This window comes from Streptomyces sp. NPDC004647 (genome assembly GCF_040609575.1).
Taxonomy (GTDB): Bacteria; Actinomycetota; Actinomycetes; order Streptomycetales; family Streptomycetaceae; genus Streptomyces.
In genome coordinates, this window is record NZ_JBEXKU010000023.1 from 1 (window position 1) to 54,522 (window position 54,522).

Below are 54,522 nucleotides of genomic sequence, written 5' to 3' on the forward strand. Positions count from 1 at the left end.
GGTTGATAGGCCAGGTGTGGAAGGCAGGTAACTGCTGGAGCTGACTGGTACTAATAGGCCGAGGGCTTGTCCTCAGTTGCTCGCGTCCACTGTGTAGGTTCTGAAGTAACGACCCGTGAAAACGCCGGGCGGTTCAACTTCACAGAGTTTCGGTGGTCATTGCGTCAGGGAAACGCCCGGTTACATTCCGAACCCGGAAGCTAAGCCTTTCAGCGCCGATGGTACTGCAGGGGGGACCCTGTGGGAGAGTAGGACGCCGCCGAACAATCATTAGCCTCAACCCCCAAGCCATGCTTGGGGGTTGAGGCATTTCTGCGTTCACCACCAAAAACCAGGGCTCTCCAGGTGTTCACCGTTGCCCGGAGCGGTTCTGCGGCTCGGTAGCAGCGTGCCGCGGCTCGGCAGCCGGCGCACGCCAGGCGAGATCCACATGCGCTTGTGCGATGCCCGGGAGCGGATGCGAGCATCGAGACATGGGCTATGAGATCCGGACCGTCCGCATAGAGGACTGGGCCGAGCTGAAGGAACTGCGGCTGGTCGCGCTGAACGACCCCGTCGCTCGGGTCGCCTTCGTGGACACGTACGAGAACGGCGCCGCGCAGGCCGACGACTTCTGGCGGGGCCGGGCCACACCCGTCTCCGACGGCGGGGCCGCCACGAATGTGATCGCGACGGATGACGACGGTGTCTGGGTCGCCATGCTCGCTCTGCTCGACGAGACACATGTGGGTGAGCACGCCGGCCTCCCGACCGGCGTGCCCGACATGGCCGAGGGTTCCGTCCCGCCCCAGATGCACATCGTCAGCGTGTACGTACGCCCCGAGCACCGAGGCACCGGCGTCGCTGAGCAGCTCTTCCGCACGGCCATCGACTGGGCCTGGGAGCAGACCAAGGCCGAGCGCATCCGGCTCTGGGTGCACGGCGACAACCCCCGCGCCCAGGCCTTCTACCGCCGGCTCGGCTTCACCCCGACCGGCGAGACGATGGCCTTCCCGCCGAACCCGGAGGAGCTGGAGTACGAGATGGGGTTGCCGCGGCCGTAGCGGGAGAAGACGCTCGCCGTCGCACGGGGCTGAGGGACCGGGCGTGGCCCCTTGCTCAGAGTCCTAGTACCCCTTGGCGCCGTCGATTCGTTCGCGGAGCAGGTCGGCGTGGCCGTTGTGCCGGGCGTACTCGGCGATCATATGGAGCAGGATCCGGCGAAGTGAGATCGGCTCTCCGCTCGACTTCTGAATGCCGGTCAGGTCGAGAGAGGGTGCCTCGGCGACGATGCGACGGGCAGCCTCGCACTCCGCCCGCCAAACCGCGAAGGCTTCCCCTACATCGCCGTCCAGGCCGTCGAAATCCTGGTTGGGGTCCTCGTTCGAGTAGTACAGATGCGGCACATCCTCGCCGACGAACTGCTGGCGGAACCACCACCGTTCCGTCCCGGCGAGGTGCCGGAGCAGGCCGTGAAGGCTCAGTCCGGACGGCGGGATCGCCTTCTCGGACAGCCGCTCCTGTGGAATGCCGGAGCACTTGAGCTCGAAGGTCTCGCGGTGCCAGTCGAGGAAAGCCGTCAGGATCTCGCGCTCGTCGCCGACGAGGGGCAGGGCGGTTCGGGCGTCGGAGGCCCAGGCCTGTGCGTAGTTCTCCGCCGGGATTTCGTTCATGGCGTGAGTGTGGCAGGGGGCTCGGACAGTCGGGCATGGAAGCCCGCGGCCTCGAGGAACACCCGTTTCGGACGGGCCACATGGCGGCCGAGGCAGCTGTCAGACCAGCAGGCTGCGGTTCGGCCAGCGGGCGCGCGCCTGCTCCTCGGAGCGGAGGAGAGCCAGTGCCGGGAGGCCCTGCGCGATGCCTGCGGCGACCAGCTCGGGCAGTTGGGGGAGGGGCGCCACGGCGGCAACGTCGTCGAGGACCAGGGTGAGTGGTGGGTCGAGCCGACCGGCAGATGACCGTTCGGCCATGCGGCGGCCGTGCTCGACCACGCTCGAGACGAGTGCTGTCAGCAACGGCATCGCACCCGGGTGGGTCCGCGGATCCTCGATCGCTTCACCCACCACGTACAGCGTTCCCCCTTCGGCCACGAAAGATTCCAGGGCGAGGGAGTCGGCGCGGGTGGGATTGCAGGCGTCCCTGATGTGGATCGAGGAGAGCGCGGACAGCGTCCGCGCGGTCAACTCCTGGGCGGTCTCACGGCGTTCGGGGTAGCCGGTGAGGGTGCCCTCCAGCTCGCCCGCCGAGCCGGAGGCGGCCTTGGGGTTCGTACGGAGGATACGTACGGGCTCGTGCGCCGAGCTCCCGGACGCCCAGCGGTGCACCTGCCGGAACGGCCGGCCGTCGACTGCCGCGGCGTGCAGCCAGCAGCGAAGCAGTGTTTCCGCAGCCTCGGCCATGGCGGAGTCGAGGGCGTGTACCGGCCGTACGGGCGCGAGCAGAGCGGCCGCGCGGGCGGCGGCGACCTCGCGGGACTCGCAGCCCGCGGAGGGGGACCAGCGCAGGCGGGCGGGAGTGTCGAGGAGATGGCTGGGGTCGTAGAGGTGGGTCGGGCCGAGCTTGGCCCGGGCGCTCTTTGTCTCGGTCCAGAGGGTGGGGTTCGAGGTGGCGACGAGGACGGGGCCTGCGGCTTCCAGAATCGTTCGCACCGCGAGCGGTTGGTGACTGTCGCCGCGGGGGCCGGTGAAGTACACGCCCGTCCCGCCCTGTTGTCGGGGTCCGGCGGGATCCAGGCTTCCGGCGTGGCTCTCTTCCCGACCGCCTGCTCCTACCGCTGACGGCGAGCCGTGAGAGGCCGCGGCCACGCCCGCGTGAAGCCCGGTCGTCGTCGGAGCGGCACCTGCCGCTGTGCTGCCCGGAGCGCCGGCGGCAGCCGTCCCGCCGCCCCCGGGGGCCCTGACTCCCGGGACACTTGCTCCGAAGCTCCCTGCGGTCGTTCCGGGGCCGGGGGTGCCGGGCTCTGGTGTGCCCGGCGCTGGGACGCCGGGTACGGGTGTGCCGGTGCTGTTCGCGCCGGGGGCGCCGGCGGTCGTTTCCGCGCCGGGGGTGCCAGGGTCCGGAAGAGGTGTGCCATCCGTACTCACCCGGAGGCCACTGAAGTTGTTGCCCGGGGGAGGTCCGGCTGCCGGCAGGATGCCTCCGGCGGCTCCGGCGGCTCCGGCGGCTCCGGCGGCTCCGGCGGCTCCGGCGGCTCCGGCGGCTCCGGCGCCCGCGGGCACACTGCCCTTGTTGTGGGGCGGAGCACCGGGCCCGCCATTGACCCCAGCACCCGCAGCAGCCGCGATGCCCGCAACACCCGCGGGGCCGCCGGCCCCGGGCCCCGCTGTGCCCCCGGCGACCGCGCCGTCCACCTGCGCGGCAGCCGCCCCGCTCCGAGCGGACCGGCGCACGGCTCTCCAGCGCGTCACCACGCCGATCACGAACACCGCCAGTACGAACAGCACCATCAGCTCGCTGATGAAGATGCCCCAGAACAGTCCGTACCCCGACAGCTGATCCGCCGCTGCCTCCGGCCACGCCGAGGCCACGTCGTGCGGGTCCGACACCAGATGCCGTATGGCAACCGGGGTGTGCGTGAACCGTACGCCCGTGGGCCACGCCCCCCGCGCGAACAGTCCGGCCAGCCCCGTCGCCATCCACACCAGCAGCGTCAGCCCGAGCAGAAAGCCGAGCAGCCCGACCAGAAGGCCGTCCGGGATGCCCCGCTCCTGTCCGCGAGCCGCTCTCGCCCCAGGGCCCTGTCCGTCCTGTCCTGACGCCATGTCAGGCCACCGTCGACTCGTCCGCGAGCTGTTGCTCCATCGCCTTCGCCGCGCGCTCCTCCGCTTCCGCCTCGGCCGCTCGCTCCAGCGCCAGGGCTTCGTCGCTCATCGACGACTCCGTCATGGCGCGGTCGGTGTAGACGAGGGGCCGTTCGGCCTCCGTCACCAGGTGCTTCACGACTTGGACGTTTCCGTTGACATCCCAGACGGCGATGCCCGGCGTGAGCGTCGGGATGATCTCCACTGCCCAGCGTGGCAGCCCCAGCACCCGGCCCGTCGCCCGCGCCTCGTCCGCCTTCTGCGCGTAGATCGTCCGCGTCGACGCCATCTTCAGGATCGCCGCCGCCTCGCGGGCGGCCGCGCCGTCGACCACGTCCGACAGGTGGTGGACGACGGCGACGAACGACAGGCCCAGCCGTCGCCCGAACTTCAGCAGCCGCTGGAACAGCTGTGCCACGAAGGGCGAGTTGATAATGTGCCAGGCCTCTTCCACCAGAAAGATCCGCTTCTTCCGGTCGGGCCGGATCCAGGTGTGCTCCAGCCACACACCCACGATCGCCATCAGAATCGGCATCGCGATCGAGTTGCGGTCGATATGGGACAGGTCGAAGACGATCAGCGGCGCGTCGAGATCGATGCCCGCAGTCGTCGGGCCGTCGAACATGCCCCGCAGGTCACCGTCGACCAGCCGGTCCAGCACCAGCGCGACGTCCAGGCCCCAGGCCCGTACGTCGTCGGTGCCGACGTTCATCGCCTGAGCCGACTCCGGTTCCGGGTGCCGCAGTTGCTCGACTATGTCGGTGAGGACCGGCTGCCGGTCCGTGATGGTCTCGTTGACGTACGCGTGCGCGACCTTCAGCGCGAAGCCCGAGCGCTCGTCGAGCCCGTGCCCCAGCGCGACCTCGATGATCGTACGGAGCAGAGCCAGCTGTCCCGTGGTGGTGATCGACGGGTCGAGGGGGTTGAGCCTGATCCCGCCGTCCAGCGCGGCCACCGGATCGAGCCGGATGGGAGTGATTCCCAGCTCCTCGGCGATGAGGTTCCACTCGCCGACCCCGTCCTCGCCCTGCGCGTCGAGCACCACCACCTGACGGTCCCGGAAGCGCAGCTGCCGCAGCACATACGTCTTCTCCAGCGCCGACTTGCCGTTGCCGGACTCACCGAGCACCAGCCAGTGCGGGGCGGGCAGTTGCTGCCCGTACAGCTGGAACGGGTCGTAGATGTAGCCCTTCCCGGAGTACACCTCACGCCCGATGATCACGCCGGAGTCCCCCAGGCCGGGAGCGGCCGTGGGCAGATAGACGGCCTGGGCCTGGCCCGTGGACGTACGGACCGGCAGCCGGGTCGTCTCCACCTTCCCGAAGAGGAAGCTGGTGAACGCCTCGGTGACAGCGGTCAGCGGATCGAGCACGGCGAGGCCCCTATCGTCGGATGCCGGTGGCGAAGGGCAGGGTGTTCACAAAGGCCCGGTGGTGTTCCCGGTCGCACCACTCCAGCTTGAGGTAGGACTTGCCCGCCGAGGCGCGGATCGTCCGCTTGTCCCGTGCCAGGGCCTCCGGGTTGCGCGAGGAGACGGTGAGGTACCCGACCAGGTTGACTCCGGCCGCGCCGCTCGCCAGGTCCTCGCCGCGCTGGTCCATCCGCCCGTGCGCGGCGATGTCCCGGGGGTCCACGGTCCGGTTCATCTTCGCCGCCCGCGATGCCTCCGCCTCGTCGTTCGTCTTTTCCGTCAGCATCCGCTCGATGGCGATCTCGGTCGGCTCCAGATCCATGCAGACCGCGACCGTACGGATCACATCCGGGGTGTGGACCAGCAGCGGCGCCAGGAAGTTCACCCCGACCGGGGTCATCGGCCACTCCTTCACCCACGCCGTCGCGTGGCACCAGGGGGCGCGGGTGGTCGACTCCCGGGTCTTCGCCTGGAGGTACGTCGGCTCCATCGCGTCCAGCTCGGCCGGCCAGGCGTTCCGCTGCGTCATCGCCTGGATGTGGTCGATCGGGTGGTCCGGGTCGTACATCGAGTGCACGAGCGAGGCCAGCCGGCCCTGGCCCAGCGGCTGGCGCACCCGGATGTCCGCCTCGGTGAGCCGCGCGCAGATGTCGGTCAGCTCGCGCGCCATGACCACCGCCAGGCCCGCGTCCTTGTCCAGCCTGCCGCGCCCCTGCCGGGTGGCCCGCGCCATCGTGTGCGCCTCCGCCGCCAGTTCGCGGGTGAAATGCATACAGGCGACGAGATACGCGCGGTGCTGCTCGGACGACGTGGACACCATCGACTGGAGCTGGTCGTAGGAGTTGCGGAGCCAGCCCGGGGCTCTCGAGTCGCCGCGCCGCTCCACATCCTTGGCGTGCGCGTCCGGGTCGGCGGGCAGCGTACGGGCGAGCATCTGCAGCCGCGTCACGAAGCCGTCCCCGTTGGCCACGTGCTTGAGCAGTGTCCCGAACCGGTCGACCAGGGCCTCCTGGTCCTCGCTGTCCCGCAGTCCGACGCCCGGGCCCTCGATCTCGATCGCGGCGGTGACGGTACGGCGGTCGGCGTGCAGCAGTACGGCGATCTCGTCCGGCCCGAACGGCGCCGCGAGCCAGTTGATCCGCCCGATCCCGGGCGGCGGCCCGACCTCGACCTCCCGGCCGTCCAGCCGGATGCCCGCCTCGGCGACGGTGGAGCGGTAGGTCGTGCCCCGGCGCAGGGTCCGCTTGAACGAGCGGTTGATCTCGAACCACTTGTAGAACGTGCGGTGTTTGTACGGCACGTAGACAGCGGCCAGCGCCAGCATCGGGAAACCCGTGAGTGAGGCGATCCGCAGCGGCAGGACGGGGACGAGCAGTCCGCACATCATGCCGAGGAACGCCCCCGCGATGATCAGCGCGATCTCACCGGTCTCCCGGTTCTTGCCGATGATCGCATTCGGCCGGGCGCGGCCGATGAGGTACGTACGGCGTGGCGCGATCGGGTGGGACTGGGTCGTCAACGCCGCTCACCTCCAGAGGAATTGCCGGGGTTGGCGGAGTTGCCCGCGCTGCCGCGGTCAGGCGTACGGGGTGCGGGTGCGGCGCCTCTGCCGCCGGACGAACTGCCGCGGGTACTGTGCGCCGCCACACCGCCGGCGACGCCGCTCTGGGGCCTGGACACGGACCGGGACGAGCCGTCGTCCCCGCCCCCTCCACCGCCGGAGCCGCGGCTGCTGTGGGTCTTGATGCCCTGCTTGACGAGCGCGGCGGGGGTGGAGATGACGGCGGCCGCCTGGCTGCCGTCGGTGGCGGCCTTGCGGTTGCTGCGGGCGCTGGCGATCTCGTCGCCGAAGCCGGGGACGAAGCGGTAGATCATGGCGCTGGCGAAGATGGCGAGCAGAATGATCGCGAGGCCGGAGACCACGGCGGAGAAGGCGTCCGGGCCGTCGTCGGAGGCGGAGAGGGCCCCCGCGAGACCGAGCACGATGATGATCACCGGCTTGACCAGGATCACCGCGATCATGATCCCGGCCCAGCGGCGTACGTGGCCCCACATGTTCTTGTCGACCAGCCCGGCGTACACGGCGGTGCCCAGCAGCGCGCCGGCGTAGAGCAGGGCGGCCCGGATGACCAGTTCCAGCCAGAGGACACCGGCGGCCAGGACGGACACGAGGCTGACGACGATCAGCATGATCGGTCCGCCGCCGATGTCGTTGCCCTTCTTGAGGGCCTCGGAGAACGAGCCGAAGAAGGTGTCGGTCTCCGAGGACGTACCCGAGGCGATGACCTCGGTGACGCTGTCCGTCGCGGAGACGAGCGTGTAGAGGATCAACGGGGTGAAGGCGGAGGCGAGAACGGTGAGCCAGAGGAAGCCGATCGCCTCGGTGATCGCCTCGGTGAGCGGTACGCCGCGAATGGCGCGCTTGGCGACGGCGAGCAGCCAGAGGAGGAGGGTGAGGATGGTCGAGGCGGCGAAGACGACGGCGTACTGACGGAGGAAGGCGGTGTTGGTGAAGTCGACGTCGGTCGTCTCGTTGACCGCCTTGGACAGCTTCCCGACGATCCACGCGGCGGCGTCGGCGCAGCCGCGGGCGAGTGAGGCCAGGGGGTCGAGGGGGCTGTCCTCGAGGGGGCTGCGGGGGGCGCCGCCGCCGCTGGGTGCGTTGTCGCCGCGCTCGCAGAGGTCCTTGGAAGGACCGACGAGCAGATCGCAGTTCTCCTTGGCGGACGGACTCGGTGTCGGCGTCGGTGCCGCCGAGGCCCGGGCGGCCAGCAGCACGACAGCCGTCTGAACCGCCGCGAAGGCGGCGGTGAGCGTGAGCGTGCGGCGGCGTGGACTACCGGGCATAGGTGAAGCCTCCGTACTCCTCAACGGCCTTCGCGATCTCGTCGGCGTCGGAGGCCTGGCGGTCGTTGTTCACGGGTGCCGGGCCCTCCTTCTGCGAGAAGCTCTCGACTTTCCAGTCCCCGCCGCTCCACCGGAGCTTCAGCGTCATGGTGAACCAGTCGTTGGCCACCGGGTTGGTGGAGCTCACCCCGGCGGTGCCGAACGCGCCGGTGCACCAGACCTCGACGGTCGTCGTGGTGTCCGTGGATTCGGTGGTTCTGGTGCCCACGGGTGCTGTGCGTGAGACGTACGTCATGCCCTTCGCGGCGTTGCCGTCGGGGTCCAGGCCGAGACCGTCCAGGAACTCCTCGGAGTAGGCCCGGTCGAGCTTGGCTTCGAGCTCCCCCACCCTCTCGTCGACGAACAGCTGACGGACGATCTCCTGGCGCCGGTCGGGCTTCAGGATGTCGGCCGACACCAGCGCCACGGCGTAGTTCGCCGCCGCGCTCTGCGCCCCCTGCCCCGTCTTCGGGAAGCCCTTCGCGATGCCGCCGTCCGACCCCGGCACCGGCTTCTCGCCCGTGGGAGCGGTCGGTCGGGCCGCACCGTCGCGGCCGGAGTCCGTTCCGGAGGAGTCACCGCCGCCGCGGTTCGCGAACGCGATAGCCGCGACCAGCAGCACGACCACGCCCATGACCGTGACCATGCTCTTGGACGGACGCGCGGTCCGCCGCCCCCCGCCGTACGGGTCGCCGCCCGTCCGCTCCGGCAGCCGTGTCCGCGTCTGGCGGCCGACGCTCCGGCCGTCGTCGGTGGAGTCGGGACGGTACTCGTCGTCGCCGAGACTCATGGTGCGTACGCCCCCTCGGGCTCGGCCCGTGTCGATGGCTTGCCGTATGCATAGTCGCAGCGGTAGCGGGAGGACGGTAGACGCGCTGTTCTGCACGCGGGCGCAGAGTGGTGACTCGACATCAAGGGGAACGCAACCTCAGCCGGTGGGCACGACGGACGGGTGTACGGGGGCCGGGCGCGCTCCGTCCCTGTCGAGGGGCCGGAGGGGCGGGCGCGCGCCGCGGCCGGACGGCGGACGCGTCGCTATACGGCCATGCCGTACACGATGGTGAACACCGTGCCGAGCGAGCCGATGATGAAGACGCCGGTCAGGCCCGCGACGATGAGGCCCTTCCCCTGTTCCGCACTGAAGGTGTCGCGCAGCGCCGTGGCGCCGATGCGCTGCTTGGCCGCGCCCCAGATCGCGATGCCGAGGCAGAGCAGGATCGCGACCGCCATCACGACTTCGATCATGATGCGCGCCTCGTTGCCCAGGCTCCCGAACGGCCCCCAGTCCGGAGCGATGCCGCCGATGATGGTGGTGATGTCGCCCTTTTCGGCTGCCAGGAACATTTTGAAACTCACCGCCCCTGTTGGGTAGTTGTATGCCCTCTGCCGCACGGCATGGGTCAGCTTCCATCTTCGCTGACGATGCCGCCCTCGCACGGCGACTTGGCGCCCAATTTTGACGGATGCCGTGCGTGTCTCCGGTCACGTCCGTGGATGTGGCCGGTCCGACGGTGGCAGGGGAAACGTATTGTCGCTCTATGTATCACGAGCCGTGACCCTGAGCAATATTGGGTGGCGGCGTCGCAACCGCGCCGACTGGTCGGTCCGTTGTCGCCGCGTACGGTCAATGCCGTCCGCCGCCAACGGAGTCCCGGTGTGTCGCGTCCATGCCTCCGTGCGCCGTCGCCACCGACCCGATGGCCATGTACCGTCCAAAACGCCGCTGAGCCAACGGGGATGGGGAGGGTAAGGGGAATGCGCAGAGTCTGGCCGGCCGTCGGCGTCGGCATCGGGCTGGCGATGTGCTTACTCGCGCTGCTCGTCGTCGGTACGTACACCGCTGCCGCCGGTCTGCTCGGCGGTGGCGGAAAGGCGCTCGGCCTGGCGAAGGGCGCCGTGCCCGCGGTGTACAAGCCGCTGGTGCAGAAGTGGGGCAACCTCTGTCCCGCGATCAGCCCGTCGCTGCTGGCCGCGCAGCTGTACCAGGAGAGCGGCTGGAACCCCAAGGCGCAGAGCGGGGCGGCCGCGCAGGGAATCGCGCAGTTCATCCCCGGCACCTGGGCCACGCATGGCGTCGACGGGGACGGGGACGGCGACCGCGACGTGTGGGACCCCAAGGACGCGATCCCATCGGCCGCTTCGTACGACTGCAAACTGGCCAAGTATGTGAAGAGCGCCCCCGGTGACCCGACGAAGAACATGCTGGCCGCCTACAACGCGGGCGCGTACGCGGTCATCAAGTACGCCGGGGTGCCCCCGTACCGCGAGACACAGAACTATGTGAAGGTCATCACCACCCTCGCCAAGAGCTTCGAGGCACCGGCCGGCAAGGTCCCGGCGTCGCGGCAGGCGGCCGGGGCGATCTACTACGCGCAGAAGAAACTGGGCACGCCCTATCTGTGGGGCGGCAACGGAACGGCGGACCAAGGCGGGCGGTTCGACTGCTCGGGGCTGACGAAGGCGGCGTACGAGACGGTCGGGATTGAACTGCCGCGCGTGGCGAACGACCAGTACAACGCCGGGTCCCACCCGGACCGGAACGAGCTGCTGCCGGGCGATCTGGTCTTCTTCTCGGACGACCTCACCGACTCGCGGGCGATCCGGCACGTGGGCATCTACGTGGGCGGCGGCTACATGATCAATGCGCCGTACACGGGTGCGGTGATCCGGTTCGACAAGATCGATACGCCGGACTACTTCGGCGCGACCCGGGTCACCGAGGATGGCGCAAAGGCGCTCCCCACGGCGGGCGCTGCGTGAAGCTTTACCCAAGGCCGGGTGGGGGTCGGCGGAGTGGAGTTCGGCGGAGTGGCCGCGGAATCCGAGCCCTGGCTTGAACTCTGCGTAAGGCCATGCCCCTGAGCTGCGGCGATGTATCACCCTTCGATAACGTCCTGGTGATCATTCGGTAGAGAGCGGAACGTCCGCAGGAGGATCGGCCGTTCTCTTGACCGAGGACACAGCCTCTTGACCGCGGTCACAGCTCCTCACGACCACAGATTCCGGCAGATTCGTACCGAGCACCACGAGCACCACGAGCACAGAGACACACTGAGACAAGGGGCCGCGCCATATGGCTGGAGTCGAATCGACCGGGTCAAACCCCGATGTCTCGCTGCTCTACGACATCAACGGGCTGGCGGAGGACGCGCCCCACTGGTTCGACCGGGCCATGGAGTGGATCGGCGAGTACGGGATCATGGCGGCGATGGCGCTGCTGATGGTCTGGTGCTGGTGGTCCGTCAGAAAGCGGGAGGACGCGCCGAGCGCCGTCGCCGGGCTGGTCTGGGCGCCGCTCGCCGCCGGTATCGCGCTGCTCGTCAATATCCCGATACGCGGGTTCGTCGAGCGCCCCCGCCCCTTCGTCGACCACAAGGGGCTCGAGGTCCTGGTCGCCGGGAAGGCCGACTTCTCCTTCGTGAGCGACCACTCGACGCTGGCCATGGCCATCGGCGTCGGCATGTTCGTCGCCAACCGGAAGTTCGGTCTCGCGGGCATCGGCCTCGCGCTCCTCGAAGGCTTCTGCCGCGTGTACATGGGAGTGCACTACCCGACGGACGTCGTCGGTGGCTTCGCGCTCGGCACCGCGGTGGCTCTGCTGCTGGCGCCGGCGGCGATGGCGCTGCTCACACCGTTGGCGCGGGCCGTGGCGGACTCCCGGCGCGCGGGCCGGTTCGTCCAGGCACCGGAGGCTCTGCGGTCCGCGAAGGCGCGGGAGTCCGGCCCGGAAGCCGAGGCCGGGACGGGCATCGGGGCCGAGGCCGGGACCCGAACCGAGACCGCGCCGGCGCCCGGACAGCCGGGCAGCGACAAGGACCTCGCCGCCTGAGCCCCGCCTGAGCCCCGCCTGAGCCCCGCCTGAGCCCCGGCTCGGCGATCCGGGCGGAATCGGTCCCGCCGCCTCCGTACGGGGAGGCAGTGGGACCTTCTCACGTCACCGGTTCCACGGAGCGGTCACAGCGCCTGGGGGAAGTCGAAGACCCGGTCCGGGTCGTAACGCCTCTTCAGCTTCGCCAGCCGGTCCGCGGCCGGACCGTAGTACGCCCCGCGCCAGTCCCTGAGCTTCGCGTCGGCGTAGTTCTGGTAGGCCGCTCCCGATGCATGACGGCGCATCGACTGATGCAGCTCGTCCAGCCAGGCGGACTGAGCCGATCCGCTGCGGCCCGAGGGGTACGAGGTCAGGTACTGCGCGAGGACGCGCGACCGGCGGTGCACAAAGGCCGTGGCCCCGGGGGAGACCCGGTTGACCGCCCCGCCCAGCGCGGTGAGCGTCACACTGCCGGAGCCGCTGCCGCCCGCCCGGCTGAATCGCTCCGTCGCCGCGACCAGGGTCCCTATCCCCTGGGCGCTCAGCGAGCGAACGAAGAAGTCCGAGCGTGCGGCGTACGTCTCACGCTTGAGCGCCCCGGCCCGGCGGCGGCCCGGGGTGGAGCCGGGCAGATGGCACTGCTCGGTGGTGTACGACGCGCAGCCCGCGTAGCCCGTCATCGCCTCCTGGTAGCTGCGGCGGCGCAGCGACACGGAGGAGGCCGGAGCGCCGACCCGGTCGGCGAGCCGGTCCACCGCGTTCTGGAGGTCGCCGTAGGTGCCCAGGGAGAAGACGGAGACCGAGACCTGGGGCGTACCGCCCGCACCGGCGGACAGGTGCGCGGACGACCAGATCTCGTCGGGTGCGCCCGGGCCCCACTCCTGCCAGGCGCGGATCACGGCGGCGGCCTTCGTCCAGGGCCAGCGGAGGTGGGCGCTCACGGCCCGCGGCGCCTTGTGCGTACGGAAGCGGAGCTCGGTGACGACGCCGAAGTTCCCGTTGCCCGCGCCGCGCAGTGCCCAGAAGAGGTCGCGGTTGCGGTCCTTGTCGCAGGTGAGCGTGCGGCCGTCGGCCGTGACGAGAGTGGCGGAGAGCAGGCTGTCGCAGGTGAGGCCGTACGCCCGGGAGACGACGCCGTGGCCGCCGCCCAGGGTGAGGCCGGAGATACCGACGGTGGGACAGGAGCCGGCGGGGACGGTCACGCCGTGGGCGCCGAGGCGGCTGTAGACGTCGATGAGTTTGGCGCCGGCACCGACGGTGGCCTCGGTCCGGCTCGAGGCGATCCGGTCCAGTTCGGACACATCAATGATGAGTCGTCCGTTTCCGCTGGACCAACCGGCGTAGGAGTGGCCGCCGTTGCGTATCGAGACGGGGACGGAGTGGCGGCGGGCGAAGGCCAGGCACTCGGTGATGTCGGCCTTGTTCGCTATGTACGCGATGCCGGCGGGGCGCAGCGCGTCGAAGCGGGTGTTGTAGAGCAGCCGGGCGGTGGAGTACGCGGCGTCGCCGGGCCGTATGAGGCCGCCGCCGAGACCGCGGTCCAGCGCGGTCCAGTCGGCCGGGCGGGGCGCCGCCCCGCGGGCGGTGCGGGAGGTGGTGCTCGCGCCGGACAGGGGTGACCGGGGGCGGGGCGGTGCCGCGGCGCGTCCCGGGGCGCCGCCGTACGCGGTGAGCCAGCCGGCGGTGGCCGCCATTCCGGTTCCTGCTCGCAGAAGCGTGCGCCTGTCCATATATGTGTGGCCCTCCGCGGGTTCGCCTGCCGTTTCGGCTTACGAGACGGTCAGCGGTCCGCGGGGGTTCCGGATCGGCGTGCTGTGGTGCGTACGGGCTTTCGGGGGATGGGCTGTTGCCCGGGTGACGAGGCTCCTCGCTCACCTTGTCCGGGGCCGGGGCCGGGGCCGGGGCAGGGGTAGGGGCCGGGGCAGGGGACGCCGGATATCGGGCCTTCCGATGGCGCCGGTGATCAGCGCAGCAGGTCCGTGAGGTGCGTGTCGGCGTCCTCGCGGGCGCGCCCGCGGGCGCGCCTCGCCGGGCCCGCCCAGCCGCAGGAGCAGCGGGCGAGCGAGAAGGAGCCCCGGTCGTCGGTACGAGTGTGGTGGTTCTCGCGACGTCCGGAGGGGGCGTCGGATCCTTGCGAGCGCACCCGCCCACCGTACCGGCCGTGACGGGGGCCCCGGGACCGTCGTTAAGCGAATTGAGCTTCGGGCCGACTCATTGTTCCGGCTGGATCTTTCTGGGGGTACGCAGGCCATGGTGGTGCAGCGGCACGGACGGAAGGGCGGCGCCGTCGCCGTCGCGGTAGGCAGCCTGGTGGTGGGCCTGCTGGCGACGGGCTGTTCCGGCATCGGCGCGGTCGCCGACGACCGCCGAGCGGCGGATGGCGCGGTCGACGACGCTGCCGCGGCCGCCGCCGTGCACCGCGCCGCCGACGTCCTCGCCCGGTCGGGCAGCTCCCGGGCCCGTACGTCCATGGAGACGGCCACCGGCGGGACCAGGGTCACGATCCGCGGGAAGGGCGCGTTCGACTACCGCGAGCGGCTCGGCCGGCTGCGGGTCGTCCTGCCCAAGGACGCGGCAGGGGCCGAGGAGCATCAGCCGGTCACCGAACTCCTCGGCCCCGGTGCCCTCTATATGAAGGACCGCGGCGCGGGGGTGCCTGCCGACAAGTGGGTGCGGGTGGACACGACCGGGCTCGCCGACGGAAACCTGGTGACGGGTGGGGCGACCGACCCGCTGTCCGCGGCCGAACTGTTGCGCGGGGCACGCCGGGTGACGTACGTCGGGGAGGAGCGGGCTCATGGGGACGGGGCGACCGTACGGCACTACCGCGGTACGACGGACATCGCCCGCGCCGCGCGGTCCGCGTCACCGCATGCGCGCGGGGCGCTGGCGGCCGCGGCCAGGGGCTTCTCCGAGACTGCGGTGCCCTTCGACGCCTACCTCGACGAGCAGGGCCGGCTGCGGAAGGTCCGCCATCGGTTCAACTTCTCCAACGGCAGCGGCAGTGGGACCGGCACGGAGGTCGTGTCGACCACCGTGCTGTACGCGTTCGGGGCCGTTGTGGATGTGGAACTGCCGGAGGAGCGGGATATCTACGCGGGCAAGATTGCCGTCCCGCAGGCGTAGGGAGAGGGGCATTGGGCAGGGGGCCCGGGGGCCGATCGGGCCCGTGGAAATGGTCCGACTGTGCCATGCGCGCATTGTGCCCGGGTACCTACGCTGGGCAGTGCACGCTCAGAGAAACGTCCGGCAGGCGGCGACGCTCGCGAGGAGGAGGTGACGCACGTGGCCGCGTCCCGCGGTTCCACGGTCCAGGACCACGTGGCCCTCGCCGAGATCGAGCTGTGCGGTGAGTTGATGATCGCGGCATCGGCCGCGGGCGAGGACCGGCTCAGCTCGGACCGGATCGACGAGGTGCTCCGGGTGGCGGCGGTGGACTGTCACGACGAGACGGCACCACCCCACGGCAGAAGACGACCGGGAGCCGCCTGACCGACCCGGGGCTTGGCTGGATCCCGCCCCTCCCGCACCCGGCTGTTTCCGCCCGGCTGCGTCTCGGTCTCCCGGTCGCCGCACTACTTCTCACGTGCGCTTCGTCACGTGCGTTATGTCCTCAGAAGGCGGGCGATCGCCGATGTGGCCTCCGCAACCTTGGCGTCGATCTCCTCCTGACCCTCCCCCTGAGCCGAGCTCTCGATGGCCGCCGCGGCCACGCAGTGCCGCAGATGCTCCTCCAGCAGTTGGAGGGCGAAGGACTGCAGCGCCTTCGTGGAGGCGGAGACCTGGGTGAGGACGTCGATGCAGTACACGTCCTCGTCGACCATCCGCTGGAGACCGCGGATCTGGCCCTCGATCCGGCGCAGGCGCTTGAGGTGCTGCTCCTTCTGCCCGGTGTAGCCGTGCGGGCCCGTGCCGGAGGCGGCGCCGGTGGCGGAATCGGACTCGGGGGTGTGGCGGGCGGCGGCCCCGGCCGAGGCGGCCTCGGTGGTCGTCATGAAGTCCTCCCGTTGTCCACAAGGTGAATATGGTCCGGTACATATACCCCTAGCAGGTATATGTTACCGAATTTTGACGCGGGAGCCGGGGGCCCCTGCTGGGCAGACTGCACCATGGGCGACACTGAGGAACGCCGGTTAGCCGTGGCCGGATGATGCGCCTAGCATCACCCTGACCGAATCCGATGCACCCCCGAGGATCCCTTGTGCGCTTTCGTCTGACCCCCAGGGAGACGAGCTTCTACGACATGTTCGCCGCTTCCGCGGACAACATCGTCACGGGCTCGAAGCTCCTGATGGAACTGCTCGGGGCTGACCCCTCCGCCCGGGCCGAGATCTCCGACCGGATGCGGGCGGCGGAGCACGCTGGGGACGACGCCACTCACGCGATCTTTCACCAGCTGAACTCCTCCTTCATCACGCCGTTCGACCGCGAGGACATCTACAAGCTCGCCTCGTCGCTCGACGACATCATGGACTTCATGGAGGAGGCCGTCGACCTGGTCGTTCTGTACCAGGTCGAGGAGCTGCCGAAGGGTGTCGAGCAGCAGATCGAGGTGCTGGCGCGGGCGGCGGAACTGACCGCCGAGGCCATGCCGAACCTGCGGACGATGGACAACCTCACCGAGTACTGGATCGAGGTGAACCGCCTTGAGAACCAGGCGGACCAGATCCACCGCAAGCTCCTCGCTCAGCTCTTCAACGGCAAGTACGAGGCCATCGAGGTGCTCAAGCTCAAGGAGATCGTGGACGTTCTGGAGGAGGCGGCGGACGCCTTCGAGCACGTCGCCAACACCGTCGAGACCATCGCGGTCAAGGAGTCCTGACCCGAGGTGGACACCTTCGCTCTTGTCGTGACCATCGGGGTCGCGCTCTTCTTCACGTACACCAATGGCTTCCATGACTCCGCGAACGCCATCGCCACCTCGGTCTCCACCCGGGCACTGACCCCCCGCGCCGCGCTGGCCATGGCCGCGGTGATGAACCTCGCGGGTGCGTTCCTCGGCAGCGGGGTCGCCAAGACGGTCAGTGAGGGACTGATCGAGACCCCGACCGGCCGGTCGGGCATGGGCATCCTGTTTGCCGCGCTCGTCGGCGCGATCGTCTGGAACCTGGTCACCTGGTACTACGGTCTGCCCTCGTCCTCCAGCCACGCGTTGTTCGGCGGCATGGTGGGCGCGGCGCTCGCGGGCGGTACCGAGGTCATCTGGACCGGAGTGCTCGAAAAGATCGTCATTCCGATGTTCCTGTCCCCGATCGTGGGGCTGGTGCTCGGCTATCTGGTGATGCTCGCCATCCTCTGGATGTTCCGCAAATCCAACCCGCACAAGGCCAAGAGGGGCTTCCGCATAGCCCAGACCGTCTCCGCGGCCGGTATGGCCCTCGGCCACGGTCTGCAGGACGCCCAGAAGACGATGGGCATCGTCGTCATGGCGCTGACCATCGCGGATGTCCAGCAGTCGGGCGACGCGATCCCGGTCTGGGTCAAGATCGCCTGTGCGGCGATGCTGTCGGTCGGTACGTACGCGGGTGGCTGGCGCATCATGCGGACCCTCGGCCGCCGGATCATCGAGCTGGACCCGCCGCAGGGCTTCGCGGCCGAGACGACCGCGGCCTCGGTCATGTACACCGCGTCCTTCATGTTCCACGCGCCGATCTCGACCACGCATGTCATCACCTCCGCGATCATGGGTGTGGGTGCCACGAAGCGGGTGAACGCGGTGCGCTGGGGCGTCGCCAAGAACATCGTCGCCGGCTGGTTCATCACGATGCCCGCCGCCGCGCTGGTCGCGGCGCTGAGCTACTGGATCGTGGATCTGGCGTTCGGCTAGCAGCGCCGGCTGCGGGCCGTACGCGCAAAAGGCCTGCGAGGTCCGGGAAACGTACGAGCCCCGGAGCGGTTCCGGCCGCGGGGTCGTACGAGGGCAGAAGGCCTACGAGGTCCGGCCCCCGTACGAGCCGGGAAGTCCGGACGGGGCCGGTAGCCGTACGGAGAAGCCCGTACCGGCCCGGTCCGCACCAGTCGGCTCGCACCAGCCGGCCCGCACCGCGATAACCTGCACAGACATGGATGGGCCCGCCCCCGGGAGCCAGGGGCGGGCCCTTCGTCTTGCGGTGGCACCGCCATGCAGCACCGCAGGACGCTCGGTCTCCAGGGACCGTCAGCCGAAGCGGCCGGAGATGTAGTCCTCCGTCGCCTGCACGGACGGGTTGGAGAAGATCCGCTCGGTCTCGTCGATCTCGACGAGCTTGCCGGGCTCACCGACGGCGGCCAGGTTGAAGAAGGCCGTGCGGTCGGAGACACGCGCCGCCTGCTGCATGTTGTGCGTCACTATGACGATCGTGAAGCGCTCCTTCAGCTCCCCGATCAGGTCCTCGATGGCGAGGGTCGAGATCGGGTCCAGGGCGGAGCAGGGCTCGTCCATCAGCAGCACCTGCGGCTCGACCGCTATGGCGCGGGCGATGCACAGCCGCTGCTGCTGCCCGCCGGAGAGGCCGGAGCCGGGCTTGTTCAGCCGGTCCTTGACCTCGTTCCAGAGGTTCGCGCCCCGGAGGGACTTCTCGACGATGGCGTCGAGCTCGCGCTTCTTGTACGAGCCGTTGAGCCGCAGGCCCGCCGCGACGTTGTCGTAGATCGACATCGTCGGGAACGGGTTCGGCCGCTGGAAGACCATGCCGACCGTACGGCGCACGGCGACCGGGTCGACGCCGGAGGCGTACAGGTTCTCGTCGTCCAGCATCACCTTGCCCTCGACACGGCCGCCGGGGGTGACCTCGTGCATCCGGTTCAGGGTGCGGAGGAAGGTGGACTTGCCGCAGCCGGAGGGGCCGATGAAGGCGGTCACGGAGCGGGGCTCGACGGTCATCGAGATGTCCTCGATGGCCTTGTGGCTGCTGTAGTACGCGGTCAGGCCGCTGACGTCGATGCGCTTGGCCATGTGAATCACTCTCTTCGGGGGTCCGGGGGGCGGCCCCCGGGATTGCTGTCTGTGGCCTCAGCGGCCGGTCTTCGGGGCCTTCCAGCGGGCGATGCCACGGGCCACCAGGTTGAGGATCATGACGAACGCGATCAGGACGAGGGCTGCGGCCCATGCGCGGTCGAAGGAGGCGTCGGTACCGATCCGGTACTGCTCGAAGACGTACAGCGGGAGCGACGACTGAGCACCATTGAACGGGTCGTTGTTGATGAACGCATTGCCGAACACCAGCAGCAGGACCGGGGCGGTCTCACCGGCGATACGGGCCACGGCCAGCATCACACCGGTGGTGATCCCGCCGACCGCCGTCGGCAGGACCACCTTGAGGATGGTCCGCCACTTCGGCACGCCCAGGGCGAGGGACGCCTCCCGCAGCTCGTTCGGGACGAGCTTGAGCATCTCCTCGGTGGAGCGCACGACGACCGGCATCATCAGGATCGACAGGGCCAGAGCGCCGGCGAAGCCGGAGAAGCCCATGTCGAAGGTGAGGACCCAGGTGGAGAGGATGAAGAGGCCCGCGACGATCGACGGGATGCCCGTCATGACGTCCACGAAGAACGTCACGGCCTTCGCCAGCTTCCCGCGGCCGTACTCGACCAGGTAGATCGCCGTGAGAAGGCCGATCGGGGCCGAGATCAGGGTCGCGATGCCCACCTGCTCGAGGGTGCCGATGATGGCGTGGTAGACGCCGCCGCCCTCGTCGGTGTTGGCCAGCCCTGCCATGGAGTGGCCGAGGAAGGCCCCGTCCAGCGTCTTCGCGCCCCGGACGACGGTGGTCCAGGCCAGCGAGACCAGCGGGATGATCGCGAGGATGAAGCACACCCAGACGAGGCTGGTGGCCACCCGGTCCCTGGCCTGTCGGCGGCCCTCGACGCGCGCGGTGATCGCGTACGTGGCGAGGACGAAGAGGATCGCCGAGATCAGGCCCCACTGGACCTTGCTGTGCCAGCCGGCGGCGAGGCCGGCGCCACAGCCGAGGGCCACCGAGCCGACGGCTATGCCGGCCGGGGCCCAGCGGGGGAGGCGCGCGTGGGCGAGGGTGGAATGCTGCGGGGCGTCCGTGACCGGGCGCTTGTCCATGACGGAGTTGCTCATGCGTTGGCCCCCGAGTACTCCTTGCGGCGGGCGATGATCAGCCGGGCCGCGCCGTTGACCAGCAGCGTGATGAGGAAGAGCACGAGACCGGAGGCGATCAGCGCGTCACGGCCGAAGTCGTCCGCCTCGTTGAACTTCGCGGCGATGTTCTGGGCGAAGGTGCCGCCTCCCGGGTCCAGCAGATGACCCGAGAAGAGGAAGGTCGGCGACAGCACGGTGGCGACGGCCATCGTCTCGCCGAGCGCACGGCCGAGGCCGAGCATGGAGGCGCTGATGATGCCGGAGCGTCCGAAGGGCAGCACCGACATCCGGATGACCTCCCAGCGGGTGGCGCCCAGGGCCAGCGCCGCCTCCTCGTGGATCTTCGGCACCTGGAGGAAGACCTCACGGGTGACGTTGGTGATGACCGGGAGGATCATGACGGCCAGCAGGATGCCGACGGTGAAGAGCGAGCGGGCCGGGCCCGACCCCTCCTTCTGGAAGATGTACGTCCAGCCCAGGTACTCGCTGAGCCAGGAGTTCATGCCGCCGAGGTACGGCACCAGGACGAGCGCGCCCCAGAGGCCGTAGATGATGCTCGGGACGGCGGCGAGCAGGTCGATGACGTACCCCAGCGGGGCAGCCAGCTTGCGCGGCGCGTAGTGCGAGACGAACAGCGCGATGCCGACCGCGACGGGGACGGCGATGACCATGGCGATGATCGAGCTGACGACCGTGCCGTAGGCCAGGATCGCGATGCCGAACTCCGGCGGGCTCCCCGCCGGGTTCCATTCGAAGGCGGTGAGGAAGTTGGCCTTGTCCTTCGAGACGGCGAGGTAGGCGCGGTAGGTGAGGAAGACCGCGATGGCCGCCATGATGACCAGCAGCAGGATGCCGGAACCGCGGGAGAGACCGAGGAAGATCCGGTCTCCGGGGCGGGTGGCCTTGCCCTTGGAGACGGGGGCCGGCTGTGGTGGTGGGGCGGTCGCGGTAGAAGTCATATCCATGATTGCTCCGGTCTGGTTGGGGCCTGTCCCGAAATGACGGGCCCCTGGCGGCGGTGCACCGGATGGCGGTGACCTCGGCCGACCGGCCCCGCCCGGTGTTGCTGGGCGGGGCCGGTCGCTCGGGTCAGGACAGGGTCGGCACGGTCTCGCGGACCTTGGTCGCGATCTCGGCCGGGAGCGGGGCGTAGCCCTTTTCGGTGAGGATCTTCTGGCCGTCCTCGCTCGCGGTGTAGGTGAGGAAGGACTTCACGGCGTCGAGCGTCTCGGGCTTGTTGCCCTTGTCGCAGGCGACCTCGTAGGTGACCAGGATGATCGGGTACGCGCCGTCGGCCTTGGTCGAGTAGTCGAGGTCCATCGCCAGGTCCTTGCCCTTGCCGACGACCTTGGCGGCCGCGATGGCCTTGGAGGCGTTGTCGGAGGTGGCCTCGACGGGCTTGGCGGCGCCGGTGTCGACCTTCACGGTGTTGATGTTCTGCGAGGTCGCGTAGGAGAGCTCGACGTAGCCGATCGCGCCGTCGGTCTGCTTGACCTGGGAGGCGACGCCGGAGGAGCCGCTGGCGGACTGGCCGCCCTTGGCGGGCCAGGACTTCTCGTCCTCGTACTTCCAGTCGCTCGGGGCGGACTTGCCGAGGTACTTGCCCAGGTTCTGGGTGGTACCCGACTCGTCGGAGCGGTGGAAGGCCTGGATGTCGGTGGACGGCAGCTTGGCGTCGGGGTTGAGCTTCTTGATCGCCGGGTCGTCCCACTTCTTGATCTTCGAGTCGAAGATCTTGGCGATGGTCGGGGCGTCGAGGACGAGGTCGTCCACGCCGGAGACGTTGTGGGTGATGGCGATGGGGCCGCCGAGCATCGGCAGGTTGATGCCCTGGCCGCCCTTGCAGACCTTCTTGGACTTGGCGACCTCGTCCGGCTTCAGCGCGGAGTCGGAGCCGGCGAAGGCGGTCGAGCCCTGCAGGAACTCGGTGATACCGCCACCGGAGCCGATGTCCTTGTAGTTGAGCTGCACGTCCTTGCAGGCCGCCGCGTAGTTCTGGACCCACGCGTCGATGGCGTTCTTCTGGGCGGAGGAGCCAGAGGCGAGGAGCTGGCCCTTCCCGCCGCACTTGATGCTGCCGGCAGCCTCGGTGTCGGCGCCGCCGGTCTTGGAATTGTCATCCGAACCGCAGGCAGTCAGGACCAGTGCGCTGGAGACTGCGACCGCGCCGACGGTCAGGGCGCGCAGACCGCGGCCGTTCTTACGCTGAAGCTTCACCTTCGAGTGTTCCTTCCTGGCGCCCGCCGGTGGACGGCGAAGCTGAGGGTTTGTGGTTCTGCATCCACCCGGTGGCTTCCGCTCACCGGTACGGCTGAAATTAGGCAGATCAGGTGAATCGATCGACGGGCCTAAGTGAACGCAAGGTGAACCTCGTCCGTCAGTGCGGCGACCTGGCATGGCGAGAGCCGCGGCTGGTGACGCCCCGACGAAAAGCCCGACACCCTCAGCCACATCGGCGACGCTGCGTGTCCTACCCCATGCGGAGTGTGACACCTACCCGGGCCGATGACTGCCCGCGGCCCTCCGTGTCCCCGGAGTGAGGCCGCGCGCCGACGGCCGGCCGGCGGCCCTCCGGAGCTGCCTGTTCACCCTCCGTTCATCCCTGTCGGGTGGCTCTCCCCGGGTCCCTGCCACAACGGCGTGTGTGCGGCAACTGCCCTGGGACAAAGGGGAGATGCCTCTGTCGGATTGCGGGTAAGCATGGCAACATCCGCGCCTGGGAGACGGTTCGTCAGCAGCAACGGGTGCGCAGCGAAAGGGAGGTGGCCGGTGAGGCGGCAGGTGGATGTCGGGGGACATGGACCGGTCGGAGCGCGCAGGGCTTCGCGCACGGCGGTCGTGACGGCGACGGCACTGGTGTGCGCGGTGAGCTCGCTGGTCGCGCCGGGTGCGGCGTTCGCGTCGGCCGGCGAGCCGGAGCCGCCGCTCTCGGACACCCGCCTGGAGGAGGTCCGTCAGCGGATCGACGGGCTGTACCGCAAGGCGGAGGCGGCCACCGAGGCGTACAACGCGGCACGTGCCGCGTCCGAGAAGCAGTCGCAGGAGATCGTCCGGATCGCCCAGGCCGTTGTCGAGGCGCAGAAGACGATGGACCGGCTCAGGAACCAGGCGGGCGCGCTGGCCCGCGCGCAGTACCGGAACGGCAGCCTCCCCGATGAGGCGCAGATGCTTCTGAAGAGCAACCCCGAGGACTTCTTCAAGGACACCCATCTCGTGCGCAAGGGACAGCAAGCGACCAAGGGCCTGATGACCACACTGGCGCGCACCCAGAAGGACTTGGACGGCTACGCCGCGTCCGCCGGTGACCAGTGGCGGAAACTCGAGCAGAACCGCAAGAAGAAGGCCGAGGCGAAGAAGGAGATCAAGTCCCGGCTCGCCGGTGCGAAGAAGCTGGAGTCCGAGCTCCAGGGCGAAGAGCTCGAGCGGCTGCGCACGTTGGAGGAGGAGACCGCCCGCAAGGCGCAGGCGAAGTGGCTCGGATCCGGTGTGCTGGACGGTCGCGGCGGCAGGGCCTCCGAGCGGGGAAAACAAGCCATCAAGTACGCGACGAAACAGATCGGCAAGGACTACGAGTGGGGCGCGGAGGGCCCGAAGACGTACGACTGCTCGGGTCTGACCTCACAGGCCTGGCTGGCGGCGGGCAAGGCCATCCCCCGGACCTCGCAGGAGCAGTGGCGGTTGCTGCCCCGGGTGGACATCGAGGACATGCGGCCGGGCGACCTGATCATCTATCACCAGGACGCGGGGCACGTGGGGTTGTACGTCGGGGACGGCACGATCGTGCACGCGCCGCGGCCGGGGCGCCAGGTGACGCTCGCGGGTGCCGGTTCCATGCAGATACTCGGCGTCGTACGCCCCGACAAGTGACGGCCGTTCCCCGTCAGTCGGCGCCCTGCTCCAAGGCGCGCAGGGTCTCCGCGAAGACGTCATGGGCCTCCTGTCCGAACAGCACGAAGCGGGCCTCGGTGACATTCTCCGTACGGGCGGCGCGGACTGTGGAGAGGGCGATCCGGGCGGCGTCGGCGAGCGGCCAGCGGTAGACGCCGGTGGAGATGGCCGGGAAGGCGACCGTACGGGCGCCCAGCTCGTCGGCGACCCGCAGGGACTCGCTGTAGCAGGAGGCGAGAGTGGACGAGCGGTCCTCTGTGTCCGACCACACAGGGCCCACGGTGTGGATGACCCAGCGGGCCGGAAGGCGGCCCGCGGTCGTGGCCACGGCCTGCCCGGCGGGGAGACCGGCCGCGTAGTCCGCCGCGCGAAGCGCCTTGCACTCCTCCAGAATCCCTGGTCCGCCGCGGCGGTGGATGGCGCCGTCGACGCCGCCACCGCCGAGGAGGGAGGAGTTCGCGGCATTCACCACGGCGTCGGCCTTTTGCTCGGTGATGTCACCCATGGTCAGCGTGAGATTCGTCATTCCCCTATTGTCTCGCTTCGGGTCAAAACCCCGGTGGAGCTTGGCATATGACAGGGGCGGATCGAGTTTCGCCATTCCGCTCCGGCGCGGCCTACCGCTAAGGTCGCCTCTCAGCGCCCGGCGTATCACCAACCAGACCAGACGGAGGATGCGCTCCCGGCGCCCGGCGGCAGGCCGAATGGCGGCCGTCGAGCCCTCGGGGGGAGGGAAGGAAACAGAGCAATGCCCGTACCCGTACCGCAGCAGGGGGAAGCCCTGATTGCGGATGGTGCTCCGGCGGACCTCCCGGCACGTTCCGAGTCGGGGCGGCCGGCTGTGCCGCACCAGGGCGGGCCGGTGGACACCGCCGGACCCGCGGAAAAGGCTGCCTCCGAACGGGGGCCGGAGCCTGTCTCCGACATGGTGAGCACTCCCGGGCTGACGCTGCTGGTGATCGAGGACCATCCGGCCGTCCCGCTGACCGTTCCGGAAATGCTGGACAGCGAGGGCAAGCGCGTCCGGATCCGTACCGCCCGCAATCTCACCGAGGCGGAGCGGCTGCTCACCGACGATGTGCACTGCATCCTGCTCGATCTGGCTCTCGCCGTCCCCGGCAAGGAGTCGGGTGACGAGCTGGAGACGCTCCGCCATGTGCTGCGGCTCGCACCCTCCACCGCCGTACTCGCACTGACCGCCGTGGCCGACGCCGAGCGGGGTGCCGATGCCGTACGGGTCGGCGCCCAGGACTACCTCCACCGTGACGAGCTGGACGGCAGGCTGCTGAACCGGGCGATCCGCTACGCCGTGGAGCGCAAGCGGGCCGATGTCGCCCAGCGCCAGCTGACCGAGTCGCATCTGCGCGGCCAGGAGAACTCCCGGCTGGAGCGCGGGCTGCTGCCCAAACCGCTGCTGGAGGGCTCCGACCTGCGGTTCGCCGCCCGCTACCGGCCGGGCCGCAGCCGGGCACTGCTGGGCGGTGACTTCTACGACACGGTCCGTACGCCGGACGGCACCGTCCACGCCATGATCGGCGACGTATGCGGACACGGCCCCGACGAGGCCGCGCTCGGTGTGGAGCTGCGGATCGCCTGGCGGGCGCTGACCTTCGCGGGGCTGTGCGGCGACCAGCTGCTCGGAACCCTGCAGAAGGTGCTGGAGAACGAGCGGGCCGACGAGGAGATCTTCGCGACGCTGTGCACCGTGGACATCGCGCCGGACGGGCGGCGGGCCGGGGTGTGCCTGGCCGGGCACCCGGCGCCGCTGCTCGCCCGGGCGGGCCGGCCGCCGCGGCTGCTGCCGTACGAGGACGGTGGCCCGGCTCTGGGGTTGCTGACGCAGGCCCGCTGGCCGCGCCGGCAGGTCGAGCTGGGCGGGGCCTGGAGCCTGATGATGTACACGGACGGGCTGATCGAGGGCCGGATCGGTGAGGGCACGCAGCGGCTGGGGCAGGAGGGCATGACCGAGATGGTCAGCCGGCAGCTGGCGGAGGGGCTGCGCGGCGAGGAGCTGCTGGACGCGGCCGTGACCGAGGTGCGCTCGCTCAACGGCGGGGAGCTGACGGACGACGTCGCGGTGCTGCTGCTCGAGCGTGGCCCGGCGGGGAGCCCGTCCGAGCCGGGGCCCGGCGGCCCGGGGCAGAGGGGCCCGGGGTCGAGGGGCTGGGCCTAGACCCGTCTCCGACGGGGCCGGCGGCCTCAGGCCTCTGACCGGGCCGGTGTCCTCCGCCCCTGACCGGGCTAGCGGCCGCCGTTGTACGGACCGTAGGGGCCGTCGGAGCTGCTGCCGCGGCGGCCGCCCCGTCCGCCACCGCCCGAGATCTGCTTGACCGCGGGCCGCACGTCGACGACATAGACGATGGCCGCGATCAGCCCGATGATCACCAGGAAGAACAGGCCGAGCGGGAGCACATTCACCACGACCGCGACGCCGAGGATGATCAGCCAGAACGGCTTGGTCTGCTTGTCCGCGGCGCGGTAGGCGTCCTCGCGCCGGAAGGCGGCGTCACCGAACGCGAACACCGTGAAGAGCAGAATGGCCAGGTAGAGCCAGGTCAGCAGATTCTCAAATCCCTGTACCAGCACGCCGTCACCGCCCAGTAGGTCTTGCGAGTCATTTCGGTTCGTCGAGCCCGTCGAGACGACGCACCACGCGGCGCCTCGCCGCCACCGTACCCGTACAACGGGCCGGGCACGCGAAGTGTGCCCGGCCCGCTGGTACATCCGTCAGAGGACGACCGTCACTTCCCCGTGGGAGGGGTGGTCTTCTTGGCGGCGGGCTTGGCGGGGGCGGGCTTCTTCGCCGGGGCGGGCTTGGCCTGCTCCGACTGGGCCTTGACCGTCTTGCCGTTGGACTCGGGCTTCCGCGGCTGCTGCGGCTGGGACTGCTGCTGCGGCTGCGTTTGGGGCTCGACGGCGACGGCGATCTCGGTGATCTCCTCGGCGGCCTCGCCACGCCAGGTCTTCACGGCGCGCTGACCGCGCTCGGCCAGCTCGTCGTAGGTGTCACGGGCCTTGACCGCGTACTCGGCGGCCCGGCCGACACCCTGAAGCGCGAAGTCCTGTGCCGTCTGGCTGAACTTCTTCAGGTCCGTGTCGAGGGTGCCGAGCACCTCGTTGACCTTGGTCTGCACGGTGACCTGGGCTTCCCTCGCCTGCTTGGTCAGCTGCTCCTGCACGGCCCTGGGGTCGGTGGACCGTACGGCCGCGATGCGCTCGGGGGCCTCGGCGCGGACCTTCTCGATCAGCGCCGGCACCTCCCTGAGCTTCTCCGCGGCGAGGTCGGCGGTGCCGGCGGCGAAGTAGAGGGGGGTCGGGTCGGTGAAGGTCTTGCGCAGGTCGTCGGTGATGGCCATGGAAATGGTCCTCCCGGATCAGTTCGAGGGGTGGGTGGCTTCGTTGTCCGGCACGAGCCCGTTCTCCTTGCGGAAGGACTCGTAGATCTGCAGCAGCACCTGCTTCTGCCGCTCGTTGATCGTCGGGTCGGTGAGTATCGCGCCCTGTACCTCCAGCCCGTCCCGGTCCTTCTCGTCGAGGATCCCGGCCTGCACGTACAGGGTCTCGGCCGAAATCCGCAGGGCCTTCGCCAGCTGCTGGAGGATCTCCGCGCTGGGCTTGCGCAGGCCGCGCTCGATCTGGCTGAGATACGGGTTGGACACTCCGGCGGCATCCGCGAGCTGGCGCAGCGACAGCTGCGCGCTGCGGCGCTGCTCCCGCAGGAACTCGCCGAGGTTGCCGACGTTGAGTGAAGCCATGCCTCGATGCTGCCCGAGATGCGCTAACTTTTGCAAGCAGGCGCTTGCAAAAGTGGCGTAACGAACGTGTGACTGAGTGTTTGAGCCTGGCACGACAGGTGTCGTGTTTGCAGGACACCTGTCGTGTCCGGTCTTACGCGATCACAACGGCCCGCCCTTTCGGGCCACAACTGCGCGCTCGGCTGACGGCGGCGCCGAACCACTTGGGCAGCTGGCTGAGCAGATCCCGCTGATCTTCACCGACCCACGCCACGTGGCCGTCCGGCCGCAGCAGCGCCGCGGGCGCGTCCAGTTCCTCGCTGACGTCGACGACGTGGTCGACCCGATTTGCCCAGCCCGCCACCGAGAGCCGGCCGGTCTGGTCGAGCAGCAGCTGCGCCCCCGCCTGGTATTTACGCGCCAGAGCGCTGCTCTGCCTCACCTTCAGCGAGATGGGTACCCCGCCCGTGTCACAGACGGCCGGGCTGTCTCGTCTCAGGTTTGAGAGACAGACTCTGGAATCGGGAAGGTGATGGTCATGCGGGTGTTCGTGGCAGGCGGGACCGGGGTCATGGGGCGGCGGCTGGTGCCGCAGCTCGTCGCCCGTGGCCACCAGGTGACGGCTACGACGACGAGCGCGGCCAAGCTGGGCTTGCTGGAGCAGTGGGGCGCAGATGGCGTCGTGATGGACGGGCTGGATGCGATGTCGGTCGGTGAAGCGGTGGCGGCCGCCCGGCCGGACGCAATCGTGAACCAGATGACCGCAATTTCCGCGGCGCACGCCGGCAAGCCCAATATGAGGCACTTCGATCGATTCTTCGCCACCACCAATCGGCTGCGCTCCGAGGGGACGGACCATCTGCTGGCCGCCGCCGAGGCAACCGGTGTATCCCACGTCGTCGCGCAGAGCGCCGGCATCTGGAACGGCAGCCGCGAGGGTGGATGGGTGAAGACCGAGGAGGACCCGCTGCCCCAGGAGACGGGGAAGTTCCGCACGGCGGCGGAGGCGATCCGCCACCTCGAGGACGTGGTCGTCAAGGCTGGTGGCGCGGTCCTGCGATACGGCGGGTTCTACGGGCCGGGCGCCACCGACGACCAGGTCGAGCTCGTGCGCAAGCGGCAGTTCCCGCTCGTCGGGGGCGGCACCGGCTACATCTCATGGGTGCATCTCGACGACGCGGCGAGCGCTACAGTCCTGGCGGTGGAGCAGCAGGCGAGGGGCGTGTTCAACATCGTCGACGACGAGCCCGCCCCGGCCAGCGAGTGGCTGCCCTACCTGGCAGCGTGCGCGGGGGCGAAGCGGCCGATGCGGGTCCCCAAGTGGCTGGCCCGGCTGCTGGCCGGGGAACTGGTGGTGACGATGATGACCGAGGGGCGCGGCTTCTCCAACGCCAAGGCCAAGCGGGAGCTCGGCTGGGAGCTGCGCTATCCGTCGTGGCGGCAGGGCTTCAAGGAAGAGCTGGCGTGACCCGGATCGAGGAGTTCGAGGAGCTGCGGCCGCTGCTGTTCTCGATCGCCTACCGGATCCTCGGCAGCGTGAGCGAGGCCGAGGACGCGGTCCAGGAGACCTGGCTGCGCTACGAGGCCTCCCCGAAACCACCCACCTCGACCAAGGCGTTCCTCTCGGCCGTGGTCACCCGGATCTCGATCGACGTGCTGCGCTCGGCCCGCCTGCGGCGGGAGTAGTACGTCGGGCCATGGTTCCCCGAGCCGCTGCTCACCGACCCCTATGAGGATCCGGCGCGGTCGGCGGAGCTGGCCGACTCGGTGTCGATGGCGGCCCTGTTGCTGCTCGAGCGGCTCAGCCCGCTCGAGCGGGTGGTCTTCGTGCTGCGGGAGGTCTTCGGGTTCGGCTTCCCCGAGGTGGCGTCGGCCGTGGGGAGGTCGGAGGCGGCGTGCCGCCAGCTCGTGGTGCGGGCGCGGCGCCACATGGACGCAGGGCGCCCCCGGTTCGAGGCGGACCGCCGGGAGCGGGAGAAACTGGCGGCGCGGTTCTTCGACGCGCTCCGGGAAGGCGACGTCGACGGCCTGCGGGAACTGCTCGCCGCTGACGTGTCGCTGGTCGGGGACAGCGGCGGCAGGGCCCCGCAGTTGGCCAGGGCCGTCATCGGCGCCGAGAAGGTGGCCCGGGTGCTTGCCGCGAACTTCCCACCGCTCGTCCGGATCGCCGTGACGTTGGAGCCACACGAGGTGAACGGCCAGCCGGGCGCGATCCTCCGCGATCGGGACGGCAAGGTGCTCGATGCCTTGACGCTCGACGTACTCGACGGGCGGATCCAGACGATCCGCTCGGTGATCAACCCCGACAAGCTCGGGCACGTGGGTCCGGTGGCGGACGCCTGGGCGGTCAAGCGCGAGGCGAACCAGGCGCGCCGGCCCACGGATTGACCGGAAGAGCTGAGGGTTCAGTCTGCCTGAGGGCCCACCGGCCGTGTTCGCGGAATGTCACCGGGTGCCGGCCCCGGGCGGTCACATATTCCTCGCGTTCAAGGTCGGGGGCCGGCGTCGGAACCTGGACCAGGCACCACCGCTACCTCGCCGACCGGCTCGGACTGCTCGCATCACCCTGATTCCGCTCTCCGGTCCCGGAACGGCCCAAGGCCGCGGCCGACCGACGCGTGCTGCCCACTCGCGCGTGCGACGACCCACCGCTGAACGGGCACTTCCGGCGGTCGGCCGCGCCCGGCCCGGGCTGCTTCCGCAAGATCGTCCAAGGACTGTTCCGGGGACCCGGCCTCCTGCATAAGATCCGCATCATGAGCCCCGATCCGACCCCGCCCTCCCGCTCGGCCCTACTGCCGGGCCCTCCGGGCTACGAGATATCGACGGACCCCGACCGGCTGGATGTCGGGACCCTTCACCGCTGGCTCTCCACGGACGCGTACTGGGCCCTCGACCGTCCCCTGGAGAAGGTCGAGCGGGCCATCGCCGGATCGCTGAACTTCGGGGTGTACGAGGCCGCCACCGGCGCCCAGGCCGCGTACGCCCGCGTCGTCACGGACCGCGCCACTTTCGCCTGGCTGTGCGATGTGTACGTGGACCGGCAGGCCCGCGGCCACGGCCTCGGCACGGCCCTTCTCGAGTGCGTGCGCGCCCACCTGGCCCCGTACGGTCTGCGCCGCATCCTGCTCGCGACCGCCGACGCCCACGGCATCTACGCGAAGGTCGGCTTCCAACCCATCGCGGATCCGGACAAGTGGATGTACCTGGGCATGGAGTGAGCCGAGTGAGCCAGAGCTCCGGACTGCTGGTCCTCACCCCCCAGTACACCTCCACCGGCGCGCTCCTCGCCCAGGCCGCGGCGGGCCGCGGGCTGGAGGTCGAGCAGCTGCCGCCGGGGCGTACCGTCCCGGGCCGCAGAGTCCCCGACCGTCTCCGCGGCCTGCGCCCCGCGCACCTCTACGGCGGGCCGGAGTTCGCCGCGGCCGTGGCACCGCAGCTCGGTGTGACCCTCGTCGAACCGTCCCCCGACTGGCTGCCCGCCGTGCCGCGCCGCTTCACCGGCCGTACGATCCATGAACTCCCGCTCTCCGAGGCCCGCGAGCTGCCGCTCCCCTTCTTCGCCAAGCCGCCGAAGGACAGGGTCTTCGCCGCCGATGTCTACTCGTCCGGGAAGCGGCTGCCCACCGACCTCCCGGACACCACCCCGGTCCAGGTGAGCGAGATCGTCACCTTCACCGTGGAGTTCCGGCTCTTCCTCCTCGACGGCGACATCCGCACCGCCAGCCGCTACGCCACGTACGGCCGGCTGGACCCGGCCCCGCTCTCATGGTGTGCCGAAGAGACCGAGGTGCTGCGCTTCACCTATGACTTCCTGGCGTCGCACGGCCCCGCGCTCCCGCACGCCTGCGTCCTGGACGTGGGCCTGATCCTCGCCACGAACGGCCAACCGGCCCAGTGGGCGGTGGTGGAGGCCAACATGGCGTGGTTCAGCCATATCTACGCCTCGGACCCGGAGCGGGCGCTGGACGTGGTGCTGAGCGCGGCGGTGTCACTGTGAACAGCCGTGGTTCCGGTACCCCCGCCAGGCCCCGCATCGGTGGGGCCACTGTCGGTTCCCGGCTCAACTCGTCCTGATCCGGGCAGCGTCGGCCGCCGACTCCACGGCCTGGCGGATCTGCCACATGCTGCTCGCCACGACGCGGGCCCCGGCCGCGCGGAGCTGCCCCGCCTTGCGCTCGCCGCGGGCGTAGCCGCAGAACTGCGCCCCCGCCGTAGCAGCCGCTTCGACGTCCGAGACGGAGTCACCGATCAGCAGACACCTCTCGGGTTCGTGTCCGACCGCCGCCATCCCGCGCCGCAGGCAGTCCGGGTGCGGCTTCATCAGCCGGTGATCGCCGGTCCGCCCGAAGACCCGGCCCTCGAAGTACGGCCGCAGGTCGACGCGGTCGAGGTGCGCGCGAATGGCCGGCTCGCTGTTGTTGGAGGTGATGGCGAGTGGAACGCGGTGGCTGTGCAGCAGCTCTACGAGTTCTTTCGCGCCGGGTGTGGGAACCGAGGTCTCGGCGGCCGCCGACTCCTGCTCGTCGAGGCAGTCGCGCAACGCCCGCCGGAGGCCGGCTACCCGGTCCGCCTCGCCGGGAGGCCAGGTCACGTCGAGCGCGGCCCGGTAGAGCTCATGGGGGTCGTCGGAGTCCTTCACCACCGGCACCGGGAGCTCGTACTCGACGAGGACCTTCTCCAGCAGCCTGGCGATCTCCGGGGCCAGCCGCGGTCCACCGGGCCGCCGGGCCGCGAACAGATCCGCCATCGGGCCGTCGAAGTCGAAGAGGACGGCTCCGTTCCCGTGCAGGGTCGACGAGAACAGAGAGCTGAGTTCAGAGGTCACTGTCAGACGCCAAAGGTCGTGGGGTGGGCCAAGTTGTCCCAGAGGGAGTCGAACCAACGTTGAGCCTGGTCAACGAATATGGAGCCCTGAGCGCCCGGGTCGTGATCACTCTCGGAGAACGGGAAGAGCGTCGCCCCTATGCCGAGGACGTCGAAGATCTCGACCTGTTCGAGGTCCTTCTCGTCCAACGTCCTGACGTCGATCGGCCGTTTCACCACGCGGTACATGCCCAACAGCGCATGGCGGCGGTTGATGATGTAGAGCTTGGCGACCGGCGTCAGAGGCATGGTTCTGATCTCTACGGAGACGTCCTCGACCAGCCCTCTGTTGCGCAGCTCGACGACGGCGTCGTGAAGGGCGCCCGCGTGGCGCGCGGTCAGCCTGCGATGGCGGTCCCGCGGGCGCTCGTCGGTGGGGTCCGCGACCGACCGGGGCAGCGCGAGGTTGATGTCGATGCTCGGTAGGAGCAGCCGCACCGCGATGCGTTGTGGCTTGATTTCTTCGCTGTGGATCCGCAGGGTCTGGGCCCGAATATGCGCGTCCATCGACTCGGCGGTCAGCGTCATCAAGTCGAGGGTGACCTCGGGCGACTCGAACGCCTCTTCGAAGTACGGCTTCAAATGCACCATGGGGGACCCGGGCAGGGGTGCGGGGTGGTGCTGGCTGCGCGGGAGCACGGTGGCTCCGCTGCCTTGCCTGGACTCGATCCAGCCGTCGTTCTGCAGATCCAGCAGCGCGCGGCGGACGGTGTCACGGGAGACGCCGAACCGTTCCATCAATGTGCGCTGCGTGGGGATGTGCTGACCGACCGCCCACCTGCCGTCGCCGATCTCCATTCGCAGCACATCCGCGAGGTGCTGGAACTTGGTGTCACCCGATGTGGAGCGCTCCGGAGCCACCTGGACACCCTACAACTCGGCGGGTGTTGCATGTAATTGGCCGTACGCCGATGACTTTCCAAGCCCACTCGCGGGTGCACCCTCAGCCGCCTGTACGACTGCTGAAGTGGCCGTGCATAGTCATGTCCGGCCATGCACACCTCTCCGCCCACTTTCCAGACAACTTAGGCAGTCAAGTTGGATTGGTGCGTTAGTGGATCCCTCGGTGGGGGGACCATTCTTGTAGGGCCAACCCGACCAATTTGATTGGTAGTTGATGGATCCGGTGACGCCCGACTCGTCCGTCCGGCGTCGTACGGGCGCAGTCCCCGCAGCCCACCTCCGAGCCCACCCCGAAGGAGGGATCCATCATGCCGGAGACCAACCTCGCACCCGTCGTCGCCTTCGTCCTCGCAGTCCTCGCCGTCGGATTCGAGCAGATGGTGCAGTGGCGGTTCGGCGCCATGGGCATCGTCGGGCTGACACTGCTCGCCGTCGGTGTGAAGGCGAGGAACACCACGTGCAGCTGCCTGGGGGCCGTCGTCCTCGCGCTGCTGCTCGCCCACTGAAACGCCGCGAGCGGCCCGCGAGGCCGGGGCCCGCTAAGGCAGGGAGCCACACGAAGCAGCGCGGGCCCGTAAGGCAGGGAGCCACAAAGCAGCCCGGGCCCCTTGGGCAGGGAGCCACGAGGAGTCGGCAGGGCCATACCGCCGCCGGCCGTGCCGCTTCGTCAGAAGATGTCGGGGCACCACGGCCGGCGGGACGTACGCAGCATCGTGTCCGCCTGCTCCGCCGCCCCAGGGCGCTCCTCCGAGACACGGCCGAGCGACGTCAGGCGGACCGCCGACTCGTCCCCCAGGTACAGCGCGGCGAGGTCGCCCGCGCCCAGCGACAGGTCCGCTGATTCGGTGGTCGTGGCGCACCGGGCGCCCTCCGGGGAGGCGTCCAGCCGGAACCGCCCGCCCGCGAGGCCCGTGGGGTCGTGGATGTCCAGGACCAGCGAGCCCGTCGACGCGTACGTACGGGCCTCGAGCGCGCGCGGAACGTCCAGCAGATGCAGCCAGAGGAAGTCCGCCTGGGTGACCACCCTGGCCGCGCGCGGGTCCGGCAGGAACAGCGGGAGCAGGTCGTCCGGGGCGCGCAGCCCGGTGCTGACCGTGGTGATCCAGTCGACCGAGAGCAGGAAGTGCCACAGCGCCCGCTCCGCCTCCGGCGAGACGGCGATCATCCCCAGGACGGAGGCCCGGCAGTGCGGCTGCTTGGCCTCCCACCTGTCGTCCGTGGTGTACGCGAGCAGGCCGTCGATCCGGCCGCCGCCCTCCGCCGGGCGGTGCACCACGTAGTAGGGCGGCTTCCAGGGCTGGGACGGGCGCCGTATGTCGCCCGTGTACCGGCGCCACCAGCGCTCGTCGCGGCTGACGGCGCCGTGCTGTGCGGCGCACAGCCGTCCGTGCAGTTCAGGGCCCACCTTCCGGACCTCCGGGCCGTCCACCAGGGCCACCCGGCCGGCGTCGTCCGGCCCCGACCAGCGCGGGTCGAGGCCCGCGCGGGCCGAGTCGATCTCCCACTCGGTGGTCCAGGTGGCCGGGCCGAAGCCGTACCGCCCGTAGATCGGGTACTCCGCGGCGATCAGGGACGCGACGACATCGCCGCGCTCCTTGGCCCTCGCCTGGTCCACGGCGATCATCCGACTGAGCAGGCCGCGCCGCCGGTGGGTGGGGGAGACGGTCGCATTGCTGATCGCGTTCGCCGGCACGGTGGCCCCGCCGGGCACCGTGAGCCGCTGCGGGAAGCTGCGGAACGTGGCGACGCAACGACCCTCGTCGAAGGCCCCCTGTACGCGGTCCAGGTCCATGCCCGGGCGCCATGACTCGATCTCCTCCGCGGAGATCTCCGGCACGCGCAGAAAACCGGTCGCCAGGGCACGCAGCCAGCCGGGCACATCGGAGTCGGTGATCGTACGGACCTCGACACTCATACCGCCACGCTAGGCGAGCGCGGACCATCGGGTCGTCCGATTTCCGGCCCGGAGCGGTCGGAGTGGTCGGAGCAGGGGGTACGCCGATGGTTTATGCGAGGAGGTCGTCCACCTGGGCCTCGCCTGCCCGGTACCGGCGGGCGATCTCCGCGCTGCAGTCGTCGGCCGTACGCTGCAGCTGCTGGCGCCGCCGCGACACCTGCTGCTCGCAGCGCACCAGCCGGCCCATCGCGCCGTGCAGCTCCTCGTCCGTACGCGACTCCAGATCCGAGAGACCGACCTCGGACAGCATCGCCTCCGCCAACTGCCGGTACTCCTCGCTGCGCGGGGTCCCCAGCGTCACGTGCCGGGCCGATCTGTTCCGCGTCGGGCCGTCCGCCAGGATCTCCGGAAGCCGGTCGACCACCGGTGACTCGGGTGCCGTACGCCGCGCCTGCTCCGCACCCAGGATGTCGATCCGTCCCTGAAGGAGCCGGCGTACGTAACTCAGATCGGCCTCCTCCTGCTGCGACTCGCGGCGCAGCGCGCGCAGTTCGGGCAGCCGCAGCTCCAGCAGATCGCACTGCGGTGCGTCGGGCGCCGAGGCCGTCCGCTGCATCGGCGGCCGGGAGGTGGTGGCCGTAGTGGCTGTCGGTACGGGACCGGGTGTCTGTCCGGTGTCAGGTGTGCTCATGCGTCAACCGTCCCCTCGTCCGGTGCGGCGCCGGATGTCCGACGTGCGCACCGCCTGCATGCATCGTGCCACTGTCCGCAGTGCACGTGCATCGGCACCGCACCCGATAGGACCCGTACGGACGCAGGGCATCATGGTCCGTATGCGTGCTGTGGTGCAGAGGGTGAGCGGGGCGAGCGTCGTCGTGGAGGGCCGGACGGTCGGCGAGATCGTCGGGCCGGGGCTGTGTGTGCTGGTGGGCGTCACCCATGAGGACACCAGGGAAAAGGCGGCCCAACTGGCGCGCAAGCTCTGGTCGGTGCGCATCCTCGAGGGTGAGAAGTCCTGTTCCGACCTCGATGCGCCCCTGCTGGTGATTTCGCAGTTCACTCTCTACGGTGACGCACGCAAGGGCCGCCGCCCGACCTGGAACGCCGCGGCACCCGGTGAGATCGCCGAGCCGCTCGTCGACGAGGTGGTCGCACAGCTGCGCACGTTGGGAGCGCACGTGGAAACGGGCCGGTTCGGAGCGGAGATGAAGGTCTCGCTCACGAACGACGGCCCGTTCACGGTACTGCTGGAGATGTGAGCCCCGGCCCTCGGGGGTCGGTTCGCTCACTGCGCCCTTGGGGCGGCTGTCACTTCACCGAGCCGGCCATGACCCCCTGTACGAAGTGCCGCTGGAAGGCGAAGAACACGGCCACCGGCACGATCAGGGACAGGAAGGCCCCGGGCGCCAGCACCCCGATGTTGCTGCCGAACTGCCGCATCTGTGACTGCAGGGCCACGGTCAGCGGCTGCGACTCGCTGTCGGCGAAGATCAGCGCGACGAGCATGTCGTTCCACACCCACAGGAACTGGAAGATGGCCAGGCTGGCGATCGCGGGCCGGCCCAGCGGCAGCACGAGCCGCGAGAAGATCCGCCACTCCCCGCCGCCGTCCATCCGGGCCGCCTCCAGCATCTCCCGGGGCAGCTCCGCGAAGTAGTTGCGGAGCAGGAACACGGCGAACGGCAGGCCGTAGGCGACGTGGAAGAGCACGACGCCGGGTACGGAGCCGAACAGACCCACCGCGCCGAGCAGCTTGGCCACCGGCAGCAGTCCGACCTGGACGGGCACCACGAGCAGCCCCACCACGACCAGGAAGATCCAGTCCCGGCCGGGGAATTCGAGCCAGGCGAAGGCGTATCCGGCCAGCGAGGCGATCACGACCACGGCGACGGTCGTGGGCACGGAGATCAGCACCGTGTTCCAGAAGGCCTGGACGATGCCCGAGTCCTGGAGCAGAGCCGTGTAGCTGTCCAGCGAGAGCTTGGCGGGGTCGGCGAGTGCGGTCCACCAGCCGGTGGTCGCGTTGTCCTCCTCCGAGCGGAGCGAGGAGAGGAAGAGCCCCAGGGCCGGGGTGAGCCACAGCAGTCCGATGATCACCAGGAGGGCCTGCACCAGACCACCGCTCGCCCGCTTGGCCAGCCAGGCGGCCGGCCGCTTCCGGGGGGTGGCGTGGAGGGTCATGACTGGCTCCTGCGGAAACGTCGGATGTTGAAGGCCATGGCCGGGACCACCAGGAGCAGCAGCAGTACGCCGAGGGCGCTGCCGAGTCCCTGGTTGTTGCCGCCGCCGAAGGAGACCAGCCACATCTGCATGGCCAGCACGTTGGCCTCCTGCTGCACGGGCCCCGGGGCGATGATGTAGACGAGGTCGAAGACCTTCATCACGTTGATCACCAGGGTCACGAAGACCACGGTCAGGACCGGGGCGAGCAGCGGGACGGTGATCTTGCGGAAGATCTGTCCCTCACTCGCGCCGTCCATCCGGGCCGCCTCCATGACGTCCCTGGGCAGGGCGGACAGCCCGGCGCCGATGAGCACCATGGCGAATCCCGTCCAGATCCACAGATAGGCGCCGATGATGGCGGGCGTGACCAGGGCCGGGCCGAGCCAGGTGATGCCCTGGTACGGCTCGGCGAAGTTCTTCGTCGGCAGCTGTACGGAGTACTCGCCCGCCTTCAGGCCGGTGAAGCGGTACGAGCCGTCGGCGCCGGTGGTCGCCTTGCCGACCACCTCGCCCCCTCGGACCGCCTCGACCGCCATCCGCGGCAGCCCGCGCTCGGTCGGGTCCACCCGGCCCGGCTTCCCGCCGCCGCCGAGGGTGAAGTCGACATAGACCACGCCCCGCAGCTCGTCGCCGCCGGCTGTGGCCGCGGCGGCTCCACGGGCGGGCTTCGCCTCCTTGGGAAGCTCCTTGGGCGGCACCCCGACGAGGCCGAGGTTGACGGTCTGCCCCGGGCCGACGGCCTTCGCCGTACGGTACGAGCCGTCCTTGCGCTTCTCGAGCCCCTCGCCGTCCCGGGCGCGGGCGTCCGGGAATGCGGCCCCTTCGTCGAAGGAGTCGTGCACGCCGACGGCCACCGCGTTGAGCACGCCCCGCTCGGGGTCCTGCTCGTAGACGACGCGGAAGATGATGCCCGCGGCGAGGAAGGAGATCGCCATCGGCATGAACATCAGCAGTTTGAACGCCGTCGCCCAGCGGATCTTCTCGGTGAGCACGGCGAGGATCAGGCCGAGCCCGGTCAGCAGCGCCGGGGCGATCACGACCCAGATGGTGCTGTTGCGGATCGCCGTCAGCGTCGACGGGTCGCTGAACATCTCGGTGTAGTTCTCGGCACCGACGAAGCGCGTACCCGAGGCGTCGAAGAGGCTGCGGCCGACGGTGAACAGGATCGGATAGGCGACCAGACCGCCGAGCAGCAGCAGCGCGGGCAGGATGAAGAGCAGGGCTATGAGCCGGCGCCGCCGCGCGGCGCGGCGGCGGGGGTTCGCCCCGGTGCCGCCCGCTTGCGCGGGCGACACCCTGCCGGAGCTGCGGGGCGGACCTTTGTCGGGCGCGTCCTGGGAGGACGCGTCTTTGTCGGGCACAGCAGTGGCAGACATCGTGAAAGCTCTCAGTCCTTGTACGCCTTGGCCGCGGCGGCCTCGAGCTTGCGGGCGGTGGCCTCGGGGTCGGAGGGGTCGCGCAGGAAGTCCTGGAGGGCCTTCCACTCGCCCGCGCCCTGAGTCCCGCCGAAGGCGGCCGGAGCCTGGTCGGACATGTCGAACCGGACGGAGTCGCCCGCCTTGACCAGCGACTCGGCGGCCTTGCGGCTGGTGGTGTCGCTGTAACTGTCGGCCTTCAGGCCCTCGTTGGGTGAGATGAAGCCACCCGCCTTGGCCCAGACCTCGGCCGCTTCCGGCGTCGCCATGAACTCGACGAGCTTCTGGGCCGCCTCGCGGTTCTTTCCGGCCCTGAGCACGGTGGCCGCGTCGCCACCACCCACGACAGGAGCCTTTCCGCCATCGATGGCGGGGAAGGGGAAGAACTTGGCGTCCTCGCCGACCTTCTTCTTGAACTGACCGGAGACCAGGCCGCCGACGAAGTCGCCCTCGTAGACCATTCCGGCCTTGGGCTCGCTGCCGAAGACCTGCTCGACGGACTCGGGGAAGTCGGTGCGCAGCGCTTCCGCGCCGCCGCCGGCGACCAGCTTCTTGTCCTGGAACACCTCGCGCAGGGTGGTGAGCGCCTTGACCACGGTGGGGTCGGTCCACTTGATCTCGTGCGTGGCCAGCTTGTCGTAGTTCTTCGGCCCGGCCTGGGCGAGGTAGACGTTCTCGAACCAGTCGGTGAGCGTCCAGCCGTCCTGACCGGCGACGGAGAAGGCGGGCAGGCCCGAGTCGGATATGGTCCGGCCGGTCTTCAGCATCTCCGTGTAGGTCTTGGGGGGCTGGACACCCGCCTGCTCGAAGGCGTCCGGGCTGTACCAGACGGTCGACTTGTGGGTCGCCTTGAAGTAGAGGCCGTAGAACTTGCCGTTGACCGTCCCGTAGTCACGCCACACCGGCGCGAAGTGGATCCCGGCCTTCTCGTACGTCTTGGCCGAGAGCGGCTGCAGCCAGCCCTTTTCGGCGAACTGCTTGAGCACGCCGACCTGCGGCACCATCACCACGTCGGGGGCGTTGCCGCCCTCGATCTTGCTGCCGACGACCGTGGAGACGTTGTCGCCGGTAGAGATGAAGTTGACCTCGGCGCCGGTCTTCTCGCTGAACGCGTCCAGGACCTTCTTGAAGTTCTTCTGCTCCACGCCGGTCCAGACGCCGGCCACCGTGACCTTCTGGCCCTTGAGCTCCTGCTCGCCGGAGCTCGCCGGGCCCGTCGTACCGCCGCAGGCCGTCGCCGTCAGCGCGAGGCCGAGAGCTGCCACGCCGGAGGCTGTCATACGTCGTCTCGTGGCTGTGCGTCGCTTCATGATGGTGTTCCCTTCGTGGAGAGGTCGCTGATCCACCAGGCTGCGGTGGAGCCGGGGAGCGTCCCCGGGAGGCAGTCCCCGCTGGCGAGCAGCGGGGTGCCGGATACGGGAGCCGGAACGGGCTCCGTACCGAAGTTGACCGCGCAGACCAGCCCGTCCCCGCGGACGAAGGCCAGGACCTGCGGCGGCGTCTCGAGCCAGCGCAGGGTGCCTTCGCCCAGCTGGGGCAGGCTGCGCCGAAGCTGGAGCCCGTCGCGGTAGAGGTGCCAGAACGAGCGGGTGTCGGCCAGCGCACGGTCGGTGGCGTGCTCGGCGAACCACTCGGGCTGCGGGAGCCAGGGCCGGGCCGTCTCGGCGCCCGCCCCGGCGGTGAAGCCGAACGGGGAGGCGAGCCCCGACCAGGGCAGCGGGACGCGGCAGCCGTCGCGGACGCGGCTGCGGCTGCCGGTCCTGCGGAAGATCGGGTCGGTGAGGACCTCGTCGGGCAGGTCGACGACCTCGGGCAGGCCGAGTTCCTCGCCTTGGTAGACGTAGGCGGCGCCGGGCAGGGCCAGCATCAGCAGCGCGGCGGCCCGGGCGCGGGCGGGGCCCAGCCCGCTCGACTCGCCGCTCGGCTCGCCCGCGTAACGGGTGACGGTCCTGACCTGGTCGTGGTTGTTGAGCACCCAGGTGACGGTGGAGCCGGTGCCGGCGATGTCGCTCATCGCCTCGGAGATCGTCGCCCGGAAGGCGTCGACATCCCACGGCGCGCTCAGCAGGTTGAAGAAGAACGCCTGGTGCAGCTCGTCGGGGCGGACGTACTCGGCGTGCTCGCGGGCGGTCGGTACGGAGACCTCGCCGACCAGCAGCCGGTCGCGGCCGTCGCGGGCCGCGTACTCCTCGCACACCGCGCGCCAGTCGCGCCACACCTGGTGCACCTCGGGCTGGTTCCAGGCGAGCGGGTTGACCGAGTCGCGGGCACGCTCGTCGGCTCCGGGGTCGGCCGAGTCGGGGAGCTCGGGGTGCTTGAAGAGGCCGGCCGCCACATCGATACGGAAGCCGTCCACGCCGCGGTCGAGCCAGAACCGCAGCACCTCGTCGAAGTAGGCGCTCACGGCGGGCTCGCGCCAGTTGAGGTCGGGCTGCTCCGGAGTGAACATGTGCAGGTACCACTGGCCGGGCGTGCCGTCGGGCTCGGTGACGCGGGACCAGGCGGAGCCGCCGAACATGGCCCGCCAGTTGTTCGGCGGCAGCTCGCCGTGCGTGCCGCGGCCGTCCGCGAAGTGGAAGCGCGAGCGGGACGGACCGCCGGGCCCTTCCTCGAGTGCCGAACGGAACCAGGCGTGGGAGCTGGAGCAGTGGTTCGGGACGATGTCGAGGACGACCTTCACGCCGAGCCGCTGCGCGTCGGCGACCAGCAGGTCGAACTCGCCCAGGTCTCCGTAGACCGGGTCCACCCCGCAGTAGTCGGCGACGTCGTAGCCGTGGTCGTGCTGCGGTGAGGGGTAGAACGGGCTGAGCCAGATGCCGTCCACGCCGAGCTTCTTGAGATACGGCAGTCCGGCGCGGACCCCGGCCAGATCTCCGATGCCGTCGCCGGTGCTGTCCAGGAAGCTGCGTACGTAGACCTGGTAGATCACCGCGTCTCGCCACCAGTGCTGGGTCTTGGTGGCCGTGGCTATGAGCATCTCCGTTGACCTGTGACTCTCTAGGGCCGCGCCGACCGCCGCCGTTGTGCATGCATGTTAAGTAGGCGTATCGCGCAGGTGTCAACGAGTGAGTCGAAAGAAGATAGGAACGTGACCGTAATTTCGGCGGAGGCTCGTACGCCGGGGCAGATCGGGACAGCCCAAATGGACATACTTAACAAGTAGTGAGATGGGGAGGTCTCAGCCGCGGCGGGCGATCTCCTCGAGCTCCTGCTTCAGCCGCGCGACGGCGCTCTCCGGGGACTCGCGCTGGGCCATCGCGTCCTGGACGACCGCCTGCACCGCCAGGTTCACCTGCTCGTACCGCGGGCTCTTCGGGCGGGGCTTGGCCGCCAGGATGCTCTGCCGGAGCGTGGGCAGATACGGGAAGGCCTCCACCAGCGCGGGGTCGCCGTAGAGGTCGGCCCACACGGGCGGCAGCGCCCCCTCGGTCAGCACCTGACGCTGAACGTCCTCGCTGGTCAGATAGCTGATCAGGTCGGCCGCCGACTCCTTGTGCCGGGAGTTCGCGTTGACCGCCAGGTTGGAGCCGCCGAGGATGCTGGAACCGGGGCCGTCGGGACCGGGCAGCGGCACCACACCGAACTTCCCCGCCACCTTCGAGTCCTTCCCGCCCGCCAGCGAGTAGGCGTACGGCCAGTTGCGGAGGAAGAGCAGCTCGCCGTTCTGGAAGGCCTTGCGGGACTCCTCCTCCTTGAAGCTGAGGGCCCTCTCGGGGATCCAGCCGTCCCGGACGCCCTCCGCCAGGAACGCCAGACCCCTGCGGGCGGCGGGGGAGTCGACGGTGACCCGGGCGCCCTCGTCCGCGAGGATCGTGCCCTTCGCCGACTGCACGGCCTCGGCGGCGTTCACGGTGAGCCCCTCGTACGGCAGGAACTGTCCGGCGTATCCGTCCAGGCCGTGCTTCGGTGCGACCGTCCTGGCCAGCCGCTCCAGCTCGGCCCAGGTGCGCGGCGGGCGCTCGCCCGCCCGGTCGAGGACGTCCTTGCGGTAGTAGAGCAGCCCGGCGTTGGTGACATACGGGACGGCGTGCAGCCGCCCCCCGAAGGTGGCGGTGTCCACGACCGGTGGCAGGAAGCGCTTCAGCGGGAAGCGGTCGCTGTTCAGCGGTGCGATCCAGCCCGCCGCGGCGAACTCGCTGGTCCAGGCCACATCGATATTGAGGACGTCGAAGCGGTCGCTGCCGGACCGCAGGCTGGTGACCATCTGCGCGCGGACTTCGTCAGCGGCTTCGGGCAGCTCGACGAGTGTCACCTTCTCCGCGGGGTGCGTACGGTTCCAGTCCTCGAGCACGCCGCGGAGATAGCCGGTCAGGTCTCCGCCCGTGACCATCGTCATCGGGCCCCGCCCTCCGGCGCTGCCCGCCGGTTCGCCGACCGGGGCGCCCGACGCGGCGTAGCCCGTGAGGATCAGCGCTGCCGCCAGGAGCCCCCTGCTTGCGGCACGCGTCCACCGCATGGGTTCCTCCTTGTGCGTGCGACGCCGGCCTGCCGTGTTCAAGCGTCCTCGCCCCTGTATACCCGTTAGGCATGCGCGATACTAGACGTCGCAGACAGGTCCGAGGGCGATCCGGCCCACCGTCGGAAGCGACCGCCTAACGAGCAGGTACGGCGGGGAGGGAGGAGTGCGAGCGTGCGGCTGCCCCTCCTGGCACTTCTGGCGAAGGGGCCCGCCCATGGCTACGAGCTCAAGCTGGCCCTTGAGAAGCTTCTGGGCGCGGCGTACCCTCAGCCGAACGTCGGGCAGATCTATGTCACCCTCGGCAGGCTGGAGAAGGCGGGCCTGATAGAGGGCGAGGACGTCGCCCAGTCCAGTCGGCCGAACAAGCGCATCTATCAGCTCACCGAAGCCGGGCGTGAGGCGGTGGCCGCGTGGTACGAGGAGCCGACCGACGAGCCGCGGGTGCGGGACGAGTTCTTCATGAAGCTCGCCATCGCCTCGCACTCGGGGGGCGCTGACCAGATCGCCCTGATCAACCAGCAGCGCCGCTACTACCTCAACACCATGCGTGATCTGTCCAAGCTCGCCGCGGCCGAGGACCGGGACAACCGGGTCGCTCAGCTGCTGATCGAGGGCGCGATGCTGCATCTCCAGGCGGATCTGGACTGGCTGGAGCGCTGTCAGGAGGAGCTCGAATGAGCCGCGACAACCCTCCCCGTGCCGCAGGCGGGGGGAAGACCGGCGGATCGTCCGCCGCCGAAGTGCCCCCCATCGTGAAGGCCGAGGGCCTGGTCAAGTCGTACCGCTCGGACGGTGTCCCGGCCGAGGCCGTACGCGGCGTCGACCTGTGCGTGGAACGCGGCGAGTTCGTCGCCGTCACCGGGCCCTCGGGGGCCGGCAAGTCCACCCTGCTGCATCTGCTCGGCGGGCTGGACAAGCCGGACAGCGGCAAGCTGTGGCTGGGCGGCCGGGAGGTCGGCGGCTACAGCGAGGCCCGCTGGGCCGTACTGCGCCGCCGCAGCATCGGCATCGTCTTCCAGTTCTTCAACCTGGTCTCCAATCTGACCGTGGCCGACAACGTCGAGCTGCCCGCGCTGCTGGCGGGCAGCACTCCACGGCAGGCCCGGGAGAGCCGGGCCGAGCTCCTCGCCGAGCTGGGCCTGGAGGGCAAGGAGATGAGCACGCCCGGCGAACTGTCCGGCGGTGAGCAGCAGCGCGTCGCCCTCGCCCGCGCGCTGGTCAACCACCCCAGCCTGCTGCTCGCCGACGAACCCACGGGCAGCCTCGACAGCAAGGGCACCAAGGAGGTCATGCGGCTGCTCTCCCGGTACCACCAGCGCGGCCAGACGATCCTGCTGGTCACCCATGACGCCCGGGTCGCGAGCTCGGCGGACCGGGTGCTCAGCTTCTTCGACGGCAGGATTGTCGACGACGCGACGCTCGGTGCCGGGACCCGGCGCGGGGGCGGCGTCGCCGATGTGCTCGAACTGAAGGGCTGAGGATGCGCGCCACGGTGCGCTGGGTGCGCGCAGACCTTCGGGCGCACCGCGGCGAGGCCCTCTTCATGGTCCTGGCCACGGCCGGCATCATCGTCTCGCTGCTGCTCGCCGGCGCCTTCCTCACCTACGCGGCGAACCCCTGGCAGCGGGTCTTCACCCAGTCCGACGGCGCCCATGTGTGGATCCACGCCAAGGCGGCATCGGACACCCGGGAACTCGCCAGTCTCGACGGCGTCAAGGACGCATCCGGGCCGTTCCGCACCGCCCGGGCCAACGCGGAGATCGGTGGTATCAGGGCGTCGTTGCAGCTCCGCGCCACCGCGGAACCGCCCCGAGTGGCGCACCCGCTGATCGACTCCGGCCGCTGGCTCGACCGGGGGCGGACCGACGGCGTCGTGCTGGAGAGCTCGGTCGCCCGTGCGCTGTGGGCGGAGCCGGGCGACTCGCTCGGCGTACGCGTCCCCGGCGGTCCCGTACGCACCCTGCGCGTGGTGGGCGTCGCGAAGACCGCCGAGCCGGAGTTCAGACCGGGGGAGACCGCCGGCATCGGATGGGTGCTCCCCTCGACCCTGAACCGGGTCGAGCCCGACCGCGACCGCCATGGCCGGACGATCGGGCTGCGGCTCGACGACCCCGAGGACACCGACTTCGCCGTCCAGCGGGCGGTGACCGCACTCGGCGCCGAACAGATCAGCGAGGTCTCGACCTGGAAGCAGGCGCGGGCCGACGCGGAGGGCGGGGACCGGGTCCTCGGGCTGCTGCTCGGCCTGTTCGGGCTCGGTGCCCTGCTGGCCGCCGCGCTGGCCGTGGCCGGGGCCATCGGGGCCAGGGTCAGGGGCCAGCTGCGGGACATCTCCGTGCTGAAGGCCATCGGGTTCACGCCCGCACAGGTCATCCGGATGTTCCTGGTCGAGCACTTCGCGCTCGCGCTGCTGGGGGTCGTCTCCGGGGCGGTCCTCACCGAGGCGCTGGGCGCTCGTGTACCCGGCCGGGCCGGCGAGGCGCTGAAGCTGTGGCAGGACCTGCCGGAGCACACCTGGGTGCCGTTCGCGATCTCGGCAGGCGCGCTGCTCCTCATCGCCCTGACCACCGGGCTGGCGGCCTGGCGGGCCGGCCGCGTACCGCCCGTGCCGGTCGCCCGCGCCGCGATCCCGGCCGGCCGCCGGATGTCCGGTACGGCCAGACGCGCGCTCGGGCTCCGCATTCCGCCCGCTCTCGTGCTCGGCTGGCGCGGCGCCTTCGACCACCCGGCGCGATCGGCGGCCGCCGTCGGGCGGCTGGCCGTACCCCTGCTGCTGATCACTGTCGCCCTGGGGGCCTGGACCACGCTGGACCGCTTCGAGAGCCATCCGGAGAGGGTCGGGCTCGCCGCCGGGCTCGTCGCCCGGGGGGACGGCCTCGACGACGCCGGGGTGCGGCGGTTGCTCACCCACGACCCGGGGGTCACCGCGGCGCACCCGGGTGTCGAGGTCGAGGCGCTGGTCCCGGGGCAGACCGGGACGATCACGCTGCGCGGTCTCGGCACGGCGCGTGACCCGTACCCGTTCTCCGTGGCCGAGGGGCGCGCCGCCCACGGCCCGGACGAGGCGGTGGCCGGCCAGGGCCTGCTCGATCTGCTGGACGCCGGGGTCGGCGACTGGGTCCGTATGACGGTCGAGGGCCGCCCGCAGGTTCTGCACATCGTCGGGCGGAGCATCGAGCCCGAGCGTGGTGGCCGGGTGATCTCCACGTCCCTCGACACACTGAGCGAGCGCGACGCCTCGCTGCGGCCGGACTTCTATTACCTGGCGCCGGCGCCCGGGACCGACCCGTCGGAGTTGAGCGCGGCGCTGGCGGACTCCGCGGACGGCCGGCTGGACGTACGGAAGATCCCCAATCCCGCGGACGAGCTCTCGGCCGTACGCGGGGTGATCGTCGGACTCGTGACGGTGCTGGCACTGATCGGTCTCGCCGAGCTGTCCACGACCATCGGTACGGGTGTGCGTGACCGCAGACGGGACCTGCTCGCCCTGAAGGCCATCGGCCTGACTCCACGTCAGATCATGGCGGCGATCGTGGCGGGGACCGGTTTCACCGCGCTCGCCGCGGCCGTGGTGGGCATGGCCGTCGGAGTGCTGACGGCGGACTGGCTGATCGATCTCCAGGGGCGGTCCAGCGGCATCGGTGCGGGTATCGCGCAGCCCCCACCGCCGGCGACCCTGCTTCTGATCGGTGCGGCAGCGGTGGCCGGGGCGGTCGCCGTCTCGGTGCTGCCCGCCGAACGGGCCGTACGGCAGAGGCTCGCGGACACCCTGAGCGACACGCTGTGAGCCGGCGCCGGGGGGCCGCCGCCGCGTGCGACGGCCGGCCCTCGCGGCGCGCTGTGAGCCGGTGGGCCTACGGCTCGACGACCGTCTCCTGGGCCGCCGCCGTGGCGTCCACGATCAGCTCCGCGTCCACCGGCACATTCCGCTTGATCAGCGCCAGCGCGATCGGCCCCAGCTCGTGGTGGCGCGCGGAGGTGGTGAGGAAGCCCAGCTGGCGCCCCTCCTCGCCGTCCGCCGCGAGCCGGACCGGCGCCCCGTGCCCGGGCAGCCTCACCTCGCTGCCGTCCAGGTGCAGGAACACCAGCCGGCGGGGCGGCTTCCCCAGGTTGTGGACACGCGCCACGGTCTCCTGGCCGCGGTAGCAGCCCTTCTCCAGATGCACGGCGCTGCCCAGCCAGCCCAGCTCGTGCGGGATCGTCCGGTGGTCGGTCTCCAGACCGAAGCGCGGCTGACGCGCCTCGATCCGCAGCGCCTCCAGGGCCAGCACACCGACGGCCGGGCCGCTCGCCGCGGCGAAGGACTTGAGCCGGTCCCGGGGGAGGAAGAGGTCCCGGCCGTGCGGGGTCTCCCGTACGGCGACGCCCTCCGGTGTCTCGATGATCGAGCCCGCAGGCAGGTGCACGACCGCGAACTCCTCCGTCGCGTCCTTGACCTCCACCCGGTAAAAGAACTTCATGCTCTCCAGGTAGGAGATCAAGTCGTCCTGTGTACCGGGCTCGACATGCGCCCAGGTCGTCTCGCCGTCGTCCACCAGGTAGAGCGCGTGCTCGATATGGCCGTGCGCGGAGAGGATCAGCGCCTCGGTGGCCTGGCCCGGCGGGAGGTCGCTGACGTGCTGGGTGAGCAGCAGATGCAGCCAGCTCAGCCGCTCCGGGCCGGTGACCGTGATCACTGCGCGGTGTGAGAGGTCCACGAAGCCGGTGCCGTCGGCGAGCGCGCGTTGCTCGCGGAACAGGTCGCCGTAGTGCGCCGCGACGCCTTCGTCGGGAGCCTCGGCGGGGACGGCACCGGGAAGCGACAGCAGAGGACTTGGTTCCGAACGTGGCTGCATGACGACCAGCCTACGGTCCGCCGGGCGGCCCACCGGCGGCGCGGTCCCTGCCGGGAGCCGTACGGTCCGGGTCCGTGGCCGTAGCGTCCGGGCCCGTGGCCGTAGCGTCCGGGTCCGTGGCCGCATCCGATTTCGCCATGCAGTCCTTGCACCGCCCGAAGATCGCGAAGTGCTTGAGATCGGTGTCGAACCCGAAACGGGCGCGCAGCTCGGCGGTGAAGGACGCGGCCACCGACACATCGGCCTCGATGACCTCCCCGCAGTCCCGGCACACCAGATGGATGTGGTGGTGCCGGTCCGCGAGATGGTAGGTCGGCGCCCCGTGCCCCAGGTGGGCATGGCTGACCAGCCCCAGCTCCTCCAGCAGCTCCAGCGTCCGGTAGACCGTGGAGATGTTCACCCCGCCCGCGGTGCGCCGGACCTCGGTGAGGATCTCATCCGGAGTCGCGTGCTCCAGCCTGTCCACGGCCTCCAGCACGAGCTGGCGCTGCGGGGTCAGCCGGTACCCACGCCTTCTCAGGTCGCTCTGCCAGTCGGTGGTCACCACACGGCCAGTGTAGAAGGGCGGCGCGGGAGGACGGCCGGTGGACGCCGCGGGCCGATCGGACGTGTCCGGCGCGAGGGGGGCCCCGCGAGGTGCCGGAGAGCCCGGGCGGCGGCCTACTTGAAGAAGGCGATGCCGTCGTCCGGGAGATCCTTGAGGTCCTTGGCCCACTCGCTCGGGTCGACGACCTTCTTCAGATGGGCCGACATGTACGGGCTCAGCTCGGCGTCCGGGGTGGCCTTCTCGCCCACCCACATCAGGTCGCTGTTGACGTAGCCGTACAGCCGCTTTCCGCCGGAGTACGGGCCGGCGGCCGCGGTACGGGCCACCGCGTCGGTGGCCAGGTCGATCTGCGGCTTCTGGTCCGCCAGCTCGCCGTACCAGATCTCGACGATGCCCTGGTCGCGGGCCATCACGACCTCGACCTTGCGGTCCTTGTCGATCCGCCAGTAGCCGGTCTCGGACTCCAGCGGGCGGACCTTCCTGCCCTCGCCGTCGAGAACCCAGGTGTGCGAGATGTACTCCAGGAAATCCCGGCCGTCATGGGTGAAGGTCACCTCCTGGCCGAAGTTGCACTTCTCGGCGCCGCGGTCCTTCTCGTCCTGGCCGATGGGCGCGAAGACGCCCGCGCCCTCCCAGTTGCCCAGGAGGAAGGCGAGGGGTACGAGGTCCGGGTGGAGGTCGGACGGGATCTCGATCATGAGCTCAGACGATCTGTAGAGAGCGGGGGAGTCAGGTGGCTCAGCGCTGGCCCTGGTACAGCTTCTTCACGGTCAGGCCGGCGAATGCGACCACGCCGACGCAGACCAGGATGAGCAGGATGGTGAAGAATGCCTCAAGCACGAGCGCGCTCCTCGGACGGGGAGTGTTACGGACCGCAGCCGAGTCTAGTCGGCGGTGGATACGGCGGTGCTGTGAGGTCCGCCGTCCGCTCCCGCGGCCTGCGACCGCCGTTGTCCGGGCGGCTCTCTTCCGCCCCCGTCCGCCGGACCGGCGTTCCCGGCCGCGCCTAGAGTGAGCGCATGGCGAAGAAGCTCGTGATCAAGGTGACGGCAGGTGCGGACGCCCCGGAGCGGTGTTCGCAGGCGTTCACGGTGGCGGCGGTGGCCGTGGCTAGCGGGGTGGAGGTCTCGCTCTGGCTGACCGGCGAGTCCTCGTGGTTCGCACTCCCCGGCAGGGCCGCCGAGTTCGAGCTGCCGCACGCCGCGCCGCTGCCCGACCTGCTGGACTCGATCCTCGCGGGCGGCCGCATCACGCTGTGCACGCAGTGCGCTGCCCGCCGGGAGATCACGGAGAAGGACACGCTGGAGGGCGTACGGATCGCGGGGGCCCAGGTGTTCGTCAGCGAGGCGCTGTCCGACGACGCTCAGGCGCTCGTGTACTGAGGTTCCGTGTGCCGAGGTTCCGTGCGCTCAGGTTCCCTGTACTGAGGTTCACCGGACACGACTGCTTTCCGATGGGAACGAGGCCTCGCCGGGCTCACCGCGCCGAGCCGTGCTCGGCGCGGCTCACGGCCGCCCGTCGTCGCCGCCGGGGCGGTGGTCGTCGCCGGTCTGCTGTCCGTAGTGCTCGAAGCGGCGCCAGCTGTCGTCCAGCGGCTCGTCGTCCAGCCAGCTGTCGTCGGGCACGTCCCACCAGTGGTCATCGGGTTCCCTGCGGTTCGCGACGATCGCGGCGACAGGCGGGATCACCATGGCGACCGCGCACATCCCGACGGCGGCCGGGACGGACCAGAGACGTACGACTGCCCAGGCCAGAACAAAGAGCCCCAGGCACAGCCCCATGAGGGCGAAGTACCGGCGACGGCGCCTTGCGTACATGCCTCCAGCGTACGACCGGGGCAGCGCGGAGGGCCGCACCCGCCGGGACATTCAGCCCCTGGGTACGGCCCTCCGGTCGTGCTGCGGTGTCGCGTCGTCAGACGGCGATGGCCACGTCGGCCGCCGCGCCCTGCTGGGCGACGACCGTACGGTCCGCGGTCGCGCCCGGCACGAGGGCGCGCAGCGTCCAGGTGCCAGGTGCCGCGAAGAAGCGGAACTGGCCCGTCGCCGAGGTCGGGACCTCGGCCGTGAACTCGCCGCCGCCGTCGAGGAGGCGGACGTAGCCCGAAACGGGCTCGCCGTCGCGGGTCACCGAACCCTGAATGATCGTCTCGCTCGCCACGTCAACTCCTGCCAGGTCCGGGCCGCCGGTCTTTGCTCCACACATACGGGTCTGTCCTTATTGGGTCGGGAGGGGGTCAGCTGTTGGCGCCGAGCTCGATCGGCACGCCGACGAGGGAGCCGTACTCGGTCCAGGAACCGTCGTAGTTCCGGACGTTCGGCTGGTCGAGCAGCTCGTGCAGCACGAACCAGGTGAGGGCCGACCGCTCACCGATGCGGCAGTAGGCGATGGTGTCCTTCGACAGGTCGACCTGCTCGGTCTCGTAGAGCTCCTTGAGCTCGTCGTCGGACTTGAAGGTGCCGTCGTCGTTGGCGTTCTTCGACCACGGGATGTTGCGGGCGCTCGGGATGTGGCCGGGGCGCTGCGACTGCTCCTGCGGAAGGTGCGCCGGGGCGAGCAGCTTGCCGCTGAACTCGTCGGGGGAGCGCACGTCGACCAGGTTGAGGTTGCCGATGGCGGCCACGGCATCCTCGCGGAAGGCGCGGATGGACGTGTCCTGCTCCTTGGCCTTGTAGGCGGTCGCGGCGCGCTCGGGCACCTCGACGACCAGGTCGCGGGAGTCGAGCTCCCACTTCTTGCGGCCGCCGTCGAGGAGCTTCACGTCCTGGTGGCCGTAGAGCTTGAAGTACCAGTAGGCGTAGGAGGCGAACCAGTTGTTGTTGCCGCCGTACAGGACGACGGTGTCGTCGTTGGCGATGCCCTTCCCGGACAGCAGCTTCTCGAAGCCCGCCTGGTCGACGAAGTCACGGCGCACCGGGTCCTGGAGGTCCCGCTTCCAGTCGATCCGGACGGCGTTCTTGATGTGGTTCTTGTCGTAGGCCGAGGTGTCCTCGTCGACCTCGACGATGACCACCTTCGGGTCGTCGATGTGGGCCTCGACCCAGTCGGCGTCGACGAGGACGTCGCTGCGGCTCATGTTGTTCTCCTCCGGGGCAGTTGCGGATGCGCGAGGGGTGCGGCGGCTGTGCGGTGGCACGTGGTCGTACGGGGGGCGCGCGACGTAGCGCGGCCGCTGCGGTGGAGCGGGACGGCCCCAAGGGGGCCTGCGGAAAGCGGGAGTCGGAGCTCCTGCTCAGAAGGTGCGACAGAGCATGGCGGCGACACGGCACAGGTCGACTGCCCGCCGCTTCGTGAGATCCGCCTGTCGCTTCATGGGTCCGATCGTAAGGACGCGCGGGTGTGTGTGTCACCGGCGTGTCGTATTCTGAGACAAGATTGTCCGCGATGTGAGATGCATGCTGAGCTCGACCCGCTCGGGTACGCCCGCCGGTGTCGGGCGGGAGGTTTCTCTTCTGATGTACGGACAAGCTGTCTCGCTCTGCGGACCGCTTTCCGGATCCGGTCCCCGCGGCTGCGCGCCGGGACGGACGGGCGGCTACCCCAGCTTCACCTGGGTGCCGACGACGGATATCTCGACACCGTTCGCGGTCGCCTCGACCTTGTCCAGCTTCAGGCCCTCCGGCAGGCCGCTGATCTCCCGGTCAAAGTCGATCTTCTCCCGGACCACCCTCTCCAGGCCGGGCAGTTGCGCGCCCGGGATCGCGTCCGCCCGCAGCCGGATGGTGTCACCGCCGGCGATGGCGACCGTGCTCACCACGCTGCGCTCGAAGGTTTTTCCGAGGACCGGGAGGGCGACCCGCCCGGTGACCTTGACCTGGCCCTTGCCCGCCTTGTCCTGACCGCCGTAGCCCACCGACACGCCCTCGCTCGCGGCCTTCGAGAGGTCCTGGTACGAGATGCGGGCGGTGCCGGTCGCGCGGGCCGCGGTGGCCGAGGAGAGGTTGTTCTCGAGCTTCACATCGTGCAGCTCGGCGGTCATCTCGGTGAGCCGGATCGTCCGCTCGCCCGTACCCGCCGTGACCCCGTCGAGGCTCATGTCGACCTCGTCCAGCTGCTTGCCCGCGACCTGGGTGAGAAAGGGGAAGCCCTTGATCGAGACCTCGGGCGCAGTGGAGAGCCCCTGGCTGCTCTGGATCTTCTCCGCCGCCTTGGACTCGGCCAGGCCGACGGCGAGGCGGTCGGCCGCCACGAACAGACCTCCCAGGACCACAGCGACGATCAGAAGTATTCGCACTCCGCGCATCGGACCGGTTCCCCACCCTCTCGATCGGACCCCCATCGCCCGTGAGCCTAACCGGCGGATCACGTGGCCGCGGCGGATCACGTGATCGGCCGGGTCACCCGATGGCGCGCCCCAGCACGTAGACGGCGGGTGCGGCCAACGCGAGCGGGAGGGCCACTCCGGCGGTCATGTGGACGAAGCGGGAGGGGTAGTCGTAGCTCGCCACGCGCAGTCCGATCAGCGCGCAGCCGCCGGCCGCCAGGCCGAGCAGCGCGCCGGACACCCCGATGCCCGTCAGCTCCCCGGCCGCGACACCGGCGCCCGCGGCGGCGATCAGCGCGACGGCGGGTGAGACGAAGGACGGCAGCGGCAGAGCGCGGGCGAGGGCCGCCGCGGCGACGCCGAGGGCGCCGACCACGACCGCGTCGGAGGACACCGCCGAGGCCGCGAGATGGCCCGCCGCGAGCACCGTGAGCGCGGCGGAGGCGACGCCTGCCGTCAGTGCGTAGAGCCGCTCGTCCGGTGAGCTGTGGTTGCGCAGCTGAAGGATGATCACCAGCAGGCACCAGACGCCGAGTGTGCCCAGCACCACGGTGGGGGCGTCGTCACGCCCCGTCGCGAGCAGGGCTGCATCGGCGGCGACGCCTCCCGCGAAGGCGAGAGCGATGCCCTGCCGGGCGGGCCACATGCCGTTGAGCCGGTACCAGCCGGCCGCGGTCAGGGCCTGGAGCAGGAGTACGGCGACGGCGAGCACGGGGGCCAGGGGCGCGGTGATCGCGAGCAGTGCGGCGAGCCCCGCGGTCAGCGCGGCGGGCTGCAGGCCGGGCGCGATGATCGGCGAGAGGCCCTCGGCACGCGCGCGTTGGGCCGGTGTGAGGACTGCGGCGGAGGTGCGGCGGGCCGCGAGCCGGGCGGCCGTACGGGCTCCGACGACCGAGTCGCCGGTCTCGTCCATGGGGTCCGTAGGGCGCGCGCCGTGGCCGTACGGGCCGTCCTGCCATCCGGGGACGGTACTCCCGGGCCCCTGTCCGCCGGCGGGGCCGTTCACCGGGCCGGCGCTCGCGGGGCTGTGCGTGCCGCTGTGCACGGGGCTCTGTCCGGGACCGCGCCCCGGGGGGTGCGCGGACATCCGGTGCGGGGCGCCCTGCGGCTGCCCGCGGTGGCCGCGCGGCGGGCGGGCGTAGCTGTCGGTGTGCCCGGCGGTCTGCTCCGGCGGCAGCGGGCCTGAGCCCTTCGGGGGCAGGTGGACGGTTTCGGCCGAGGCCGTGGACGGCGGCTGCTGGTGCGGCTGGTCACCGTGGGAGCCACCCTCCTGATAGGTCCGGCCCTGCCAGACCTGGGTCTGCGGGTCCTCGTACGGATGCCCGGCCGAGCCGTGGGGCTGCTGCGGCTGCTGCCAGGAGGCGCCTTCGGAGGCATGCGGAGGGTGCGGGGCCTGCCCGGCCTGCGGCGCGTACGGGTCGTACGGCGCGTACTGGTGGCGCGGGTCGTACGGCCGCTGCGGATCGCGGCCGTCGTACGGCTCGTGCGGCCCGAACGGGGTGTGCGGCTGGTCGCTCA

At 70.3% G+C, this 54,522-nt stretch carries 56 protein-coding genes, 1 rRNA gene and 1 pseudogene (1 of these 58 only partly in view); 20 read left to right on the top strand and 38 right to left on the bottom strand.

The window, feature by feature from the left end; all coding sequences use genetic code 11:
- Positions 1 to 148: 148 nt before the first annotated feature.
- Positions 149 to 265, top strand: a 5S ribosomal RNA gene (gene rrf / locus ABZW18_RS12780).
- A 208-nt stretch (positions 266 to 473) separates the two neighbouring features.
- Complete coding sequence (locus tag ABZW18_RS12785) at positions 474 to 1,043, top strand: GNAT family N-acetyltransferase (RefSeq protein ID WP_356186069.1); 570 nt, start codon at positions 474 to 476, stop codon at positions 1,041 to 1,043.
- Between the two features lie 63 nt (positions 1,044 to 1,106).
- On the opposite strand, the gene ABZW18_RS12790 is transcribed toward ABZW18_RS12785, so the two are convergent.
- The 7 genes from ABZW18_RS12790 to ABZW18_RS12820 all read right to left on the bottom strand — a co-directional run bounded on the left by ABZW18_RS12790 (position 1,107) and on the right by ABZW18_RS12820 (position 9,420).
- Positions 1,107 to 1,652 (bottom strand): DinB family protein, encoded by a 546-nt coding sequence (locus ABZW18_RS12790; RefSeq protein ID WP_356186071.1) that lies wholly within the window; start codon positions 1,650 to 1,652, stop codon positions 1,107 to 1,109.
- Between the two features lie 99 nt (positions 1,653 to 1,751).
- Positions 1,752 to 3,740, bottom strand: coding sequence for a hypothetical protein (locus ABZW18_RS12795; RefSeq protein WP_356186074.1), 1,989 nt, complete (start codon positions 3,738 to 3,740; stop codon positions 1,752 to 1,754).
- A gap of 1 nt (position 3,741) precedes the next feature.
- Positions 3,742 to 5,151 (bottom strand): ATP-binding protein, encoded by a 1,410-nt coding sequence (locus ABZW18_RS12800; RefSeq protein ID WP_356186077.1) that lies wholly within the window; start codon positions 5,149 to 5,151, stop codon positions 3,742 to 3,744.
- A gap of 10 nt (positions 5,152 to 5,161) precedes the next feature.
- A complete protein-coding gene (locus tag ABZW18_RS12805; RefSeq protein ID WP_356186080.1) occupies positions 5,162 to 6,709 on the bottom strand; it encodes an SCO6880 family protein in 1,548 nt (515 codons plus the stop codon).
- Positions 6,706 to 8,037 carry a hypothetical protein gene (locus ABZW18_RS12810; RefSeq protein ID WP_356186083.1) on the bottom strand — a complete coding sequence of 444 codons (1,332 nt, stop codon included), beginning with the start codon at positions 8,035 to 8,037 and terminating at the stop codon, positions 6,706 to 6,708. Before ABZW18_RS12810 ends, ABZW18_RS12805 begins: the two co-directional genes overlap by 4 nt.
- A complete protein-coding gene (locus tag ABZW18_RS12815) occupies positions 8,027 to 8,866 on the bottom strand; it encodes a hypothetical protein (RefSeq protein WP_356186086.1) in 840 nt (279 codons plus the stop codon). The genes ABZW18_RS12810 and ABZW18_RS12815 overlap by 11 nt, the downstream gene beginning before the upstream one ends.
- A 245-nt stretch (positions 8,867 to 9,111) precedes the next feature.
- Positions 9,112 to 9,420 (bottom strand): hypothetical protein, encoded by a 309-nt coding sequence (locus ABZW18_RS12820; RefSeq protein WP_356186287.1) that lies wholly within the window; start codon positions 9,418 to 9,420, stop codon positions 9,112 to 9,114.
- 411 nt (positions 9,421 to 9,831) lie between these two features.
- Here ABZW18_RS12820 and ABZW18_RS12825 point away from each other — a divergent pair, with 411 nt between their 5' ends.
- Positions 9,832 to 10,836, top strand: a complete 1,005-nt coding sequence (locus tag ABZW18_RS12825) for a bifunctional lytic transglycosylase/C40 family peptidase (protein WP_356186089.1) — start codon at positions 9,832 to 9,834, stop codon at positions 10,834 to 10,836.
- A gap of 313 nt (positions 10,837 to 11,149) precedes the next feature.
- Entirely contained in the window at positions 11,150 to 11,905 is a 756-nt protein-coding gene (locus ABZW18_RS12830; protein ID WP_356186092.1) for a phosphatase PAP2 family protein, read from the top strand.
- A 125-nt stretch (positions 11,906 to 12,030) separates the two neighbouring features.
- Here the strand turns inward: ABZW18_RS12830 and ABZW18_RS12835 are convergent, their stop codons facing one another.
- On the bottom strand, positions 12,031 to 13,614 hold the full coding sequence (locus tag ABZW18_RS12835) for an FAD-binding oxidoreductase (protein WP_356186095.1): 1,584 nt from the start codon (positions 13,612 to 13,614) through the stop codon (positions 12,031 to 12,033).
- 233 nt (positions 13,615 to 13,847) lie between these two features.
- Positions 13,848 to 14,027, bottom strand: coding sequence for a hypothetical protein (locus ABZW18_RS12840; RefSeq protein ID WP_356186098.1), 180 nt, complete (start codon positions 14,025 to 14,027; stop codon positions 13,848 to 13,850).
- 107 nt (positions 14,028 to 14,134) lie between these two features.
- On the opposite strand from ABZW18_RS12840, the gene ABZW18_RS12845 reads away from it, so the two are divergent.
- Together ABZW18_RS12845 and ABZW18_RS12850 are read left to right on the top strand one after the other, a co-directional pair.
- Positions 14,135 to 15,010 (top strand): hypothetical protein, encoded by an 876-nt coding sequence (locus ABZW18_RS12845; RefSeq protein ID WP_356186101.1) that lies wholly within the window; start codon positions 14,135 to 14,137, stop codon positions 15,008 to 15,010.
- Between the two features lie 150 nt (positions 15,011 to 15,160).
- Positions 15,161 to 15,376 carry a hypothetical protein gene (locus ABZW18_RS12850; RefSeq protein WP_356186102.1) on the top strand — a complete coding sequence of 72 codons (216 nt, stop codon included), beginning with the start codon at positions 15,161 to 15,163 and terminating at the stop codon, positions 15,374 to 15,376.
- A 113-nt stretch (positions 15,377 to 15,489) separates the two neighbouring features.
- Here ABZW18_RS12850 and ABZW18_RS12855 read toward each other — a convergent pair whose 3' ends face one another.
- Positions 15,490 to 15,879 (bottom strand): metal-sensitive transcriptional regulator, encoded by a 390-nt coding sequence (locus ABZW18_RS12855; protein WP_356186105.1) that lies wholly within the window; start codon positions 15,877 to 15,879, stop codon positions 15,490 to 15,492.
- Between the two features lie 206 nt (positions 15,880 to 16,085).
- On the opposite strand from ABZW18_RS12855, the gene ABZW18_RS12860 reads away from it, so the two are divergent.
- Positions 16,086 to 16,706, top strand: a complete 621-nt coding sequence (locus ABZW18_RS12860) for a DUF47 family protein (RefSeq protein ID WP_356186107.1) — start codon at positions 16,086 to 16,088, stop codon at positions 16,704 to 16,706.
- Positions 16,707 to 16,712: 6 nt separating this feature from the next.
- Entirely contained in the window at positions 16,713 to 17,711 is a 999-nt protein-coding gene (locus ABZW18_RS12865) for an inorganic phosphate transporter (protein WP_356186110.1), read from the top strand.
- 102 nt (positions 17,712 to 17,813) lie between these two features.
- Here ABZW18_RS12865 and ABZW18_RS12870 read toward each other — a convergent pair whose 3' ends face one another.
- The 5 genes from ABZW18_RS12870 to pstS all read right to left on the bottom strand — a co-directional run bounded on the left by ABZW18_RS12870 (position 17,814) and on the right by pstS (position 22,190).
- Positions 17,814 to 17,948, bottom strand: a complete 135-nt coding sequence (locus tag ABZW18_RS12870; RefSeq protein ID WP_356186113.1) for a hypothetical protein — start codon at positions 17,946 to 17,948, stop codon at positions 17,814 to 17,816.
- Between the two features lie 93 nt (positions 17,949 to 18,041).
- On the bottom strand, positions 18,042 to 18,818 hold the full coding sequence (gene pstB / locus ABZW18_RS12875; RefSeq protein ID WP_356186115.1) for a phosphate ABC transporter ATP-binding protein PstB: 777 nt from the start codon (positions 18,816 to 18,818) through the stop codon (positions 18,042 to 18,044).
- 57 nt (positions 18,819 to 18,875) lie between these two features.
- On the bottom strand, positions 18,876 to 19,952 hold the full coding sequence (gene pstA, locus ABZW18_RS12880) for a phosphate ABC transporter permease PstA (RefSeq protein ID WP_356186118.1): 1,077 nt from the start codon (positions 19,950 to 19,952) through the stop codon (positions 18,876 to 18,878).
- Positions 19,949 to 20,938: a phosphate ABC transporter permease subunit PstC gene (gene pstC / locus ABZW18_RS12885; RefSeq protein WP_356186120.1), complete on the bottom strand. Its 990-nt coding sequence runs from the start codon at positions 20,936 to 20,938 to the stop codon at positions 19,949 to 19,951. The genes pstA and pstC overlap by 4 nt, the downstream gene beginning before the upstream one ends.
- A 124-nt stretch (positions 20,939 to 21,062) precedes the next feature.
- Entirely contained in the window at positions 21,063 to 22,190 is a 1,128-nt protein-coding gene (pstS, locus tag ABZW18_RS12890) for a phosphate ABC transporter substrate-binding protein PstS (protein ID WP_356186123.1), read from the bottom strand.
- A gap of 621 nt (positions 22,191 to 22,811) precedes the next feature.
- Between pstS and ABZW18_RS12895 the strand changes: the two genes are divergently transcribed.
- The gene (locus ABZW18_RS12895; protein WP_356186289.1) at positions 22,812 to 23,840 is read left to right on the top strand and encodes an NlpC/P60 family protein; all 1,029 of its coding nucleotides are present in this window, start codon (positions 22,812 to 22,814) and stop codon (positions 23,838 to 23,840) included.
- 13 nt (positions 23,841 to 23,853) lie between these two features.
- Here ABZW18_RS12895 and ABZW18_RS12900 read toward each other — a convergent pair whose 3' ends face one another.
- The gene (locus tag ABZW18_RS12900; protein ID WP_356186126.1) at positions 23,854 to 24,387 is read right to left on the bottom strand and encodes an O-acetyl-ADP-ribose deacetylase; all 534 of its coding nucleotides are present in this window, start codon (positions 24,385 to 24,387) and stop codon (positions 23,854 to 23,856) included.
- Between the two features lie 399 nt (positions 24,388 to 24,786).
- On the opposite strand from ABZW18_RS12900, the gene ABZW18_RS12905 reads away from it, so the two are divergent.
- Entirely contained in the window at positions 24,787 to 26,034 is a 1,248-nt protein-coding gene (locus tag ABZW18_RS12905) for a fused response regulator/phosphatase (RefSeq protein ID WP_356186292.1), read from the top strand.
- A 68-nt stretch (positions 26,035 to 26,102) separates the two neighbouring features.
- Here the strand turns inward: ABZW18_RS12905 and ABZW18_RS12910 are convergent, their stop codons facing one another.
- The 4 genes from ABZW18_RS12910 to ABZW18_RS12925 form a co-directional block, all read right to left on the bottom strand.
- The gene (locus ABZW18_RS12910) at positions 26,103 to 26,447 is read right to left on the bottom strand and encodes a DUF2516 family protein (protein ID WP_356186128.1); all 345 of its coding nucleotides are present in this window, start codon (positions 26,445 to 26,447) and stop codon (positions 26,103 to 26,105) included.
- Positions 26,448 to 26,602: 155 nt separating this feature from the next.
- Positions 26,603 to 27,217: a hypothetical protein gene (locus ABZW18_RS12915; protein WP_356186130.1), complete on the bottom strand. Its 615-nt coding sequence runs from the start codon at positions 27,215 to 27,217 to the stop codon at positions 26,603 to 26,605.
- Between the two features lie 18 nt (positions 27,218 to 27,235).
- A complete protein-coding gene (locus ABZW18_RS12920; RefSeq protein ID WP_356186133.1) occupies positions 27,236 to 27,616 on the bottom strand; it encodes a helix-turn-helix domain-containing protein in 381 nt (126 codons plus the stop codon).
- A gap of 133 nt (positions 27,617 to 27,749) precedes the next feature.
- Entirely contained in the window at positions 27,750 to 28,208 is a 459-nt protein-coding gene (locus tag ABZW18_RS12925; protein WP_356186136.1) for a hypothetical protein, read from the bottom strand.
- On the opposite strand from ABZW18_RS12925, the gene ABZW18_RS12930 reads away from it, so the two are divergent.
- The 4 genes and pseudogenes from ABZW18_RS12930 (at position 28,128) to ABZW18_RS12945 (ending at position 31,595) form a co-directional block, all read left to right on the top strand.
- Complete coding sequence (locus ABZW18_RS12930; RefSeq protein ID WP_356186138.1) at positions 28,128 to 29,063, top strand: NAD(P)-dependent oxidoreductase; 936 nt, start codon at positions 28,128 to 28,130, stop codon at positions 29,061 to 29,063. The two genes, ABZW18_RS12925 and ABZW18_RS12930, sit on opposite strands and share 81 nt — an antisense overlap.
- Positions 29,060 to 29,983, top strand: a pseudogene (locus ABZW18_RS12935) (RNA polymerase sigma-70 factor). Before ABZW18_RS12930 ends, ABZW18_RS12935 begins: the two are co-directional and overlap by 4 nt.
- Positions 29,984 to 30,351: 368 nt before the next feature.
- On the top strand, positions 30,352 to 30,816 hold the full coding sequence (locus ABZW18_RS12940) for a GNAT family N-acetyltransferase (protein ID WP_356186140.1): 465 nt from the start codon (positions 30,352 to 30,354) through the stop codon (positions 30,814 to 30,816).
- A 5-nt stretch (positions 30,817 to 30,821) separates the two neighbouring features.
- Positions 30,822 to 31,595: an ATP-grasp domain-containing protein gene (locus tag ABZW18_RS12945; protein ID WP_356186143.1), complete on the top strand. Its 774-nt coding sequence runs from the start codon at positions 30,822 to 30,824 to the stop codon at positions 31,593 to 31,595.
- 63 nt (positions 31,596 to 31,658) lie between these two features.
- On the opposite strand, the gene ABZW18_RS12950 is transcribed toward ABZW18_RS12945, so the two are convergent.
- A complete protein-coding gene (locus ABZW18_RS12950; protein ID WP_356186146.1) occupies positions 31,659 to 32,423 on the bottom strand; it encodes an HAD family hydrolase in 765 nt (254 codons plus the stop codon).
- A gap of 2 nt (positions 32,424 to 32,425) precedes the next feature.
- The gene (locus ABZW18_RS12955) at positions 32,426 to 33,322 is read right to left on the bottom strand and encodes a GntR family transcriptional regulator (protein WP_356186149.1); all 897 of its coding nucleotides are present in this window, start codon (positions 33,320 to 33,322) and stop codon (positions 32,426 to 32,428) included.
- A 350-nt stretch (positions 33,323 to 33,672) separates the two neighbouring features.
- Between ABZW18_RS12955 and ABZW18_RS12960 the strand changes: the two genes are divergently transcribed.
- The gene (locus ABZW18_RS12960) at positions 33,673 to 33,870 is read left to right on the top strand and encodes a hypothetical protein (protein ID WP_356186151.1); all 198 of its coding nucleotides are present in this window, start codon (positions 33,673 to 33,675) and stop codon (positions 33,868 to 33,870) included.
- A gap of 161 nt (positions 33,871 to 34,031) precedes the next feature.
- On the opposite strand, the gene ABZW18_RS12965 is transcribed toward ABZW18_RS12960, so the two are convergent.
- On the bottom strand, positions 34,032 to 35,279 hold the full coding sequence (locus ABZW18_RS12965) for a GNAT family N-acetyltransferase (RefSeq protein WP_356186153.1): 1,248 nt from the start codon (positions 35,277 to 35,279) through the stop codon (positions 34,032 to 34,034).
- 91 nt (positions 35,280 to 35,370) lie between these two features.
- Positions 35,371 to 35,952, bottom strand: coding sequence for an ABC transporter substrate-binding protein (locus tag ABZW18_RS12970; RefSeq protein ID WP_356186156.1), 582 nt, complete (start codon positions 35,950 to 35,952; stop codon positions 35,371 to 35,373).
- 142 nt (positions 35,953 to 36,094) lie between these two features.
- Here ABZW18_RS12970 and dtd point away from each other — a divergent pair, with 142 nt between their 5' ends.
- Positions 36,095 to 36,520 carry a D-aminoacyl-tRNA deacylase gene (dtd, locus tag ABZW18_RS12975; RefSeq protein ID WP_356186158.1) on the top strand — a complete coding sequence of 142 codons (426 nt, stop codon included), beginning with the start codon at positions 36,095 to 36,097 and terminating at the stop codon, positions 36,518 to 36,520.
- A gap of 49 nt (positions 36,521 to 36,569) precedes the next feature.
- On the opposite strand, the gene ABZW18_RS12980 is transcribed toward dtd, so the two are convergent.
- The 5 genes from ABZW18_RS12980 to ABZW18_RS13000 form a co-directional block, all read right to left on the bottom strand.
- Entirely contained in the window at positions 36,570 to 37,442 is an 873-nt protein-coding gene (locus ABZW18_RS12980) for a carbohydrate ABC transporter permease (protein ID WP_356186160.1), read from the bottom strand.
- On the bottom strand, positions 37,439 to 38,860 hold the full coding sequence (locus tag ABZW18_RS12985; RefSeq protein WP_356186162.1) for an ABC transporter permease subunit: 1,422 nt from the start codon (positions 38,858 to 38,860) through the stop codon (positions 37,439 to 37,441). Before ABZW18_RS12985 ends, ABZW18_RS12980 begins: the two co-directional genes overlap by 4 nt.
- Before the next feature lie 11 nt (positions 38,861 to 38,871).
- The gene (locus tag ABZW18_RS12990; protein ID WP_356186165.1) at positions 38,872 to 40,209 is read right to left on the bottom strand and encodes an ABC transporter substrate-binding protein; all 1,338 of its coding nucleotides are present in this window, start codon (positions 40,207 to 40,209) and stop codon (positions 38,872 to 38,874) included.
- Positions 40,206 to 41,876: a glycoside hydrolase family 13 protein gene (locus ABZW18_RS12995; protein WP_356186168.1), complete on the bottom strand. Its 1,671-nt coding sequence runs from the start codon at positions 41,874 to 41,876 to the stop codon at positions 40,206 to 40,208. The genes ABZW18_RS12990 and ABZW18_RS12995 overlap by 4 nt, the downstream gene beginning before the upstream one ends.
- Before the next feature lie 201 nt (positions 41,877 to 42,077).
- Positions 42,078 to 43,355, bottom strand: coding sequence for an ABC transporter substrate-binding protein (locus ABZW18_RS13000; RefSeq protein ID WP_356186170.1), 1,278 nt, complete (start codon positions 43,353 to 43,355; stop codon positions 42,078 to 42,080).
- Between the two features lie 174 nt (positions 43,356 to 43,529).
- Between ABZW18_RS13000 and ABZW18_RS13005 the strand changes: the two genes are divergently transcribed.
- Genes ABZW18_RS13005 through ABZW18_RS13015 form a run of 3 tightly spaced genes read left to right on the top strand, consistent with a single transcriptional unit; the run spans position 43,530 to position 47,145 of the window.
- Positions 43,530 to 44,036: a PadR family transcriptional regulator gene (locus ABZW18_RS13005; protein ID WP_356186173.1), complete on the top strand. Its 507-nt coding sequence runs from the start codon at positions 43,530 to 43,532 to the stop codon at positions 44,034 to 44,036.
- The gene (locus tag ABZW18_RS13010) at positions 44,033 to 44,836 is read left to right on the top strand and encodes an ABC transporter ATP-binding protein (RefSeq protein WP_356186176.1); all 804 of its coding nucleotides are present in this window, start codon (positions 44,033 to 44,035) and stop codon (positions 44,834 to 44,836) included. Before ABZW18_RS13005 ends, ABZW18_RS13010 begins: the two co-directional genes overlap by 4 nt.
- A gap of 2 nt (positions 44,837 to 44,838) precedes the next feature.
- A complete protein-coding gene (locus ABZW18_RS13015) occupies positions 44,839 to 47,145 on the top strand; it encodes an FtsX-like permease family protein (RefSeq protein ID WP_356186179.1) in 2,307 nt (768 codons plus the stop codon).
- A 67-nt stretch (positions 47,146 to 47,212) separates the two neighbouring features.
- Here ABZW18_RS13015 and ABZW18_RS13020 read toward each other — a convergent pair whose 3' ends face one another.
- From ABZW18_RS13020 to ABZW18_RS13030, 3 genes are all read right to left on the bottom strand, one after another.
- Positions 47,213 to 48,193: a folate-binding protein gene (locus ABZW18_RS13020; protein WP_356186182.1), complete on the bottom strand. Its 981-nt coding sequence runs from the start codon at positions 48,191 to 48,193 to the stop codon at positions 47,213 to 47,215.
- A gap of 10 nt (positions 48,194 to 48,203) precedes the next feature.
- Entirely contained in the window at positions 48,204 to 48,740 is a 537-nt protein-coding gene (locus ABZW18_RS13025; RefSeq protein ID WP_356186185.1) for a Fur family transcriptional regulator, read from the bottom strand.
- Positions 48,741 to 48,853: 113 nt separating this feature from the next.
- A complete protein-coding gene (locus tag ABZW18_RS13030) occupies positions 48,854 to 49,438 on the bottom strand; it encodes an FABP family protein (RefSeq protein WP_356186188.1) in 585 nt (194 codons plus the stop codon).
- Positions 49,439 to 49,759: 321 nt separating this feature from the next.
- Between ABZW18_RS13030 and ABZW18_RS13035 the strand changes: the two genes are divergently transcribed.
- On the top strand, positions 49,760 to 50,122 hold the full coding sequence (locus tag ABZW18_RS13035; protein ID WP_356186191.1) for a DsrE family protein: 363 nt from the start codon (positions 49,760 to 49,762) through the stop codon (positions 50,120 to 50,122).
- A 123-nt stretch (positions 50,123 to 50,245) separates the two neighbouring features.
- Here ABZW18_RS13035 and ABZW18_RS13040 read toward each other — a convergent pair whose 3' ends face one another.
- The 6 genes from ABZW18_RS13040 to ABZW18_RS13065 form a co-directional block, all read right to left on the bottom strand.
- Complete coding sequence (locus ABZW18_RS13040; RefSeq protein WP_356186193.1) at positions 50,246 to 50,557, bottom strand: DUF3099 domain-containing protein; 312 nt, start codon at positions 50,555 to 50,557, stop codon at positions 50,246 to 50,248.
- Positions 50,558 to 50,654: 97 nt separating this feature from the next.
- Complete coding sequence (locus ABZW18_RS13045) at positions 50,655 to 50,945, bottom strand: DUF1416 domain-containing protein (RefSeq protein WP_356186196.1); 291 nt, start codon at positions 50,943 to 50,945, stop codon at positions 50,655 to 50,657.
- A gap of 31 nt (positions 50,946 to 50,976) precedes the next feature.
- On the bottom strand, positions 50,977 to 51,816 hold the full coding sequence (locus tag ABZW18_RS13050; RefSeq protein ID WP_356186199.1) for a sulfurtransferase: 840 nt from the start codon (positions 51,814 to 51,816) through the stop codon (positions 50,977 to 50,979).
- A 156-nt stretch (positions 51,817 to 51,972) separates the two neighbouring features.
- Complete coding sequence (locus ABZW18_RS13055) at positions 51,973 to 52,053, bottom strand: putative leader peptide (RefSeq protein ID WP_350310325.1); 81 nt, start codon at positions 52,051 to 52,053, stop codon at positions 51,973 to 51,975.
- 222 nt (positions 52,054 to 52,275) lie between these two features.
- On the bottom strand, positions 52,276 to 52,983 hold the full coding sequence (locus ABZW18_RS13060) for a DUF2993 domain-containing protein (RefSeq protein ID WP_356186202.1): 708 nt from the start codon (positions 52,981 to 52,983) through the stop codon (positions 52,276 to 52,278).
- A gap of 94 nt (positions 52,984 to 53,077) precedes the next feature.
- Positions 53,078 to 54,522, bottom strand: the 3' portion of a protein-coding gene (locus ABZW18_RS13065; RefSeq protein WP_356186205.1) for a hypothetical protein. The gene runs 1 nt beyond the window's last position; 1,445 of the gene's 1,446 nt are visible here — the last part of the coding sequence; only part of the start codon is in view: it crosses the right edge, with 2 bases visible at positions 54,521 to 54,522; the stop codon is at positions 53,078 to 53,080.

Bases quoted from the DNA above. Each gene is read 5' to 3' on its own strand.
- ABZW18_RS12785 (WP_356186069.1), top strand. From the start codon at position 474: ATGGGCTATGAGATCCGGACCGTCCGCATAGAGGACTGGGCCGAGCTG.
- ABZW18_RS12790 (WP_356186071.1), bottom strand. From the start codon at position 1,652: ATGAACGAAATCCCGGCGGAGAACTACGCACAGGCCTGGGCCTCCGAC.
- ABZW18_RS12795 (WP_356186074.1), bottom strand. From the start codon at position 3,740: ATGGCGTCAGGACAGGACGGACAGGGCCCTGGGGCGAGAGCGGCTCGC.
- ABZW18_RS12810 (WP_356186083.1), bottom strand. From the start codon at position 8,037: ATGCCCGGTAGTCCACGCCGCCGCACGCTCACGCTCACCGCCGCCTTC.
- ABZW18_RS12815 (WP_356186086.1), bottom strand. From the start codon at position 8,866: ATGAGTCTCGGCGACGACGAGTACCGTCCCGACTCCACCGACGACGGC.
- ABZW18_RS12820 (WP_356186287.1), bottom strand. From the start codon at position 9,420: ATGTTCCTGGCAGCCGAAAAGGGCGACATCACCACCATCATCGGCGGC.
- ABZW18_RS12825 (WP_356186089.1), top strand. From the start codon at position 9,832: ATGCGCAGAGTCTGGCCGGCCGTCGGCGTCGGCATCGGGCTGGCGATG.
- ABZW18_RS12830 (WP_356186092.1), top strand. From the start codon at position 11,150: ATGGCTGGAGTCGAATCGACCGGGTCAAACCCCGATGTCTCGCTGCTC.
- ABZW18_RS12835 (WP_356186095.1), bottom strand. From the start codon at position 13,614: ATGGACAGGCGCACGCTTCTGCGAGCAGGAACCGGAATGGCGGCCACC.
- ABZW18_RS12845 (WP_356186101.1), top strand. From the start codon at position 14,135: ATGGTGGTGCAGCGGCACGGACGGAAGGGCGGCGCCGTCGCCGTCGCG.
- ABZW18_RS12855 (WP_356186105.1), bottom strand. From the start codon at position 15,879: ATGACGACCACCGAGGCCGCCTCGGCCGGGGCCGCCGCCCGCCACACC.
- ABZW18_RS12870 (WP_356186113.1), bottom strand. From the start codon at position 17,948: ATGTCTGTGCAGGTTATCGCGGTGCGGGCCGGCTGGTGCGAGCCGACT.
- pstB (WP_356186115.1), bottom strand. From the start codon at position 18,818: ATGGCCAAGCGCATCGACGTCAGCGGCCTGACCGCGTACTACAGCAGC.
- pstA (WP_356186118.1), bottom strand. From the start codon at position 19,952: ATGAGCAACTCCGTCATGGACAAGCGCCCGGTCACGGACGCCCCGCAG.
- pstC (WP_356186120.1), bottom strand. From the start codon at position 20,938: ATGGATATGACTTCTACCGCGACCGCCCCACCACCACAGCCGGCCCCC.
- ABZW18_RS12900 (WP_356186126.1), bottom strand. From the start codon at position 24,387: ATGACGAATCTCACGCTGACCATGGGTGACATCACCGAGCAAAAGGCC.
- ABZW18_RS12905 (WP_356186292.1), top strand. From the start codon at position 24,787: ATGGTGAGCACTCCCGGGCTGACGCTGCTGGTGATCGAGGACCATCCG.
- ABZW18_RS12915 (WP_356186130.1), bottom strand. From the start codon at position 27,217: ATGGCCATCACCGACGACCTGCGCAAGACCTTCACCGACCCGACCCCC.
- ABZW18_RS12920 (WP_356186133.1), bottom strand. From the start codon at position 27,616: ATGGCTTCACTCAACGTCGGCAACCTCGGCGAGTTCCTGCGGGAGCAG.
- ABZW18_RS12930 (WP_356186138.1), top strand. From the start codon at position 28,128: ATGGTCATGCGGGTGTTCGTGGCAGGCGGGACCGGGGTCATGGGGCGG.
- ABZW18_RS12940 (WP_356186140.1), top strand. From the start codon at position 30,352: ATGAGCCCCGATCCGACCCCGCCCTCCCGCTCGGCCCTACTGCCGGGC.
- ABZW18_RS12960 (WP_356186151.1), top strand. From the start codon at position 33,673: ATGCCGGAGACCAACCTCGCACCCGTCGTCGCCTTCGTCCTCGCAGTC.
- ABZW18_RS12965 (WP_356186153.1), bottom strand. From the start codon at position 35,279: ATGAGTGTCGAGGTCCGTACGATCACCGACTCCGATGTGCCCGGCTGG.
- ABZW18_RS12970 (WP_356186156.1), bottom strand. From the start codon at position 35,952: ATGAGCACACCTGACACCGGACAGACACCCGGTCCCGTACCGACAGCC.
- dtd (WP_356186158.1), top strand. From the start codon at position 36,095: ATGCGTGCTGTGGTGCAGAGGGTGAGCGGGGCGAGCGTCGTCGTGGAG.
- ABZW18_RS12980 (WP_356186160.1), bottom strand. From the start codon at position 37,442: ATGACCCTCCACGCCACCCCCCGGAAGCGGCCGGCCGCCTGGCTGGCC.
- ABZW18_RS12985 (WP_356186162.1), bottom strand. From the start codon at position 38,860: ATGTCTGCCACTGCTGTGCCCGACAAAGACGCGTCCTCCCAGGACGCG.
- ABZW18_RS12990 (WP_356186165.1), bottom strand. From the start codon at position 40,209: ATGAAGCGACGCACAGCCACGAGACGACGTATGACAGCCTCCGGCGTG.
- ABZW18_RS12995 (WP_356186168.1), bottom strand. From the start codon at position 41,876: ATGCTCATAGCCACGGCCACCAAGACCCAGCACTGGTGGCGAGACGCG.
- ABZW18_RS13000 (WP_356186170.1), bottom strand. From the start codon at position 43,355: ATGCGGTGGACGCGTGCCGCAAGCAGGGGGCTCCTGGCGGCAGCGCTG.
- ABZW18_RS13010 (WP_356186176.1), top strand. From the start codon at position 44,033: ATGAGCCGCGACAACCCTCCCCGTGCCGCAGGCGGGGGGAAGACCGGC.
- ABZW18_RS13015 (WP_356186179.1), top strand. From the start codon at position 44,839: ATGCGCGCCACGGTGCGCTGGGTGCGCGCAGACCTTCGGGCGCACCGC.
- ABZW18_RS13020 (WP_356186182.1), bottom strand. From the start codon at position 48,193: ATGCAGCCACGTTCGGAACCAAGTCCTCTGCTGTCGCTTCCCGGTGCC.
- ABZW18_RS13030 (WP_356186188.1), bottom strand. From the start codon at position 49,438: ATGATCGAGATCCCGTCCGACCTCCACCCGGACCTCGTACCCCTCGCC.
- ABZW18_RS13035 (WP_356186191.1), top strand. From the start codon at position 49,760: ATGGCGAAGAAGCTCGTGATCAAGGTGACGGCAGGTGCGGACGCCCCG.
- ABZW18_RS13040 (WP_356186193.1), bottom strand. From the start codon at position 50,557: ATGTACGCAAGGCGCCGTCGCCGGTACTTCGCCCTCATGGGGCTGTGC.
- ABZW18_RS13045 (WP_356186196.1), bottom strand. From the start codon at position 50,945: ATGTGTGGAGCAAAGACCGGCGGCCCGGACCTGGCAGGAGTTGACGTG.
- ABZW18_RS13050 (WP_356186199.1), bottom strand. From the start codon at position 51,816: ATGAGCCGCAGCGACGTCCTCGTCGACGCCGACTGGGTCGAGGCCCAC.
- ABZW18_RS13055 (WP_350310325.1), bottom strand. From the start codon at position 52,053: ATGAAGCGACAGGCGGATCTCACGAAGCGGCGGGCAGTCGACCTGTGC.
- ABZW18_RS13060 (WP_356186202.1), bottom strand. From the start codon at position 52,983: ATGCGCGGAGTGCGAATACTTCTGATCGTCGCTGTGGTCCTGGGAGGT.